Annotated in this window: 47 protein-coding genes (1 of these 47 running past the window's edge); 17 read left to right on the top strand and 30 right to left on the bottom strand. The window is 44.9% G+C overall.

The window, feature by feature from the left end; genetic code table 11:
• Nucleotides 1-258: 258 nt before the first annotated feature.
• Both VNM22_19730 and VNM22_19725 read left to right on the top strand, forming a co-directional pair.
• Nucleotides 259-1419 (top strand): tetratricopeptide repeat protein, encoded by a 1161-nt coding sequence (locus VNM22_19730; GenBank protein HWP49398.1) that lies wholly within the window; start codon nt 259-261, stop codon nt 1417-1419.
• A 184-nt stretch (nt 1420-1603) separates the two neighbouring features.
• The gene (locus tag VNM22_19725; GenBank protein HWP49397.1) at nt 1604-2518 is read left to right on the top strand and encodes a branched-chain amino acid transaminase; all 915 of its coding nucleotides are present in this window, start codon (nt 1604-1606) and stop codon (nt 2516-2518) included.
• 191 nt (nt 2519-2709) lie between these two features.
• On the opposite strand, the gene VNM22_19720 is transcribed toward VNM22_19725, so the two are convergent.
• Nucleotides 2710-3111: a response regulator gene (locus tag VNM22_19720; GenBank protein HWP49396.1), complete on the bottom strand. Its 402-nt coding sequence runs from the start codon at nt 3109-3111 to the stop codon at nt 2710-2712.
• Between the two features lie 24 nt (nt 3112-3135).
• Complete coding sequence (locus tag VNM22_19715; GenBank protein ID HWP49395.1) at nt 3136-6153, bottom strand: ABC transporter substrate-binding protein; 3018 nt, start codon at nt 6151-6153, stop codon at nt 3136-3138.
• Between the two features lie 508 nt (nt 6154-6661).
• On the opposite strand from VNM22_19715, the gene VNM22_19710 reads away from it, so the two are divergent.
• The 4 genes from VNM22_19710 (at nt 6662) to VNM22_19695 (ending at nt 10869) form a co-directional block, all read left to right on the top strand.
• Nucleotides 6662-7978 (top strand): inositol-3-phosphate synthase, encoded by a 1317-nt coding sequence (locus tag VNM22_19710; protein ID HWP49394.1) that lies wholly within the window; start codon nt 6662-6664, stop codon nt 7976-7978.
• A gap of 105 nt (nt 7979-8083) precedes the next feature.
• Nucleotides 8084-9889, top strand: a complete 1806-nt coding sequence (locus VNM22_19705; GenBank protein HWP49393.1) for a S8 family serine peptidase — start codon at nt 8084-8086, stop codon at nt 9887-9889.
• Nucleotides 9890-9983: 94 nt separating this feature from the next.
• Nucleotides 9984-10295 carry a hypothetical protein gene (locus VNM22_19700; GenBank protein HWP49392.1) on the top strand — a complete coding sequence of 104 codons (312 nt, stop codon included), beginning with the start codon at nt 9984-9986 and terminating at the stop codon, nt 10293-10295.
• Nucleotides 10296-10302: 7 nt separating this feature from the next.
• A complete protein-coding gene (locus VNM22_19695; protein HWP49391.1) occupies nt 10303-10869 on the top strand; it encodes a hypothetical protein in 567 nt (188 codons plus the stop codon).
• A gap of 13 nt (nt 10870-10882) precedes the next feature.
• Here VNM22_19695 and VNM22_19690 read toward each other — a convergent pair whose 3' ends face one another.
• The 3 genes from VNM22_19690 to VNM22_19680 form a co-directional block, all read right to left on the bottom strand.
• On the bottom strand, nt 10883-12424 hold the full coding sequence (locus VNM22_19690; GenBank protein ID HWP49390.1) for a DHA2 family efflux MFS transporter permease subunit: 1542 nt from the start codon (nt 12422-12424) through the stop codon (nt 10883-10885).
• An 81-nt stretch (nt 12425-12505) separates the two neighbouring features.
• Nucleotides 12506-13834, bottom strand: a complete 1329-nt coding sequence (locus VNM22_19685) for an HlyD family secretion protein (GenBank protein HWP49389.1) — start codon at nt 13832-13834, stop codon at nt 12506-12508.
• Between the two features lie 91 nt (nt 13835-13925).
• Entirely contained in the window at nt 13926-14858 is a 933-nt protein-coding gene (locus VNM22_19680) for a L,D-transpeptidase (protein HWP49388.1), read from the bottom strand.
• Nucleotides 14859-15261: 403 nt separating this feature from the next.
• On the opposite strand from VNM22_19680, the gene VNM22_19675 reads away from it, so the two are divergent.
• The 3 genes from VNM22_19675 to VNM22_19665 all read left to right on the top strand — a co-directional run bounded on the left by VNM22_19675 (nt 15262) and on the right by VNM22_19665 (nt 18353).
• Nucleotides 15262-16212 carry a DUF523 and DUF1722 domain-containing protein gene (locus VNM22_19675; GenBank protein HWP49387.1) on the top strand — a complete coding sequence of 317 codons (951 nt, stop codon included), beginning with the start codon at nt 15262-15264 and terminating at the stop codon, nt 16210-16212.
• A gap of 63 nt (nt 16213-16275) precedes the next feature.
• Nucleotides 16276-16737 (top strand): SRPBCC family protein, encoded by a 462-nt coding sequence (locus VNM22_19670; GenBank protein ID HWP49386.1) that lies wholly within the window; start codon nt 16276-16278, stop codon nt 16735-16737.
• Between the two features lie 428 nt (nt 16738-17165).
• Complete coding sequence (locus VNM22_19665; GenBank protein HWP49385.1) at nt 17166-18353, top strand: clostripain-related cysteine peptidase; 1188 nt, start codon at nt 17166-17168, stop codon at nt 18351-18353.
• A gap of 121 nt (nt 18354-18474) precedes the next feature.
• Here the strand turns inward: VNM22_19665 and VNM22_19660 are convergent, their stop codons facing one another.
• On the bottom strand, nt 18475-19284 hold the full coding sequence (locus VNM22_19660; protein HWP49384.1) for a family 1 encapsulin nanocompartment shell protein: 810 nt from the start codon (nt 19282-19284) through the stop codon (nt 18475-18477).
• A 5-nt stretch (nt 19285-19289) separates the two neighbouring features.
• Entirely contained in the window at nt 19290-19679 is a 390-nt protein-coding gene (locus VNM22_19655; protein ID HWP49383.1) for a ferritin-like domain-containing protein, read from the bottom strand.
• A 262-nt stretch (nt 19680-19941) separates the two neighbouring features.
• Here VNM22_19655 and VNM22_19650 point away from each other — a divergent pair, with 262 nt between their 5' ends.
• A complete protein-coding gene (locus VNM22_19650) occupies nt 19942-20442 on the top strand; it encodes a DUF3105 domain-containing protein (GenBank protein ID HWP49382.1) in 501 nt (166 codons plus the stop codon).
• A 212-nt stretch (nt 20443-20654) separates the two neighbouring features.
• Here the strand turns inward: VNM22_19650 and VNM22_19645 are convergent, their stop codons facing one another.
• From VNM22_19645 to VNM22_19635, 3 genes are all read right to left on the bottom strand, one after another.
• Nucleotides 20655-21434: a glucose 1-dehydrogenase gene (locus VNM22_19645; protein ID HWP49381.1), complete on the bottom strand. Its 780-nt coding sequence runs from the start codon at nt 21432-21434 to the stop codon at nt 20655-20657.
• Between the two features lie 81 nt (nt 21435-21515).
• Nucleotides 21516-22295 (bottom strand): HpcH/HpaI aldolase/citrate lyase family protein, encoded by a 780-nt coding sequence (locus VNM22_19640; GenBank protein HWP49380.1) that lies wholly within the window; start codon nt 22293-22295, stop codon nt 21516-21518.
• Nucleotides 22296-22367: 72 nt separating this feature from the next.
• Entirely contained in the window at nt 22368-23648 is a 1281-nt protein-coding gene (locus VNM22_19635; GenBank protein HWP49379.1) for an argininosuccinate synthase, read from the bottom strand.
• A gap of 322 nt (nt 23649-23970) precedes the next feature.
• Between VNM22_19635 and smc the strand changes: the two genes are divergently transcribed.
• Together smc and VNM22_19625 are read left to right on the top strand one after the other, a co-directional pair.
• Nucleotides 23971-27615 carry a chromosome segregation protein SMC gene (gene smc, locus VNM22_19630; protein HWP49378.1) on the top strand — a complete coding sequence of 1215 codons (3645 nt, stop codon included), beginning with the start codon at nt 23971-23973 and terminating at the stop codon, nt 27613-27615.
• Between the two features lie 43 nt (nt 27616-27658).
• The gene (locus tag VNM22_19625; protein ID HWP49377.1) at nt 27659-28846 is read left to right on the top strand and encodes a patatin-like phospholipase family protein; all 1188 of its coding nucleotides are present in this window, start codon (nt 27659-27661) and stop codon (nt 28844-28846) included.
• Here the strand turns inward: VNM22_19625 and VNM22_19620 are convergent.
• From VNM22_19620 to VNM22_19605, 4 genes are all read right to left on the bottom strand, one after another.
• The gene (locus tag VNM22_19620; protein ID HWP49376.1) at nt 28818-28994 is read right to left on the bottom strand and encodes a hypothetical protein; all 177 of its coding nucleotides are present in this window, start codon (nt 28992-28994) and stop codon (nt 28818-28820) included. The genes VNM22_19625 and VNM22_19620 overlap by 29 nt on opposite strands.
• A gap of 317 nt (nt 28995-29311) precedes the next feature.
• Nucleotides 29312-29854: a macro domain-containing protein gene (locus tag VNM22_19615; protein HWP49375.1), complete on the bottom strand. Its 543-nt coding sequence runs from the start codon at nt 29852-29854 to the stop codon at nt 29312-29314.
• Nucleotides 29855-29991: 137 nt separating this feature from the next.
• On the bottom strand, nt 29992-31155 hold the full coding sequence (locus tag VNM22_19610) for a (Fe-S)-binding protein (protein HWP49374.1): 1164 nt from the start codon (nt 31153-31155) through the stop codon (nt 29992-29994).
• A gap of 69 nt (nt 31156-31224) precedes the next feature.
• Nucleotides 31225-32637: an FAD-binding oxidoreductase gene (locus VNM22_19605; GenBank protein HWP49373.1), complete on the bottom strand. Its 1413-nt coding sequence runs from the start codon at nt 32635-32637 to the stop codon at nt 31225-31227.
• A gap of 495 nt (nt 32638-33132) precedes the next feature.
• Between VNM22_19605 and VNM22_19600 the strand changes: the two genes are divergently transcribed.
• From VNM22_19600 to VNM22_19585, 4 genes are all read left to right on the top strand, one after another.
• Nucleotides 33133-33849, top strand: a complete 717-nt coding sequence (locus tag VNM22_19600) for an SDR family oxidoreductase (GenBank protein ID HWP49372.1) — start codon at nt 33133-33135, stop codon at nt 33847-33849.
• 498 nt (nt 33850-34347) lie between these two features.
• Nucleotides 34348-34842, top strand: a complete 495-nt coding sequence (locus VNM22_19595) for a CoA-binding protein (GenBank protein ID HWP49371.1) — start codon at nt 34348-34350, stop codon at nt 34840-34842.
• A 122-nt stretch (nt 34843-34964) separates the two neighbouring features.
• Nucleotides 34965-36257 (top strand): O-acetylhomoserine aminocarboxypropyltransferase/cysteine synthase family protein, encoded by a 1293-nt coding sequence (locus VNM22_19590; GenBank protein HWP49370.1) that lies wholly within the window; start codon nt 34965-34967, stop codon nt 36255-36257.
• 99 nt (nt 36258-36356) lie between these two features.
• Nucleotides 36357-37556 carry a homoserine O-acetyltransferase gene (locus VNM22_19585; GenBank protein ID HWP49369.1) on the top strand — a complete coding sequence of 400 codons (1200 nt, stop codon included), beginning with the start codon at nt 36357-36359 and terminating at the stop codon, nt 37554-37556.
• Nucleotides 37557-37635: 79 nt separating this feature from the next.
• Here VNM22_19585 and VNM22_19580 read toward each other — a convergent pair whose 3' ends face one another.
• The 12 genes from VNM22_19580 to VNM22_19525 all read right to left on the bottom strand — a co-directional run bounded on the left by VNM22_19580 (nt 37636) and on the right by VNM22_19525 (nt 50253).
• The gene (locus VNM22_19580; GenBank protein ID HWP49368.1) at nt 37636-38037 is read right to left on the bottom strand and encodes a hypothetical protein; all 402 of its coding nucleotides are present in this window, start codon (nt 38035-38037) and stop codon (nt 37636-37638) included.
• An 11-nt stretch (nt 38038-38048) separates the two neighbouring features.
• On the bottom strand, nt 38049-39374 hold the full coding sequence (locus VNM22_19575) for a radical SAM protein (protein ID HWP49367.1): 1326 nt from the start codon (nt 39372-39374) through the stop codon (nt 38049-38051).
• Between the two features lie 102 nt (nt 39375-39476).
• Entirely contained in the window at nt 39477-39983 is a 507-nt protein-coding gene (locus VNM22_19570; GenBank protein ID HWP49366.1) for a CopD family protein, read from the bottom strand.
• Nucleotides 39984-39991: 8 nt separating this feature from the next.
• Nucleotides 39992-40510, bottom strand: a complete 519-nt coding sequence (locus VNM22_19565; GenBank protein ID HWP49365.1) for a PCP reductase family protein — start codon at nt 40508-40510, stop codon at nt 39992-39994.
• Between the two features lie 150 nt (nt 40511-40660).
• On the bottom strand, nt 40661-41551 hold the full coding sequence (locus VNM22_19560; GenBank protein ID HWP49364.1) for a P-loop NTPase: 891 nt from the start codon (nt 41549-41551) through the stop codon (nt 40661-40663).
• Nucleotides 41552-41657: 106 nt separating this feature from the next.
• Entirely contained in the window at nt 41658-43538 is a 1881-nt protein-coding gene (locus tag VNM22_19555) for a universal stress protein (GenBank protein ID HWP49363.1), read from the bottom strand.
• Between the two features lie 101 nt (nt 43539-43639).
• Nucleotides 43640-44362, bottom strand: a complete 723-nt coding sequence (locus VNM22_19550) for a carboxypeptidase regulatory-like domain-containing protein (protein HWP49362.1) — start codon at nt 44360-44362, stop codon at nt 43640-43642.
• Between the two features lie 130 nt (nt 44363-44492).
• Complete coding sequence (locus tag VNM22_19545; protein ID HWP49361.1) at nt 44493-47381, bottom strand: c-type cytochrome; 2889 nt, start codon at nt 47379-47381, stop codon at nt 44493-44495.
• Between the two features lie 58 nt (nt 47382-47439).
• The gene (locus VNM22_19540) at nt 47440-48420 is read right to left on the bottom strand and encodes a hypothetical protein (protein HWP49360.1); all 981 of its coding nucleotides are present in this window, start codon (nt 48418-48420) and stop codon (nt 47440-47442) included.
• Between the two features lie 84 nt (nt 48421-48504).
• On the bottom strand, nt 48505-48672 hold the full coding sequence (locus tag VNM22_19535) for a hypothetical protein (protein HWP49359.1): 168 nt from the start codon (nt 48670-48672) through the stop codon (nt 48505-48507).
• A gap of 107 nt (nt 48673-48779) precedes the next feature.
• On the bottom strand, nt 48780-49589 hold the full coding sequence (locus tag VNM22_19530) for a cytochrome b N-terminal domain-containing protein (GenBank protein HWP49358.1): 810 nt from the start codon (nt 49587-49589) through the stop codon (nt 48780-48782).
• 70 nt (nt 49590-49659) lie between these two features.
• A complete protein-coding gene (locus tag VNM22_19525) occupies nt 49660-50253 on the bottom strand; it encodes a Rieske (2Fe-2S) protein (GenBank protein ID HWP49357.1) in 594 nt (197 codons plus the stop codon).
• A 223-nt stretch (nt 50254-50476) separates the two neighbouring features.
• Between VNM22_19525 and VNM22_19520 the strand changes: the two genes are divergently transcribed.
• Entirely contained in the window at nt 50477-50809 is a 333-nt protein-coding gene (locus VNM22_19520; GenBank protein HWP49356.1) for a hypothetical protein, read from the top strand.
• Between the two features lie 113 nt (nt 50810-50922).
• Here the strand turns inward: VNM22_19520 and VNM22_19515 are convergent, their stop codons facing one another.
• The 4 genes from VNM22_19515 to VNM22_19500 all read right to left on the bottom strand — a co-directional run.
• Nucleotides 50923-52422, bottom strand: a complete 1500-nt coding sequence (locus VNM22_19515; protein ID HWP49355.1) for an FHA domain-containing serine/threonine-protein kinase — start codon at nt 52420-52422, stop codon at nt 50923-50925.
• Between the two features lie 101 nt (nt 52423-52523).
• Entirely contained in the window at nt 52524-54020 is a 1497-nt protein-coding gene (locus tag VNM22_19510; GenBank protein ID HWP49354.1) for an adenylate/guanylate cyclase domain-containing protein, read from the bottom strand.
• Between the two features lie 57 nt (nt 54021-54077).
• Entirely contained in the window at nt 54078-56306 is a 2229-nt protein-coding gene (locus tag VNM22_19505) for a Stp1/IreP family PP2C-type Ser/Thr phosphatase (protein ID HWP49353.1), read from the bottom strand.
• Nucleotides 56307-56357: 51 nt separating this feature from the next.
• On the bottom strand, nt 56358-57671 hold the end of the coding sequence (locus tag VNM22_19500) for a protein kinase (protein HWP49352.1). 2535 nt of this gene lie beyond the right edge of the window; the window shows 1314 of its 3849 coding nt (coding positions 2536-3849); its start codon lies beyond the right edge, outside the window; its stop codon occupies nt 56358-56360.

The raw sequence follows: 57671 nt of genomic DNA, 5'->3' as shown, positions 1-57671 counted from the left end.
AACTTAAGAATTCTTTTCCTTCTGACTTTTAGCTTCTGGCTCCTGGTTTTGAATTCTGACTCCTGAATGGGTTGCTTTTTAAACTTGACAAATCTCCTGGGGTATTATAATCCATAGTAAACGATATATTCCTTATAAGGATCAGGCAAATTTCTTCTGAGAGAACTGGTACGGTAAAGGAATCTCCATGGGTAAACGGGTAAAAACAGATTGAGAGGTCCAGGTACCTGGATTTAACCTCCCCAAAGGAGGAAAATCATGAGAGTTCAGTGCAGCCATTGTGGGGCCCAAGGGAATGTAGATGCCGCCAAAATACCTCCCCAGGGGGCTAATATTAAATGTCCCCGCTGTCAGAATATTTTCTTTATTAAGAAAGAAGATTCTACTTCCACTCCTCCGTCGGGATGGGAGGAAGTTTCGACATCTTTCTCAGAAAGGGCCGTTAAAAAAGAATCTGCCTCTCCACCCATATCAGAGGAAGCTTTGGAGTCCCCTTTAGCAAAAGTAGCTTCTGAGATGGCGGTCCAGGAAGCAGATAAGGCCGCTCAGCAGGGAATGGATTTTTTGAAAAAAAGGATGTTTGATGAAGCCCTGAAAAGTTTTCAGAGGGTGGTTGAATTAAACCCTCGCCATCTGGACGGATATCGTAATCTGGGGGTTATCTATGGTCAAAAAAAGATGTGGTCGGAAGCTTTAAAAGCTCTTGAAAAGGCCGTAGAGATTAATCCAGATGACCTGCAATCCCAGAAAAATTTAAGTGTTCTCTATCTGCAACAGAAAAATTTTGAAGCAGCTATTCCTATTTTAGAGAAGGTTCTGACCCTGACTCCTTATGATGAAAAGGCAAAGAATTACCTGGCTTTGGCTTTAAAGGGGAAAAAAAGTCAATCCAGACCGACTTTAGAAAACCCCCCTATTCAGAAAGAAATCTTAGAAGTGCCTTCCTCTTCTTCTATATCTCCTTCTCCTATGATTCAAAAGGAACCAAAAGCAGAAACCGAGCAGGTTTCAACCCTGGCTTCTGAGGGTCCTGGGGAAGAGATTAAAGCAGAGGTTTCGGAATCTCTTAATCCGGAATCTAGGGAAGTAGGGTCCTCCAGGCAGCGTTTAAAACCTGAACCGGCAATAAACTCTAAAGTAAGTTCCTTGCTGGATGAAGCCTGTGATCTTTTAGACAGCCAAAGGCCAAGGGATGCCATTGCAAAATGTAAAGAAGCTTTACAAATAGAGCCAAATAATCCATCTATTTATTATATGATGGGTCTTATTTATGAGGAGCGGCAGATGTGGGATCAAGCCAGAGAGGTTTATGAGAAGGCGCTTCAACTAAAACCAGACTACGAAGAGGTTCGGTTAAATTTGGGTCTGATTAGAAAACAAAGAAAAAAACCTATATGGAAAATATGGGCGAGAAAATAAGCCTGGGTGATGAGCTATGAGTGAGGTTAGAAGTCAGAAGCCAGGAGTTAGAAGTGATTTCGAGTTCTAAATCTGTTCTAATCCCATGAGTCATGGTCAAAAGCGATTAGGCGGTAATTCTGAGTTCTGAATTCTCTACCCCTTACTCATGACTAATCACTCATTATTCATCACTGAATATTCAATGAAAGAATCTGAAAAAATTTGGTTTGACGGAAAGTTTGTTCCCTGGCAAGACGCTAAAATCCATGTATTATCCCATGTGGTACATTATGGCTCCAGTGTCTTTGAAGGGCTTCGTTGTTATAATACAGCTAAAGGTCCGGCGGTCTTCTGTTTAGATCAGCATTTGACCCGTCTTTATGATTCTGCCAAAATTTATCGCATGGACATTCCTTATTCCAGAGCCGAGTTACGGGATGCCATTTTAGAGACCATCCGGGTAAACCGCTTAAAGAGCTGTTATATTCGACCGGTGGCCTTTCGGGGATATAAGGAAATCGGCGTGAATCCAAAGACATGTCCGGTGAATGTGGCCATTGCTGTGATCGAATGGGGGGCCTATTTAGGGTCAGAAGCCATTGAAAACGGGGTAGATGTATGTGTCTCCTCCTGGAGAAGAGTGGCTCCCGGAACCATTCCCTCTATGGCTAAAGCTGGTGGAAATTATTTAAGTTCCCAGTTGATGGTTTTGGAAGCCCTGGAAGATGGCTATCGAGAAGGAATCAGCCTGGATATATTTGGTTACCTGAGCGAGGGAAGTGGTGAAAATTTGTTTATCATTAAAAACGGGATTATTTATACCCCTTTGACGGCTCAATCTATCCTACCGGGTATTACCCGAGAATGTGCCATAACCATAGCCCGAGATTTTGGTTATGAAGTTCGCGAACAACCCTTACTTCGGGAGTTCTTGTATATCGCAGATGAAATCTTTTTTACAGGCACGGCGGCCGAAATTACTCCTATCCGTTCTGTGGATAAAATCAAGATTGGAAGCGGTACCCGTGGGCCTATCACCGAACGGATTCAGGCTAAATTTTTTGCTATTACCAGTGGCAAAACCGAAGATAAGTATAACTGGTTAACATTCGTTTAAAAAAATAGGGTGGAGGTGTGGGGGTATGGGAGTGTGAAAGTATGGGAGTGTGGGAGTGTAGAAGTATACTTGCCAGTTACTTTCTAAATGAAAAGACTTTTCGAAGTATGGAAGTATAAGAGTATAAGAAATATTACCCCCATACTCCCATACCCCCACACTTCCACATCCCCACACTCCCACCCTTGTTTTTATCGGTCTGATTCTTCCAAAACCCACCGTACGATCTCAACGGCTTTATTTAGGTTTAGGGGTTTAGAAATAAAATGCTCGGCTCCTGCACGTAAAGCCTCTTCGATTACCTCCTCATGGGAGATTCCACTGATCAGAATAATAAGGGTCTGGGGATTTATTCCCATAAAACGTCGGACCAGGGTAATTCCGTCCGTATCGGGTAAGGACATATCCATGGTCACGATGTCGGGTCTGAGTTCTTCAAAACGACGGAGAGCTTCCTCACCCGACGTAGCTTCCCCAACGACTTCCCCTCCCACCTGTTCGACCACCTTACTTAAGCTTATACGCGCAAATCGAGAATCGTCGACCAAGAGAAATCGAAATTTTTTTCCATCTTTTTTGAGAATCTCGGCCATAATTGGAGTACCGGGTACTCAGTTTTAGTACTCCCGGTTATACATCTTGCTAATGAGGGCGGGTACATCCAAAATGAGAATCACCCGTCCGTCTCCCAGTTTGGAAGCACTGGAAATAATATCTGTTTTGACAATTTTAGTATCCAAGGATTTGATGACCAGTTCTTCTTTTTCTAAAGGTTGGTCTGTGACAATCCCCACCAATTCATCCCGTGCAACCCGTACCACCACCACAAATAATTTCTCATTCTGGATTTTAGGTGGAGGAACTCCCAGAATATCGTAAGGTCTCAGGAGGTGAATGACCTGACCTCTGAGTTGAAAAACTTCCTGTTTTCCTATGATTTCGATGTTTTTTGTTGAAATTCTCAGGACTTCTACCACCAGCGATAAGGGAATGGCAAAAACCCGGTTTCCGATTTCCAGAAGAAGGGCTTGAATAATGGCTAAAGTTAAAGGGAGTTTAACGATAAATCGGGTTCCCTTATTCAGTTGGCTTTCGACTTCTAGGGTGCCATTAAGCTCTTCGATGACCTTACGAGCACTCTGGATTCCTGGACCGAACAGAAAAGAGTTTTCCTCGCTTTCAGGGATGACCAATCCCCGATTAAAGAATACATTAAAAAGGTCCGAAATGGAGAGATTTTCAGCTTCCTCGGGGGTAAAAAATTTATGTTCGACGGCCAGGTTTTTCACCCGAACCAGGTCGGTTCCTCGGCCATCATCGGAAATTTCGATAATAATTTGATTACCGGCATGGTAAGAGTTGAGACTTACTCTACCTGTGGTCGGTTTACCCAGTTGGGCTCGTAGAGAGGGGGGTTCAATTCCGTATTCCACAATACTTCGAAGAAGTTTCGTTAAAGGCTCCCCGATCAGATCCAGGATGGCTTTATCCAGTTCGGTGTGCTCTCCGGTTATTTCCAGCTTCACTTCTTTACCTTTTTTTAGAGCCAGATCTCTGACCAATCGAGGGAAACGTTTAAATACCACATCGATCGGCATCATACGAACCTTCATGATATTCTCTTGTAGGTTCAACAAATTTTTTCGAACCAGCGTATTGGTCTTCATAAGTTGCTCGATCAAACGGGCTGTTTCTCCGGTAGGAAAAATGGCATTTAATTTACTTAGACCTTGGGAAAGGGTGGCTCCTCCGATAACCAGTTCCCCAACCACGTTCATAATTTCATCCAGTAGTTGATAGTCTACCCGTAAGGTTTTTTTAGCCGACGGTGTAGAAGTAACAGGAGTATAGGAAGAGATTTCGAACTCCTCGTCTACGGAATAGGAGGTCACAGGCTCTGAACCCGGTGAAAGGACCTCTACCCTGTGGGTTTCAGATAAGGAGGGAAGTGCAAAGGGAGATATACGAATAGTCTGAACAACTGCGGCTACCTTTCCCCGACGTTGGATCAACTCCTCAGGTGCGCTACTGGCCAGGATGAGTTGGAAGTGATTTGTTTTTTTTAGTTCACCACTCCCTAAAGGGGGGTCCACCTTGATAACCTCCCCCAATCGGGAGAGCTTGCGAGTTACCATAAAAGCACCTGCAGAGTGCAGAGACCAATCGGGTGCAAATTCTATCTCTATTCGGAATACTCTTTTTCCTTTTTCTTGAGCTTCCTTAAGTTTTACTTCTTCATATCCAATCAGTTCAATACCTTCTTCCTGCTGATGAACCAGGGAAACGGCTGTTTCGGTTAAGGACTCCGATACCAGTTGATTAATTTTTGTTAATAGCGGTGTGAGATCCAGGGGGCTGGTTTTATCTGTTTTATAGTCATTGACCAATCTCCGAAGAGTATCCAGGCAATTAAAGAGAACGGTAATCAAACCCTGGGTAATAATTCCGTCAGATTTCTGAACGGCCTTAAGGGTCTCTTCCATATGGCGGCTCAGGGAATTAATCTTTTCAAATCCGAGGAATCCTGAATTACCTTTTAACGTGTGGGAGGCCGTTATAACATTTCTTAGAATATTTCGATCTCCAGGGGCTTTCTCAAGGGCCAGGATTCCTTTCTCCAGACCTTCCAGGATATCACCGGCCTCCTCAAAGAAAATTTCCAAAAACTCTTCATTTTCTTCTTCCTCCACAACCTCCCCTTCACGGGTTATGAGAACCAGAGAAGGCTCTACAGCCTCCAACCATTCCGTTGTATACAATCTCTTTTCCTCGGGCATGGTGGAGATGACCCCATTTTGAAATAGGAGCTCTCGAAAGGAGAGAAGCCCTATTTTAAAGAGGTTATCCATCTTCATGGAGTATTTATTGAGGGCCAGAATTTTATCCAGCTCGATTTTATCAGCAGACAGGGGTCCCGATAAAATCATGGCCGCTTCTTCTGGATTCTCATTAATGAAATCCGTTGCTTTTTTAAAGGCCCGAATCAGAGCTTTAACCGTATCCGGATGTTGTTGAAGATTCTCGTTCAAAACCATGAGGACACTTTGGTCTACCAACCAGTTAATCTCTTCCTCATAGCCCGGTATGGCCGAACGGGAACCGGAGAAATAAAATTTACCTCCTATGGCCTGGGCCCGGCTGGTCCAGGGTTCCCAACACGCCATTCCGTCGATTTCTCCCCGTTGTAGTGCTTCTAACTGTTGAGCAGGAAGCAGGTCTACAAAGGTAATCCGCGTCAGATCTACTCCAAACTCCCGGGCCATACTCTGAAGGGCAATATAAACCGCGGCCCCTTGCGCCATTCCTATTTTCTTTCCCTCTAAATCTCTGGGAGTTACAATTCCAGAATCCTCCCGAATCACAACCTGTTGAGTTCCAGAAATATCTGCCAGAGGGGCCACAATTTTAACATCCAGGCCTCGATCCTGAAGAATGAGCGTGGTAACCGGAGTCTGAGTAAAAGCAAAAGGCTTCTCCTTGGCCTGAATCACTTCATCCGGCATTATGGTTCCGGAGGGAAGAAGTCGATATTCCACTTGCAGACCTTCTTCATCAAAAAACCCTTTTTCTTTAGCTAGTATCAACTGGCTTGAAATATTTGGATCTTTAACACCATAAAGCTTGATTCTCTTCACAACCCCATCCTCCCTGAGAGGGTTTTACTTTTGTTCCTTTAAAAGTTATATTCTTTATATCTACCTTTTGGATAAAGTCAACTTTTTTGTGGTACTTCCTTCCTTATTTCCATTGACATCCTCAAATTAGGGGTCGTATTTAAAAAACTATATTCCCATACCTTTATAGATCTAAATTTTAATCCGAGCTAGGGGAACACAGGGTATAAGGAGGTGTCTAAAGTAGAAAATTAACTTTAGCTCTTTAGGACTTTGTAAAGCTAATTTTGCATCGCTTTCCCTCACCCCTGACCCCTCTCCCACAACGTGGGAGAGGGAAGCTGGAGGATCTCCGGATCAACTTCCCAAATACCCTCCTTCCATCCCCCGTCCACGGGGGATGGAAGAGGGGGGGAGGAGGGGTTGGGGGTGAGGGCAGAACGGTTACTCAAATCTAACTTTACAAAGTACTAAGCACTTTAGCTCACCTTCCCTATACTTTGTATTTCTCTAGCTTGATGCTACTTTCATGATAGAAAAAGGCATTTCTATTAAACCTGCGGAAGGTCGATTGGGGATTTTACTTCCGGGATTAGGGGCCGTCAGTACCACTTTGATAGCGGGTGTTGAGCTTATTAAGAAAGGTCTGGGCCACCCCATTGGATCTCTCACCCAGCTCGGAACGATTCGTCTGGGAAAGCGAACCGATAAGCGGGTTCCTAAGATTAAAGATTTCGTCCCTTTAGCTAAACTGGAAGATCTGGTTTTTGGAGCCTGGGATATCTTTCAAGATAACGGTTATCAGGCGGCTTTGAAAGCGGGTGTTATTGAGAAAAGTCTACTGGATCAGGTTCGGAAGGAACTGGAAGCTATCGTCCCCTGGCGCGCTGTATTTGATCAGGCTTATGTTAAACGACTTTCCGGTGATAATATCAAAAAAGGGCAGAACAAGATGGATTTAGCCCATCAACTTATGGAAGATATTCAGCGTTTCAAAAAAGAGTGGAATTTATCCCGGATGGTTATGATTTGGTGTGCCAGTACAGAGTCTTTTTTAGAACCCGATGAAGTCCATCAGAGTCTCCAGAACTTTGAATCGGGATTAAAAGAAAATCATCCCAAAATTGCCCCCAGCATGATTTACGCCTATGCCGCACTTTGTTCAGGAGTCCCCTTTGCCAATGGAGCTCCTAACCTCACGATTGATATACCGGCTTTGATCGAGTTATCCAATCAGAATGGGGTTCCCATAGCCGGGAAGGATTTTAAAACCGGACAAACCCTTATGAAAACCATCCTTGCCCCCGGTTTAAAATCCAGAGTTCTGGGTCTAAAGGGTTGGTTTTCTACTAACCTTCTCGGAAATCGAGACGGAGAAGTCCTGGATGATCCGGCTTCTTTCAAAACCAAGGAAGAAAGCAAGCTATCGGCCCTTAATTACATCCTTCAGCCAGATCTCTATCCGGAACTTTATGAGAAGGTTATTCATCAGGTCCACATTCATTACTATCCACCCCGGGGGGATAACAAGGAAGGTTGGGATAATATCGATATCTTTGGTTGGCTGGGATATCCCATGCAAATTAAGATTAACTTCCTCTGCAGAGATAGCATTCTGGCAGCCCCCATCGTTCTGGATCTGGCTCTCTTCATGGATTTGGCTCAAAGATGCAATATGCGTGGAATCCAGGAATGGCTCTCGTTTTACTTTAAAAGTCCCATGTGTGCCCCTGAGCTTTACCCTGAACATGATCTTTTCATCCAGCTTATGAAGCTTAAAAATACCTTACGCTATATCCGGGGGGAGGAATTAATTACCCATCTAGGACTCGAGTATTATGATTAAAAACAGAAACCGGAGAGAGGGAAGCAGGCAGGTGAAAAAAGATTGACAAACCTCTCCTGTTTTGGGATAATATTTTAAAGTCTTTACCAATCAGGAGACAAACATATGATTTATCGTTGGTATTTTATAGTTTATTATCTAATCGGTTTCCTATCTTTTTTCCCCCTACAAAGTGCTGCCCAGGAGGATGATGGGGAGGTAATTGTTAATTTTAAAGACAATCTTCCCCAAGAAGAGATTGAGAAAATTGCCCATAAGTATGGAATTCAATTAACCTATAACAGCATTTTCTCAAAGCCGGAAGCCCTTACCCGATTTTCAAAGGCAGGGATGGATTCTGATAAGCTTCAAAAACTCCTACAGGCTTTAGCTGCCGAGGCTACTGTTGAATATGTAGAACCCAATTATCTTTATCAGGCTTTTGAAATTCCCAATGATCCACTTTTTGATAAACAATGGAACATGAAGTTCATTCAGATGCCGGAAGCTTGGGACAAAACCCATGGAAAAGGGGTTATTGTGGCTGTTATCGATACAGGAGTTGCCTATGAAGATTATCAAGACCGAAAAGGGGTTTACCACCGGGTCCAAGATCTGGCAAATACTCAATTTACAGAGGGTTATGACTTTATCGATGATGATACCCATCCCAATGATGATAACGGTCATGGAACCCATGTAGCCGGAACTATTGCCCAGTCAACCCATAATAGGATTGGGGTGGCAGGAATAGCCTATGAAGCTACCATCATGCCGTTAAAAGTTTTGAATCGGTTTGGGTTCGGGAATATAGCCGATATTGCTGAAGCTATCCAATATGCGGCAGATCACGGGGCACAGGTTATCAATTTAAGTTTAGGGGGCTTTTTCCCCAGTAGAACTATTCAAGAAGCCATGGCCTATGCCCATGATAAAGGTGTGACCCTGGTCTGTGCAGCCGGGAATTCAGGTCGTAGAGGGGTGAGCTTTCCGGCCTCCGATCCTCATTGTATAGGTGTCTCTGCCCTGGGACCGAATGGAACCCTGGCCCCTTATTCCAGCTACGGTCCGGAGATCGACCTGGCTGCGCCGGGTGGAGATACCAGTAAGGGTATCAGTTATGGAATCCTTCAAAATACCATTGGATACATGGATCCAACCCGGGATGGTTATGAATATTTCCAGGGAACTTCCATGGCAGCACCCCATGTAGCGGGTACAGCGGCTCTGATCATCTCCCTGGGAGTGAAAAATCCCGATGAAGTAGAGAAAATACTCAAGGCCAGTGCGACCCGGCATACCCAACAGGGAGAGTCTCTTTCAAACGTCGTTCCAGGAGAAAACCCGGATGAGAAATACGGCGCCGGACTCCTCAATGCAGCCGCTGCCGTCTCTTCCCTCCGACCGGATATCTTTGTTCCGCAAACGATGATCATACCTGTCAGATTAAAGTATCTCCTGGTGGCGATCTTATTAGCCTGGATCTATTTTAAACTCCTTAGAGGATTTCACCTGCCCAAAAAGCTTCCCCGACTTCTTTTCTGGCTTGGGCTCCTGTGGGCTTCCTCAGGACTTTTTTTCCTGAATTTTTTTCCATTACCTGGCCTATTAAGCAAGGGTATAACACCCTTTACCCGAGCTTTTCCAGACCTAGATTATTCTGTGTTGGGGAGGATTTCAGATTTAAACCCGTTGTTTCATAGCGCGATGTTCCCCCTTCTTTTGATCATAACCTTGTTAAGCACAAAATCCCTCAACCGTTTTGCCCTGGGCTTTACCCTGGGTCTGACCGGTCATCTGTTGGTAGATGCTCTTCTAACTTCGGCAACAGTTGCTTATATTCCTGGAAATTTTCTGCTGGATAAAACCTGGCTTTTAGTGAATGCCTTTTTTTCATTTGGATTAGCTTACCTTGCAGGAAAACCCTCGTAGAAGTGTGGGAGTATGGAGGTGTGGGAGTGTAAGAGTATGGGAGTGGGGGAGTATACTTGCCAGTTACTTTCTAAATGAAAAGACTTTTCAAGGTATGGAAGTATGGGAGGATAAGAAATATTACCCCATACTCTCCCACTCCCCCACTCCCATACTCTTACACTCCCCCCACTTCTTTCTTAAATTGACTCTTCGAGGAACTTTAAAGTTTCACCAACTTGGAACCCGATTCTGGGAACTTATTACCGACAGCGGAGATCATTACGAGCTGATCGGGGGTGATCCCGGTCTTTATCAAGATGGTGCCCGGGTTGTTGTAACCGGGCAAATACGAGAAGATTTAATGAGTGTTGGAAATATAGGGCCTATCTTTGAAGTAGATACCTTTAAACAGGAGGAAAAATAGGTATTTTATGAATTACGAAGAAACTATTCAAAAACTCATATCCGGCGACTTTGATGATGCGACCCCTGAGGAACGGGATAAAGTGATCGAGCAGATTATCCATGCTTCTGCTTTAGCTGCTTCTGTATTAGCCATGTCTCCGGTTCCTTTTATAGAAACACCCATTCAAGTAACCATGGTTCGAGCTATTGGAAAGGTATACGGTTACGCATTGGATAAGAAAGTTATCTTTGAAATTCTCTCCTCCATTGGAGGAAGTATGGTACTGCGTCAGTTAGTTCGGTTTATACCCGGTATTGGGATCATTGCGAATCTTTCCAAAGTTTATGGAACAACCTGGGCCATGGGGATGGTAGCAGATTATTATTTCAGGCAAAATCGTGAGGTGGTAAAAGAGGAACTGATGCGCATGTTCAAGATGACCCAGAAAGAAAAAACTCTGGAAAAAGAAAAGGAATTGGAAAAAAGTCGCATTCCGGAACGGCTACAAACCCTCTGGGAGCTATTTCAGAAGAATCTCATTACTCCCGAAGAATATCGGAAGAAAAGGGAGGAGATCCTTTCTCAGCTATAGAGACAGGGTACTTTTAATCTCCCAGGACAATCTGAACGGAGCTTTTCTTTCGTCGCAGGAGAAAAAGGAAAGGAAAGGTGATTATGATCAGAACTGCGATGAGCAGAAAAGCGTCTCGAAAGGAGAGAAGTAAAGCCTGTCGGGTTACGGTATGATCTAAGAGGTTCAAAGCGATCTTACTCGAGGATTCTGGATTAATGCCTTTGGCCAGAAGTCCCTGTTCCAGTATTTGCAATCGTTGGGTGGTTAAAGGATTTAGAGGATGGAGGTATTCACTCAGAATGGATCGGTGAAAAATTTCCCTTTGTTTGAGAAAGGTGACGAGAATCGCGATACCGAAACTCCCACCGGTCTGGCGCATGAAGGTGTAAATGCCGGAGGCACTGGCCATGTCTTTTTTTTCCAGGGTACTGAGGGCTGCTATACTCAGGGGAACAAACATAAAGCCGATTCCAATTCCTCGTAGGATCTGAGGAACGACCAGATCGGAGGTCCCAATTTCCAGCGTAAACTGGGACATTTTGTAGAGACCCAGGCTAAAAGCACCTATTCCCATAGCAATGACGTATTGAGGGGAAATTCTGGTCATCAGTTTACCCGAAATAAACATAGCAATGGCGGTAGAAATGGAACTGAGGAGGATCGCCTTTCCGGTCTGCCAGGCCGTGTAATTTAACAGGGTTTGTAAAAAAACTGGAAGTAGAAAGGTAGGTCCCATGAGTCCGACTCCTAAAAAGGTAGCGATCACAGTACCGACCCAAAGAGAACGGTTAGTCAAAACCTTCAAGTTGACCGCAGGATGATCAATTCGGAGCTCCCACCAGACGAAGCTGATTAAAGCCAGCCCGGTTAAAAGACTGAGTGTTTTAATTCCATTGGATTCGAACCAGTCTTTCCGTTCCCCAAGCTCCAGGATCACCTGCATACATCCAACGCCTATAGCCAGTAAGATGATCCCCAGGTAGTCTACCTGGGGGGCTGGGTTTTTAGAGTGGGTAGAATCTTGTAGAAAGAAATAGGCCAGCAGTAAGGCAAGGCCCCCGACGGGGATGTTGATATAAAAGATCCAGGGCCAATTATAATTATCGGTAATCCAACCTCCTAAGGTCGGTCCCAACGTGGGACCGACCATGGTGCCTACTCCAAAAGCCGCCATGGCCCCTCCCTGTTCTTTAGGGGGAAAGGTTTCCATGAGGAGGGATTGGGAGCTTGGGATAAGGGCCCCTCCTCCCATTCCCTGAATGATTCGAAAGAAAACAAGGGTTTCGACGCTCCAGGCAATTCCACAAAAAAAAGAGGCGACGGTAAAGATTCCGATAGATAATGCTAAAAATCTTTTTCGTCCTAACCAGGCCGTAAACCAGCCTGTTAAAGGAAGAACAATGACATTGGCGATAATATAACCTGTAACCACCCAGTTGATTTCGTCCAGCGTCGCCCCCAGATTACCCATCATATGGGGTAATGCTACGTTTACGATGCTCACATCGATAGCCTGGAGAAGGGTTCCCAGAACGGCTATCAAGATGATAATCCATTTGTGCTGAGGTTTCACAGAAGACAAAAGGTAAAAATCAAAAGGCAAAAGGCGAAAGGTAAAAGAAAGATTTCATTTGCCCTTTCGCCTTTTGCCTGTTTACTTTGCACGGGCACTACTGATATCAATGGTTACAAACACAGACATCCCAGGTCGGATGGGATACTCAGGGTCTCCCTCGATGGTAATTCGCACAGGGACCCGTTGAACAACCTTGGTAAAGTTACCGGTGGCATTATCGGGAGGTAAAAGGGAAAATTTCGCACCGGTTGCAGGGCTGATACTTTCTACCTTTCCCTTAAATACCTTTCCTGGATAGGCATCCACTGTAAATTCCACCGGTTGACCGACACGGACATACTCCAGTTGAGTTTCCTTCAAATTTGCAACAATCCAGACCTCATCGGGAATAAGGGCCATTAAAGGCTGACCTACATTGACCCTTTCTCCGACTTCCACCGATCTCTTCCCAATAATTCCATCTACCGGGGCTCTAATTTCGGTATAGGAGAGTCTGAGCAGGGCTGCGTCCAGATTCGCCTCGGCCTGGGCCAGCTCGGCCTCCAGAGATTTAGCTTCCTGACCTTTCATTTCCGTCTCGGTATGACCCGTTTGAGCCAAGACTATCTGGGCTTCGGTCTGTTTAATCTGGTTTTTAAGAGACTCAATCTTTGCCGCGGCGACCCGTTGAGAAGCCAGGGAGGCTTCATAATTAGACCGAGCCACATTGTAGTCTGAGATCGCTGCATCGAGCTGTTGCTGAGGAATGACTCCTTTCGCGTGGAGTTGCTCTAACCGCCTTCGATCCAGTTCCGCCTTTTCCATTTGAGCTTTATACCCGAGGGTTTCCTTCTCTATACGGGTTAACTCCGCTTGAGCCGTTGCAAGACTTTTTCTCATGGCTTCTGCTTGTGCTCTGGCCTCTGTGATTTTTGCATCTGTCCGATTTTGCTCGAGGGGCACCGACAGGCGCGCAGACGCTAACTTGGCTTTGATGACCTCAACGGCTGCCTTCGCTTGTTCTACTTCAATAGCTAAAGGCCTGGTATTCAATTGTACAAGCAATTGATCTGCTTTTACACGCTGGTTTACATCTACCAAAACTTTCTCTACAACCCCGGCAGTCCTGGGACTGATGGTGATAATCCGACCTTCTACCTGGGCGTTATCGGTGGTTTCATGATTTAAGTAAAAGTGATAAAGTTTAACCCCATAAGCCACCCCTATAACGAGTAAAACGAGGATAAGCCCATAAAGGACCCTGCGTTTAATATTTTTCGTAAAAGAAATCTTCCGTTTGATGGGGGGTTGCGAAATCGGATAGTTTAAATTTCCATTAGGCCCGGGTAAGGTACGGGGAGGTTCTTTTTCTTCGATTTTATAACTCTTTTCGGGATCGTTAGCAGATATTGTATCGTCGTCATTCATATCCTAAAACATAAAACCTAAAACCTAAAACGTAAAGAGCTAAACCTACCTCAAATTTAAAATTTAATTTTTACCTTTTAGGTTTTAGGTCTTATCTCAAGATTTCTTCCAGGAAAATAGAATAATGGAGCTGTTCTTTCTCTTTATCTAAGAGAAGCCGTTTAGCAGGAGGTCGACTTAATTTTTTTCGAATGTATTGTTCGATTGACTGAAATTGAGCTTCTGCAGTGTCAATGTACCATTTCAGCCGAGAGAAGTCTATCCTCCTTAAATCAATACGTTGCTGTTGCAAAATTTTTAAAACCTCGTCAAAATAATCCAAAGGTTTATGGTAAATGTTCGCATGAAGGACCAGCTCTTCCCGCGGCTCGTTATACTCAACAATTTCATAACGAATCGAAATAGGCACAGCACGAGGGAATCTGCCAGATCTGATCTCAGGGGCCAGGTAATCATATAAAATCTGCATGTCTTCCGTATCGATTCGAATACAACCATTAGAACTGGGAGCTCCGACAGTATACCAATCAGTTGTCTGATGAAGTACAAACTGCTCATAGACTTCCTGGGTTTCATCACTGAGAATGGACATGAATATCGACTTCATATCCTTCGGCATGGGAATCTTGATGGGTTTGAGGGTTTTTTTATCAAAGGTGTAGGAGTACTCAATTACCTTTCCAACCAGGTCTTCCGGATTTTGATCCCCATACCGAAACACAACCCCGGTTGCCTTGGCGTAAAGATATCCCTCCCCGGTTGGAGTCTGGTTAGAAAATTCCGTTCCCCTTCCAACTCCAATAGGAATGGTTAAGGTTCGCCAGGAATCGCCCCCATCTGGTGTATAAAGAACCAGCCGATAGGCCGGAATGTTAATAACCACCTGCTGATTGAAATTTTTTCCAGAGTTTCCATACGGAAAGTCTTGAAGTTTACTATAAGCTACAGGGGGAGAAAAAAGATAAATTAGAAAACCTAAGGTTAAAAATTGCTTGAACCTCTTCTTTATTTTGCCTGTTCCCATAGGCTACATAGAATATCAACACGATAGGTTACATCCTAAAACCCCACAGCCTGCCCTAAACCCGAAGATTCCATTGGGAAGAACTTCTCTTTTAATCCCCGGATCTTCGGTAGGCTCTGTGGCTAAATTAAACCCATTTTTACAAAAACCAAACACCTTGACTTCTCAATAGGATGCTGCTATTCTAATGGTCAGAGTAAAAACTACATTAATAAATTAATTCTTTTTTCTAAAAACGTTCAATCTATCCATATGAAATTCTCATCGTCTGTGGGTGTGTAGAGATAAAACCCTTTATTCCAGATCATTAAAGAAAAGTAAGGAAAGTATTTCCCACAAGGGTTTCAAGTTTCTCTACTTTCCGGTCATGGGACAACCCAAAGCACCCTGAGTGTTTTGCAGTATGATACCGGCTATTCGTATAGGCATCAGCAGTTGTTTATTAGGAGCAAGAGTTCGTTTTGATGGCGGTCACAAGAAAGATCCTTTTATTACCGAGACGCTTGGAAAGTTTTTCCAGTGGATTCCGGTTTGTCCGGAGATCGAGATGGGATTGGGTACTCCCCGAGAAAGTCTACGACTGGTTGACACTTTATCTACTCCCCATCTCATTGCACCCCACTCAAAAACCGATTTGACGGAAATCATGGCCTGCTTTGCTGAAAAGCGTTTAGAAGAACTCGCTCAACTAAATCTCCACGGATATATCCTGAAGAAGGACTCTCCTTCCTGTGGAATGGAGCGGGTTCGTGTTTACGGAGAAAAGGGAGCTCCTCAGAGAAAAGGGCGAGGACTTTTTGCCGAGGCGCTGATTCGGCGATTTCCTCTACTACCCATTGAAGAAGAAGGCCGCTTGCAGGATCTGCGCTTGCGAGAAAACTTCATCGAACGGGTTTTTTCTTATTATCGATGGACTGAATTACTCAGGATAAACCCAGAACCCAAAGATTTGATACGTTTTCATACCCAACATAAATTGACCCTGCTTTCCCATAGCCGGGAGTATTACCAAAAACTGGGTCGTCTGGTAGCCCAGACTGGAAAAATCCCCATGCAGGATCTTTTACGGGAGTACGGAGAGCTGTTTATGACTGCCCTCAAAGTTAAAGTAACAACCAAAAAACATGTCGATGTGCTCTACCACCTGCTGGGGTTTCTAAAAAAAGTTTTAGATTCCCAGGATAAAGCTGAATTGATATCCTACCTGGAAGATTACCGAAAAGGTTTGGTTCCTCTGATTGTCCCCATTACCTTGCTTCGTCATCACCTCCGGCACCATCCTATCCCATGGGTCTTAGAACAAACCTATCTGAATCCTTATCCCGCCGAACTTATGCTACGGAATCATGTATAATTCGTTTTATGGGAAGTTACAGATATTGTGTACGTTAAGGTGAGAAGGACTTTTAAGCTCTCTATGAAGCTTTATCGTTTGCATTTTCGTCAGTACTTACCCATTGGAATAGATACGGCATGGACTTTTTTCCTAGATCCCAGAAATCTAGCTCAAATCACCCCGCCCTGGTTAAGATTCAGGGTTACCTCACAACTACCGGAAAAGATGTACGTAGGGCTGATCATAATGTATAAGATCAGTCCAATTTTAAACATCCCTTTATCCTGGGTAACAGAGATCACTCATATGGTCGAACCCCATCTCTTCGTAGATGAGCAACGTTTTGGACCTTATCGCTTTTGGCATCATCAGCATCTTTTCCGTGAAACCGATGACGGTATCGAGATACAGGATATTATTCATTATGCTCTTTATATGGGGCCGATTGGACGACTTCTCCATCGTTGGGTGGTAGGACCTAAATTGTGGGATATTTTCAATTTTCGACGGCAAGCCTTAGAGCAACGATTCAAAAGGGTATAAGGCTCTCTATTCTTTAATCCTTTCCAAGATAAAATAATACTTCCCTTACCTTGAGAAGACAAATTATACTAATTCTTCCTAAAGAGATCACATAATAGGCATAATAGGCAGAGAGGACAATCCTGATGGAATCGCCCTTAAATAGGGTAGCCACAGAGGGCTGCCTCTACAATTCAGGCCATGTTTCCCTATCTAATGGGTATAATATCATATTTGCTGTTTCTTGGATATCTCAGCGTCCTCCCTGCTTCCTTTCAAAAGGGGGATTTACCAGAAGATAGAAAAAACCACACCCGCAAGATAAATACAGGTACCTGAAAGAGTATTGTCTTGACAAGGTAAGAAATTGCTCAACTTTATAGCTGAGGGAGTAATTAAATAGATTATTTTTTAACGAATCGAGAAGCGGTAAAGATTCTAACGAAATTATGTCAATACATCAAACCTGCATGATTTATATCCCCGGGTGTAATCACCTGAAGGAAGGAGATCGGTTACCCTCTCTTTTTGAAGAACTCCGGAGAGTTCAAACCGAAAAAAATATTTCTCTTCTTATCGAAATAACCCATCAACAGGAGGAGGAGATAAGCCGCTATCGAATTCAACAAGGACAGATTCATCTTATTCAAACCCTTCAAGAAGATTCCCCAGGAGATGAGAAAAGTCTGGGTAACTTTTTAAGATGGAGTCAAGAGTACTCTGCCGCAGACCATTACATCTTGATAATCTGGAATCATGGAAATCCCTGGAATATTCAAGGGTTCAAATCTAAACCTTTGTACCGAACTCCTTTTCCCTATGAAGCAGTCGCTCGGGCTATTTTTTTTAGTACAGCGAAGACTATCCTGACCCAACAGGAGCTCATGGAAACCGTTTATACGGATCGACAGGCAAGCCTTCGGGACTTCTTAGACATCCTTGAACTCAAAAAGGCCCTGCAGGAATCTGGAATCCGATTGGGAATCCTGGGTCTGGATGGATGTCTGCCAAATCTATTGGAAGGGGTTAATGAGATCAAAGGAGCAGTACATGTTGTGATCGGTTCAGGGGAGGAAGCAAGGAAAAAACCCTGGGTACAGGGAGAAATATTCGAAATCCCGGCGAAGCAGCCAGACCTCTCCCTTGAAGATTTGGTAAGAGCCTGGGTAAAGCAACAGCAGGGATCTCCGGGAAAAGAGCTATCTTTATTGAACCTAAGTCATCTTGATCCGGTGGTCCGATCATTGGATCGTTTAGCTCTGATCCTTAAAACCCACCTGTCTCAAATGTACGGATTCTTTTCCCAGGTTCGGAGAGAAGTTCAAGTATTTTCCAATCCCAACTACGTCGATCTTTATGATCTGGCAACTCTTTTGAAGGTAGAAAATCGAGATGATCTTAAAGAAGAGGCGGAAAGACTTCTCAGCAGCCTAAACACCCTGGTCTTTGAAACGCCTAAAACAAAGGATACTTCCGATACCCGAAGGGTGGGAATCTTTTTCCCAGAAAATAAGAGAATCTTAACTCCTTATTACCAAAAGCTAGATTTTGCCGAAACCTGCCCAAATTGGATAGAATTTCTAAGGGCTTACCTGGAGTTTGTACCGACTCAACAGGTTAAACGAGCTCGAATTTAAGCCTGAGAAAAGAGGACGAACTCAGGAGTCCTCCTCTTCTTTCTCCCATTCCCTCACTTCCATACCCCCTTACTTCTACCCTCCCATACTTCCATACCCCCACCTTCCCATCTTTCCTGCTTCAGGCAGAAATAATACAAATGGCCTCTGGAGTTCCAATATTTGGAACCAGACTTTCAGAGATAGTAAATTCATAAAAAACCTCTCCAAATCCGGAGAACGAGGTCATCAGATCCTGACCCAGAATAATCTGGTTACCGTTAACCGTATCTAAAAGTACTCCTTTGTTTTGAAGCACAGGGGTTTTAAAAATCCCTTCTGTAACCAGAGAACGTAGATTTTCGATTTGGAGAACATCGCTGTCTTTATACAGTCGAAACAGGCTGTTATAAAGAGGTGAAGCCAGAGCCAGGGCATAGGGGCCCGGATAGCCTGCTTTATCCAGTTGATTGGCCGCCTGGATCACATCTTCGATGGCCTGACCGACTCGACTCCAATCCCCCAACGGGATCTTATGGACACCGGGTGTGTTAAGAATACCTGTAATGGAGAGGCTTTCATAACCGAAAAATACCAGCTCATCCTCTTTAAGGATACAGTTTTTAGCGGCTTGAAATGCTGCATCCAGGTCTAGAGGTTGATGATAAGTTTCATAGGCTTCGATCATGCTGATACTTAAAGAAAAGGAACTGTAAATCTGGGGTATAGGAAGGGTAGGACTACAGAGAATTTTAGCCGCCAGGGGGGGTCCTGCTTCTGCTATCCGCTCTGTTTTCGAAACGAGGGCTTTAAAGCCGAGCCCGAGGGGGCCTTCCACATCTAGCAATTTTCTCCCCACCAATAAACTTTTCGCCGTGGAAACAACCAGTTCATCAATTTCCTCCCAAACCTTTGAGCTAATCGGGGCAGCTTCTCGATTGAGATATTTCATAACAATTAACTCTCCTTTCTCTGCTTTAAGCTTCCGACGGTTTTAGGAATAGAAGTTCGAACGTTCTCTGAAGATGGTCCGGGTTTACTATTCTTCATTTCTATGGCTTCTATTTGAGTAATTTCTCCTTCACTGAAGAGATAGGTCCGCAAATGTCCTTCAAAAGTCGGATTATTTCGTCGAATCCACTCCAGGACCATGGCAGCATGTTCCATTTCTTCATCGCGGTTATGAGCCAGAATTTTTCTTAGCTCTTCATCTGTACATACATCGACCCGCTGTTGGTACCAATCAATGGCTTCCAACTCTTCCATGAGAGATTTAATTGCTCTGGACATATTTAAGGTTTTCTCACTGATTTTTTCATAGGGTTCATGCCAACTTTCCGATCCCATAGGCTGATCTCCTTTTCGTTCAAACTTTTTAGTTTATGGTGTGGTATAACCTCTCATCCTCCAGATAAACCATAAGTTATTTTATTTATACAAATCAGGCAAGAGTAAATCTCAAAGTTGACAATTTTATGTAGGTTGACGTATGGTATCTTCAGGAGATTAGGTAGCTTCAAAGGAACCCTCTGGGGTCTGTTGGATCAGGAACCAGGAGATTTAAGTTCTCGCCCGACAAAAGTTTATTTAAAGAAGGAGTTCTTAGGTTATGAGAAAGGATTTACTTTACAGGATTTATAGAATAGGGTTTGGTCTATTTTTGCTCAGCCTCCCTTGTTTACAGGTTTTTGCACAAGAGAAGTCCCCGGCTGATGAATTTTCGGTTCCGGTGATGCCACCGGTTCATATTCATCCGGGTCAGGCCCATGCCCCCTATAATACCATTCCTCCGACCTCAGGACCCCACGTGGAGATACACGTGGGACAGAAAATTTTAAAGACCCCTGTCCCTGAGGAGATCCAGGTCCATGAGTTGGAACATGGAGGGATTTTTATTCAATACAATTGTACCCATTGCGACGACCTGGTAGCCAAACTGGAGAAGATCGCCCAGGCCTATGAAGGGGTATTTGTCGCACCTTATCCCAAGATGGATACTCTCATTGCCTTAACGGCCTGGGGAAAACTGGCCAAATTGAAAGAGTATAACGAAGAAATCATTCAGCGGTTTATTAAATCTTATCTGGGTGCCTATCCATCCGGCAAGTGATAGGATAGAATAGATTAATTTGCTGAACCCCCCTTTCCCCCCCGGTTCATTTAGCTTTACCTGTTTTTTTCTCTGGAGGCCTTTCCAAGACCTCCTAAATCCCCCACAGAGATTCCCTGGGAGGCTATCAAGGGATAACCTGTCTAGCCCTGTGGGTCCCTGGAAGTTACCGACCTTCCTACAGAAAAACAATTAAGGTTGTCACACCGGGCCTATAAATTCCAGTTCCAACCGGATAAGAATCCGCCATCGACATAGATAATTTCGCCACTCACATAATTAGAAGCATCTGAAGCAAGGAAGACGGCGGCTCCCATGAGATCTTCGGTGGTTCCAACTCGTCCTATGGGAATTCGAGGCATCAGCTTTTCCAGCCAGGCTTTGTTTTCCAAAAGGGGGCGGGTCAAGTCCGTTTCATGATAGCCCGGACCGATGGCGTTTACATTAATTCCGTATCTGGCCCATTCAGCGGCCAGGGATCGGGTAAGCCCCAAGACTCCGGATTTGGTGGCGCCATAAGGGGCTATGGTCGTCATACCGATCTGGCTGGTCAGGGAACAGATATTAATAATTTTCCCTTTTCCCTGTTTCAGCATGATTCTGCCGGCAGCCTGACAGCAAAAGAAAGTTCCCTTAAGGTTGGTATCGACAATGCTATCCCAGAGTTCCTCGGTAACTTCCAGAGAAGGAACCCGTTTATTAATTCCTGCATTGTTCACCAGGATATCCAGTCTCCCAAACTCGCTGACTACGGTATGGACCATATTTTCGATATCCTGTAGCTTTGAGACATCTGCCGTTACGGCCAGGGATTTACGTCCCAATTTGCTGATATCTTCGGCAGTCTCCTGAAGTTGGGAGGTAGTCCGTCCACTAATAGCCACATCGGCCCCTGCATGGGCCAGGGCCAGGGCAATCGCCCGTCCTATCCCTCGACCTCCACCAGTAACCAGAGCAACACGACCGTTTAAGTCGAAACTCGGAAATTGCATCCTCTTTCATAAATCTAAAATCCAAGGTCCAGAGCCGTTGGAGCTCTGGATTCTGGACTTTAGACTTTAGATTATTCTTGTTTATTCTTGTTTGACTTCACTCCTAAATTTGTTAACCACTTCGGTAGATCCTTTTGCAAGAAGGGTTACATCTCCGGATAGATGGATGAATTGATAGCCCTTATCCCAGAGCTGTTTAGCGTGTTCCAGGCTACTGGAAACAGTCCCCAAAGCGACTCCAGCTTCTTTTGCTGCCTTTTCAATGGTAGCAATCGCCGCCTGAACTTCCGGATGTTCGCGATTTCCTGGATATCCCATAGCCGTGGAGAGATCATTAGGCCCGATGAAAACCACGTCGATTCCTTTGACCGAGAGGATTTCTTTGATGTTACGGACGGCGGTTGAAGTTTCGATTTGGACGATGACCATGATCTCTTCGTTGGCCCGCTTGAGATATTCAGCACCATTTCGTGTATACCCTGCAGCACGAACGCTGGTAGCTACGCCTCGTAGACCCTCTGGAGGATATTTACAGGCTTTCACGGCCATTTCAGCCTGTTCCTGATTATTGACCCAGGGAACCATGACCCCATAGGCCCCTACGTCCAGAATTCTCTTGATGGCTACTAAATCGTTCCAGGGAGCCCGGCAGAGAGGAATCGTATTCGTTGCACTCATGGCCTGATATTGCAACATCAGAGTTTGAAAATCCGCCGGGCTATGTTCACAATCTACCAGAAGCCAATCAAATCCTGCATGGGCCATAATTTCCGCTGCCATAGGACTGCCCAACTGAAGCCATCCACCAATGGTTTTTTTCCCAGAACGTATTGCTTTCTTTACCCAATTTTCTCGAATCATTATCCCTAAGTCTAAAGCCCCAAGTCCAGAGTCCTGGGAATCAGAAGCTTTGGGCTTGGGACTTTGGGCTGGTTATTGTGTATTTTCAATGATTTCCATCTGTTCCTTATTTAGAGTGGGTGGTGTGATGGAAGGAAGTTCTTTGACTGTAGCGGTTTCCCCCAGGAGTTGCACCTGGGCCTGGGTTTTCTGGGCCAAGCCATGAATCTTGATAAATCCCAGCGCCGCACTATGGTCAAAGGTGTCCCGTGAATCGTAGGTGGCCAGAGCCAGATTATAGAGGGAATAGGGTGACTTGCGCCCAACTACGCTACAAACGCCTTTAAAAAGCTTCACCCGGACGGTACCGGTTACATAACGCTGGTTGCTGGCAACAAAAGCCAATAGATCTTGGTGAAGGGCTGAAAACCAAAGACCGTTATAAATTAGATCGGCATATTCCTTGGAAACAAGGGTTTTAAATCGGGCCGCGTCTTTAGAAAGGGTCATATCCTCTAAGGCCTGATGGGCTTTATGAAGAACGGTGGCTGCCGGGGCTTCATAGATCTCCCGGGACTTGATACCCACCAGGCGATTTTCCAGATGATCTATCCGCCCAATTCCATGTTGACCCGCCAGTTTATTGAGCCGGGTAATGAGGGTAATCCCATCCATGGGAACCCCATCTAAACTTGTGGGAATTCCCTGCTCAAACCCAATTTCCAGATACTGAGGGGTATCCGGAGCCCTGGCCGGATTAACGGTCCATTCATAAATCTCCTCGGGAGGTTCTATCCAGGGATCTTCCAGAACACCTGCCTCAATACTCCGCCCCCAAAGATTTTGATCTACACTGTAAGGACTCTCTAAAGTAACCGGTATCGGAATTCCATGTTTTTTGGCATATTCAATCTCTTCGTCCCGCGTCATACGCCATTCTCGAACCGGACCAATGATTTTAAGCTGGGGAGCCAGGGTATGGATCGAAACATCAAATCGAACCTGGTCGTTCCCTTTCCCTGTACAGCCATGGGCTACCGCTGTGGCCCCTTCGGAACAGGCCACATCAACCAGTAACTTGGCAATAAGAGGTCGGGCTAAGGCAGTGGCTAAAGGATATTCCCCCTCATAGATAGCCCCGGCTTGTAAGGCCGGGAACACGAAATATTTCACAAATAACTCCCGGGCGTCTACCACGATAGATTTAATGGCCCCCACCTGAATGGCTTTCTTTTTGATGGCATCCAGGTCATCTCCTTGACCTACATCAACGGTCAGGGCAATGACGTCCATATTATATTTTTCTTGAAGCCATTTGATGGAAACCGATGTGTCTAAACCACCCGAGTAAGCCAATACAACCTTTTCCTTCATACCATCTAGGATCCTCAGATCTTTTCAATTGAAAATTGGTGAATAAAAAATTTTCAATAGAAGTCTGTTTTTTGTCCCTTTCTCAAGTTCCGTTTTATTATATCCCTGTCACTTGTCAAGATAATTGTAGTTTTTGTTTCTGGATCTATTTTTTTCCCTTTACAAATACATTCGACTGTGTATGTTAGATAAAGTTTTTTAGAACTTCTTGACAAGAAAAAACTTGACTTTTTTGGTTGATTAACTAAAGTTAGTTTTCAAAAAATATCTAGAGTTAGCGGCTAACTAAAGTTAAAAACCTCCTGACGTTTCAGATGAAGTTATGTACTTAGAAGAGATTATACTATCTGGATTTAAATCTTTTCCAGAGAAGATTCATTTAACCCTTCCACCCGGCATAACCGTCATTGTAGGTCCTAATGGTTGTGGGAAGAGCAACCTGATTGATGCCGTTCGATGGGCATTGGGGGAGCAGAGTGCCAAGCATATGCGGGGCGATTCCATGGAAGACGTGATCTTCAATGGCAACAAAAATCGGAAGCCCTTGGGGATGGCCGAGGTTTCCCTTCGATTTGTAGATCCTGCCGGAGTTCTTCCCCTGGAGTACAGTGAGATCCTCATTACCCGTCGTGTGTTTCGCTCCGGAGAGGGAGAGTATTTTCTGAATAAAAAACCGTGTCGTTTACGAGATATTCAAGAACTTTTTATGGACACCGGGATTGGAGCCCGGGCTTATTCCATCGCCGAGCAAGGAAAAATTGATCTCATTATCCATGCGAAGCCCGAAGAGCGAAGGGCCCTTATCGAAGAAGCTGCCGGTATTACCAAGTACAAAGCTCGCAAGAAAGCGACCCTGGAGAAGTTAGAAGCCACCCGGCTCAATTTAACCCGGGTTCAAGATATCATCCTGGAAGTCCAACGTCAACTGGAGTCGGTTAAAAGACAGGTTAAAAAAGCAGAACGTTATCAGAGTTATTTGAACGAAATAAAGGCTCTTCAGACCCGACTTTATCGCTCCCGGTATCGAGCTTTAGGAGAAAAATTGGAGCAGAGTACCCTTTTGTTGCAAACCTTACAGGGAGAGGTGGCCCAACTAAAAACCGAGATCTCCGCCCTTCAAGAAGAAGCCATTCAAAAAAGGGAGAAGCTCCAGAAAGCCGAAGAAAATTTGAATACGATTCGACAACAACTCCAGGGTGTATCCAGCACCATCCAGTTACATGAAGCAAAATTAGAGCAGCTACGACAACAGCTTCTGGATCAAAAAATTATCCTGGAAAAAGGAGATGAGATCCTTTCCCGGCTTCGAAAAGAGCAAGAAGAAACAGAAGAGGAAATTCAGGCCCAAAAGACCCAATGGGAAGAGTTATCTCAAGAGATAACCCATTATCAGCGGAATCTGGAGAGTCAGGAGGAAAGCGTGAAGATCTTGAACTTCCAGCTCTCGGAAGCGCAGGCTCAACTGGACAAAGAAAAAGGCCAGCTCATGAATCTCCTCATGGACTTAACCCGGGGAAATAATCTAATTCTTCGGCTGAAAAAAGATAAGGAGAGAGTTTCTTTGAACCTGATCAGGCTGAAGAAGGAACGAGAGGCGATAGAAGTCCAGAGGAAAGAAAAGGAAGCAGAATTGGAGAGCCTGAAGGGGGTGGTTCAGGAGCTTCAGGAGAAGAGGGGAGAACTGGATAAAACGGAACCTGTTTTAAAGGAAAAGATTCAGGGTATCGAAAAAACGCTTCAAGAACTCGATAGAAAAATAAGCTTATTGAAGGATCGGCTCAGTTTGAATCGTTCTCGTTACGAATCGCTGAAAGAGCTTCAGAAAACCTATGCCGGATTCAAAGAAGGTACCCGATCTCTTTTGTTAAATCCCGATCTTTCCCAAAGATTGGGGATCCAATCTACCGTCCTGGATTTAATTAAAGCCAAACCGGGCTATGAAGTCGCCATTGAAGCGATCCTTGGAGATAAAATTCAAACTCTGATTGTAGAGACCTATCAGAAGGGAATAGAAGCGATCGGGTTTTTACGAGAAACGAAATCAGGGCGAGGCTATTTTATGCCTTTCAGGCATGGCGATACCGTCTCCTGGAATACAGAGGGGCAGGAATCGAAGAATCAAGGGATTATCCCCGCATCCCCGGGTCTTTCTGTCCCTGCATCTATCCTTAATGAGGATCCTGATATCATCGGGAAGGCATTTGATTTCATCACCTGTAAAGCCGAATTTAAGGAAACGATTCAGATTCTATTAGATTCGATAGTTGTTGTAGAAAACTTAGAAAAAGCGATTCGGGTTCATCAAAAGTATCCCTTTTTGATTTGTGTCACCCGGGGAGGAGAAGTTTTGGACTCTCAAGGAGTCCTTTATGGGGGGGCGAGCCAGCGGTTGGAGACCGGTTTTTTAGCCAAAAAGGGAGAAATGGATAGGTTAAAACAGCAGGTCGAAAACTATGAACGGGGTTTACAAAGGCTTCTTCAGGTAGAAGGTGAAATTAAAAATAAGCTTGAGCTTTACCAGGGTGCTTTAAAAAATTTAGAGAAGACGCGACGCGAGCAGGAAATCAATTTGATCAATAAAGAAAATGCCGTAAACCAGTTAGAAAGAGACCTGGAGCAGTTAAGAAAGCGTTTAGAGTTTATAGACCTGGAGCAGTCTCAACTGAGTCAGGAGATAACGGGAATAGATGGGGAATTATCCAAAACCCTTGGAATCAAACAGAATCTGGAGGAAAAAAAGGTCGAAAAGGAGGAGAGAATTGCTGACCTACAAAATAAAGTTCAACAGAGTCGAGAACAACAGGATCAAGCGGTAGCCGGGCTGACCGATAGCAAAGTTCATTATACGGCTCTGAAGGAAAAACTACGCGGTCTCGACCAGGATATCAGGCGGCTTACAGAACGGAATCAATCCCTGGCTTTACAGATCCAGGAGACTCAGGAGCGGATTACCACGGCCCGAAATCGACGAGAGGAGTATGAAATAGCCATTCAAGAAACCCAGGACGTCCTTGAGAGCCTCCTGGATTCCAGGGAAAAGCTTGAGAAAAAGGAAAAGGCTCATCAGGAAAAACATTTTGCTGCCGCCAGGGAATTGGAAAATACTGAGCGAATTTTAAAAGAGCGTGAGGAAAGTTATGGGGTTATCCATGAAAAATTAAAGGCTGAAGAAATTAAAAATACCGAACTGCGCGTTACCCTTGAGCATATTAAAGAGCGGATCACCTCGGAGTTAGGATTACCCCTGGAGGAGTTTGAAGTCAGGGAAGAAACTTCTTTCACCTCCACAACTTCCCGCACTTCAGCTTCTCCGCTCTCCGATCAGGAAATCGAAGAAAGCATTGAAGCCTTAAAGGAGAAGCTGGCCAACTTAGGGAATGTGAACCTGGCTGCCATTGAAGAGTATCAGGCCCTTCAGGAGCGGTATGATTTTCTTTCCAATCAGCAGGCCGATTTAACAGAATCTATGAACTCCCTTTACGCCACCATTCAGAAGATCGATGCCACTACAGAGGCTCGTTTTATAGAAGCCTTTAACACGATCAACGCAAGTTTTAAGGGAGTTTTTCAAAAACTCTTTGAAGGGGGTTCTGCCGAGCTTCGATTAACGGACCCCGGGAACATTTTAGAGACCGGGGTTGAAATTCTCGCCCAACCTTCCGGTAAGCGGCTTCAGAAAATTTCCTTAATGTCGGGAGGGGAAAAAGCGTTGATCAGTATTGCCTTGCTTTTCTCCATTTTCCTTATCAAGCCCAGTCCCTTTTGCATTCTGGACGAAGTAGACGCTCCCCTGGATGATGCCAATGTAGGACGATTTTTAAACCTCCTACAAGATATGGCCCGCACCACCCAGTTTATCATTATTACCCACAACAAAAGAACCATGGAAATTGCGCATCTTATGTATGGAATTACCATGGAAGAGCCTGGAGTTTCAAAGATAGTTTCGGTTCAATTAAATAATTAAAATAACGAGTTCAGGATGTGCGATTCACGGTTCGTGTTGAAAGATGACTCCAAGTGAAAGGCTCGCCTTAAAACGTCCCAAGCGTCTGCTTTCCATAGATGGAGGAGGTATTCGCGGCTTAATTGCCATCGAGATTCTTATTAAGATCGAGGATATTCTTTGTCGACCTGACTCTCGCTGGCGGTGTCTGGCAGATTATTTTGACTTCATAGGGGGTACAAGCACAGGTTCGATCCTGACCGCAGGGCTTGCCATGGGTTTGTCGGCAAGGGAGTTACGGGATTTTTATATACGATTAGGACCTCGGGTCTTTCAAAAGCGGTGGTTGTGGGGTCGGTTATGGTCAAAATACAACCCAGAGCCTTTAGAACGGCAACTCCAATATCTTCTGGGAGATATCACCTTAGGTTCAGACCAATTACGGACCCTGCTGATGATTGTTGCCAAAAATATAAACACCGGTACACCCTGGTTTTTTGTTAACAGTCCCAGGAACAAATTCTTTGAAGAGAACAGCAGAATTCCGCTCTGGCATTTGGTTAGAGCCAGTTCTGCAGCACCGACCTTTTTCCCTCCCCACCGGATTACCTTACCGGATGGACGGAGACTGGACTTCATAGACGGCGGAGTCAGTATGTTCAATAATCCTTCCTTTCAATTATTTCTTGAGGCGACGATACCGGGATATAGTGCCGGGTGGGATACCGGGGTAGATAAAATTTTACTCATCTCGATAGGTACGGGATTTAAGCAGAATAAAATTGCCAGAGACAAAGCGCAAAATTATACCCTTGTCCACTGGGCCAACTATATAGTCAAAGTTCTTATGGACGATGTCAATGTACAGCAGAACTTACTCATGAAGCTTATCAGCCATACACCTAAGCCGAGGTGGATGGATTATGAAATGGACGATGCCGATATGCCGACCACAAATGACGTGGAGCAATTGCAAGTCAATGCTCCCAAATCCAACTTTCCCTCGACAAGGTCCATAGATGCGCGGGCTATTACCTTCGCGACCAGGATGTTAACGTATCATCGTTATACCGTTTCCTTCACACGAAAACGCTTTGACGAGCTGGGTTTACCCAGGGACATTGATCTGGACCGGGTTTCAGAAATAGATTGTGTGGATCAAATCGAAGCTTTATGCCGGATTGGTCAGGCCGTAGCCCGGGAACAGGTCTCCGCCAGCGATTTTAAAGGTTTTTTGCATAAGGACGAGTAATATCAAACTGAATAGAATCTCTCCTATAATAGGCACGAGATGCTGCAAAATCAAAGTGATTTGCTGCAAGCAATATTTTTGCTGCTTGTATCGACTCCTCAGCACGATCAAGATTCGCAGCGATTTCGTCTTCATAAGGTTTGGTCATATACTGATACCTTCTCGCCTGGCGTTTCGATAAAAAAGTAGGGGCGTACGGCCGTACGCCCCTACTCCATCTGCAGCGGATAAAGCAAATCTATGATGGTTCCCAGCTCCTGGAAATAATCAAAAGGTTTTTTCAGCAATCTGTGAGATAATCGATGGCAGAACGGACAGGTTCGATGGAAGTATGGGAGGTAGAGGAAGGATTGGGGCTTCCCTTCATTTTCAGGATAGAGCCTTACCTCCCAGGAACCATCTCCATTATCTTTAATCTTAATAACTTCCCATACCTGGTTACGACATCGTACTTTGTTCCCTACTTCAAATGTCAGAAGATAACTCTTCTAAAACCGACCGAAAGGTTTCAAAGGCAGGAGTATCCCAGAGACAAAATACTACTTTCTCTAATCCTGTATCTCCTTGAAGATATTCCCGGGTCGTGGTAAGCATAATTCGAGCACACCGGTCCATGGGAAAACCAAAAACTCCGGTACTGATGGCCGGAAAGGCTATGCTTTTGAGTTGATGCTGATCGGCCAGCTTTAAGCTGTTTAAAGTAGCCTGCCGAAGTTTATCGTCCTCATTCCCTTCTCCCCATCGAGGACCTACCGCGTGGATAACATATCTGGCAGGAAGATTTCCTCCCGTTGTAATCACGGCCCCTCCCACATGGGTACCTCCAATTCGGTTGCATTCCTCCTGGATACGAGGTCCACCTTTCTTCCTTATAGCTCCGGCTACTCCAGACCCGAGAATCAGGGCGGTATTGGCCGCATTGACAATGGCATCGGTCGCCAATTCGGTTATATCTCCTTGAACCAATTCTAAGACAGTCCGGTTAATGGTCCTTTGAATAGATGACATATAAAAAATGGGCTCTCATAAATGGTTCCTTCTTCCTTAAAGGAACTATTTAGAGACGACAAATTACCCTCTCCTGGGTTTAATATAATCCCATACTATCCCTCGGTTTTGAAATCCCTGGATCATAAGTTTACCTTCTACAGGGCTTCAACCAAAAGTTCGGTTATATCCTGGATTAAAAGTCCTGTTTGTCCCGAGGCAGTAGCGGTGAGATGAGCTTCGACAGCAGGACAGGCGCTTACAAGAATTTCAGCTTCTGTAGCCTGGGCTTCCTCAATACGCTTTAAAGCAAGCTCTTTGGCCATCTCAGGAAAAATGAATTCAAATCCTCCTCCTACCCCTACGGATCGCGTTTTATCCCGCGTCTTTTTCATCTCTATATATTTCAACCCGGGAATCTTGCCGAGAAGATTTCTTGGAGCCTCATAAACCCCTGACTGGATACCCAGGTTACAGGGGTCATGATAGGTTACTTTTTTTTCTAGCTTCTTTTTAAAGGTCAGACGATCTTCCAGGACCAGACGTTCCAGGTACTCTGTAATATGGTAAACCTTAAAAGGAACAGATACCTTCAATTCCTCCGGGTAGACTTTCTTGAAAGCGCGATAGCAGCCTGCATCGGAAAAGATGACTTCCTGAACTCCTGTAGCCTGCAAGGTTTCTACATTCCGGCGTGCTAACTCGGCGGCTTTCTTTCGTTCACCTATGGAGAACAGAGTCAGCCCGCAACAGGGTTCCCGGTTTCCTAAAAGTATAACCGGTACTCTGGCCTTTTCTAACAAGCGGAGGGCCGCCTGGGCGGGAGCCGGATATCCGTATCCGGCTGCACAACCCATGAAATATAAAATATCGGCCTGCCTCTCAGATAGAAGGGAGACCGGTAACCAGGCTCCCCGGGCCTCCGGGGGCTCTCCATAGGGATTACCGGTTTCCAGTATTCGTTGAGCCAGTGCCCGGACAGATTGTGGAGCCATCCCCTGCTCTACAATTTCGGCCCGCATGGCTTCAATAATTCGGGGGGTATCGATAGGGTCACCAAAACCCGGAACTACACATCCGTCGGTTCGACAGGCCCCGCAGGTCATGCATTTGTAAATCTGTTCCGCAGCAGAAGGGGTGTAAGGGATCATTCCCTTCAATATGCCTAAAGCATAGTGGTTGAAACCCGAAGGAGCTATACCCTCTGAACGTACCATATCATAAACCGGACAGGCTCCCCGGCAATACTTAAACGAACAGATATTACAGGAAAGAATATCCGCTGTATGAATTTCCAGGTACACGTGGTTTAATCGATCCACCCAGGACCACGAAGAACCCTGAAGTGTTTATTCACTTAGGTCCTTCGGGTTCCTCCGTGGACAGGATTTTTATAGTGCCAGTTTTCCAGGGTTTAAGATGTTATTCGGGTCCAGGGCCTTTTTAATAGCGCGTAAAACTTCTAATCCGGTCCCTAACTCCGATGAAACGTATCGAGACAGATAATAACCGATTTCATGATGATGTTCCAGGGTCCCTCCATGTTGAAGAACAAGGGGAATTCCCTCCTCCCAAACCCGTCGATTTAACTCTAATCCTTCGGGACTCACAGGTTGTTTAAAGATACAGTAAAGGGAGGCTCCCTTGGGAGTGAAATGGGGGATATGGATAGAAAAGTGAACTCCTAATCGATCATAAAGGGAACGAACGGCCGTATATAAACTCTCTATCTTATCAAAGGTAGCTGCTGTGGTAATGACATCGGTGGAGTATTCGGTGGATTTTCTTTGTTTCCAGTAGCTGAGCCGTGTATCCCAGAAACGCTGTCCCAACTCCAGGCCCCAATCTCTACCTCCATAGCGAAGTGCGATTTCTCGAGCCAATCGATCCTGAAGCTCAACCATTTCCTTCATTCCATCAAACCCTACTACCAACGTAAAACCTGTCAGCTCAGGAGTTTGAAGGGCACGGCCTAAATAAACCTTACTATGCCCATCATCTCCAACCCGCATTACATAGGGATTCAAATCCCGTTTGTTAATCTCATAGGCAGCCCGGTAGGCTTTATGAAAGGAATCAAAGGTATAAACCCGGGTATAGCGGGCTTCAGGTAAGGGATAAATCTTCAAGGTGGCTTCGGTAATAATCCCTAAAGTACCTGCAGCCCCAACAAAGAGCCAGTTTAAATTGGGTCCTACCGAATGTTTCATCACGGGTTTGGTTCTCAGAATCTGTCCGGTAGGGAGTACTACCTCCAAGGCCAGGAGAAGATCCCCCATGTATCCATACTTGGGGAGCCACCAGCCGGCTGCAGCCGTCGATATAAATCCACCGATGGCGGAAACAGGATGGGAGGGAGGATCATGGGGAAACCAAAAACCTTTAGCTGCCAGCACCTCATCCATTTCGGGTCGAACAATTCCGGCCTGGACGGTTATGGTCATGGCATCGGGATGGATATCCAGAATTTTATGCATCTTTTTAATATCCACCACAATGGCGTTTGAGCTCAAGGGAAGACTTCCCCCTCGTAAACCAACACTTCCTCCCATAGGGACCAGAGGGATCTTTTCCTTATTGGCCAGACGAACCAATTCTACCACCTGCCTTGTGGTTTCCGGCCAAACTATGAAAGCTGGAGGACTTCCAGGTCCATATTCCCCTATGACCCGCCGAGGCGGCATAGAAACCCCCGCGCTTCCAGAATATACAAACCGTTCCAGATCGTTGTCTGAAACATTGGTCTTCCCTAGAATTCCTATCAATTGCTCATATAACCGCTCTTCAATGGAAGTACCTGCCATAGAATTTTGTTATCCTTTCTAAAGAAAATTCTGGAGTCGTTTTATTTGCTTTACAAATCATTAAAAGCATACCCGGGATCTACTTCGGCGTCAATACTATTCTGCTTGACATCTCATCCTTGCTTAAACTATTTTAGAAACAAAAGCAGGCTGGGATAGTTTAGAGGTGGAGTTGATTTGGGAGAGAAGCCGGACTCTCCTGGCCCTTCTCAAAGGGGGATAGGAGGTATACACACCAGCATAAGTCGAAAAGCCCCATCAGAGGCGAACGGTTGGTAGCTCCCGACGAAAGGTCGGGGGGTTCAGAAATTCAGAATTTTTTCAAGCTCCCTGGTGATTAAACAGGTCGCCCCGTTGTGGCTTAAAGGATCCTGTTATCCTGTTTCCCCTGGCTCACGCCGGGGGCTATCCACAGGTCGCCCCGCCGCGGGGCTACCTTTTTATCCTGATGCTATGGGGATAGGAGGGGTTCGGCTTAAAGAGGAATATTCTGATATGAATTTGAAAGATAAAGTGGCCATCATCACCGGGGCCAGCAGTGGAGTTGGAGCGGCAGTAGCCCGAAACCTTCATGAAGCAGGAGTGAAGTTAGTTCTTACCGCTCGTAGAGCCGATCGGCTGGAAAAACTTTCCTCGGAACTTAAAGAGACTGTTTTTATAGCCGGAGAGATTACCGAGGTCGATTTACCTCAAAGGTTGCTGGATAAGGCTTTAAAAACCTTTGGGCGGTGTGATATTGTGTTGAATAACGCCGGAATGATTGAAGTCGGTTCCATCCCTGAAATCAATATAGATAAGGTTTGTCAAATGGTACGGGTCAATGTGGAGGCCGCTTACAGGGTCGCGTATGTAGCGGTTAAATATTTTCTTTCTCAAAACCACGGACACTTGATAAATACCTCCAGTGTACTGGGAACCAAGATACGTCCCATGGCAGGGGCCTATGCCGGAACTAAGTTTGCTTTAGAAGCTTTATCAGAAGCGCTACGGGTGGAGTTGGCACGTACCAATGTAAAGATCAGTTGTATTCAACCGGGACTTATCCTGACCGAACTTCATCGGGATTATAAAGTTCATCCAAAAGATTCCTTGAATATACCGAGACCCTTGCAACCTGAAGAGGTAGCCCGGTGTGTACGGTTTATATTGGAACAGCCCGATCATGTGAGAATACCACAAATTATGATTCTACCCAAGGATCAGGAGATTTAAAAAAGTCCTAACCGAACGGGTCACCGGGTCCTTCTCCGGGAACAGGGTAGCGTTCTGAAGCAAAAAATGAAATAACCTGTTTCCACAGGAACGGAAGATACTTTACAATCAAAGATCCGGTACAAAGGTAGTACCTTGGAAAGTTAATTCTGTGTGATTCTCCTTCACCCCCGGTCCCTCTCCCCCTCCCTCACCCTCCCCGTGGCCGGGGAGGGAAGGGGTGGGGGCGGAGAGGGGAGCCAGCAAATCTCCACAACTCCCCAAGCGCCCCCTCTTCCGAAGCCTCGGGAGAGGGAGTTGGGGGGAGGGTAGAAGAGCTATTCAAATCTAACTTTACGAAGTAATAGAAGGAATCTTTGAATTAAGAGAGCAACGCTGTAGATCAGATTTTGTTTGACAGGAGGTTATCCGGTAACTAGACTTTATCAGTAACCGATTTAAGCTGGTTTTTATGATTTATTAAGATGATGAACTCCTATTTATCATAAAAAATCAGCCATGAACAAATACATGGGAAAATTTGCAGGAATCGAAACCGGTAATTTCTCTCTATCAACCCGAGATATTTTACTTAAGTATAAAAATATCGCCATGGTTGGGCTTTCTCCAGAACCTTCTCGTCCGAGCTACCGGGCGGCTATTCATATGAAAAGCCAGGGGTATAAAATATTCCCTGTAAATCCCAATTATGAGGAAATTTTAGGTCTTCGCTGCTATAAGTCCCTTAAAGATATTCCGGAACCTGTAGAGATTGTGGATATCTTTCGAAAGCCAGAGGACGTACCCCCTATTGTGGAAGAAGCCATTGCTATTGGAGCGAAAGTCATCTGGATGCAACTGGGAATTATCAACGAAGAAGCGGCTAAACGTGCCAGGGAGGCTGGCTTAGAAGTTGTAATGGATCGTTGTGTGAAAATAGAACATTGCCGGTTTTTCCAGGGCCTTAATTTGGTAGGACTTAATACGGGGGTTATTACGTCTAGAAAGATTTAAGAGTATGGAGGTATGGGAGTAGGGGAGTGTGGGAGTATGGAAGTGGGGAGGGGTGAGGAGCGGGAGAATTTACTTCTATACTCCCATACCTCCATACTCTCCCACTTTCTAAGGGAGTTTACATGGCACAAGATAGAAGATTTGGATTTAATACGCTCATGATCCATGCCGGACAAAGACCGGACAGCAATACGGGAGCCAGGGCTGTTCCCATTTATCAAACGACTTCTTTTGTCTTTGAGAATACTCAGCATGCAGCCGATCTGTTTGAACTCAACCGGTTTGGGAGTATTTATTCCCGCATTATGAATCCAACGGTGGCGGTATTTGAAGAGAGGATGGCTGCCCTGGAAGGGGGAGTCGGTGCTCTGGCAACCGCTTCAGGTCAGGCCGCCCAGGCTACGGCCATTTTATCTCTCCTTAAGGAAGGAGATGAAATTGTATCCTCCACCAATCTGTATGGGGGAACTCGTAATCAGTTTGCCATTGCTTTCAAGCGATTCGGTATTAAAACAACTTTTGTAAACCCGGATGATCCTGAGAATTTCAGGAAAGCTCTGACCCGTAAGACCAAGCTCCTCTACGGCGAAATCATGGGAAATCCTAAAATCGATGTGTTGGATTTGGAGGCTGTGGCTAAAATCGCCCACGAAGCTGGCCTTCTTTTTATGGTGGATAACACCTTTGCCACCCCTTACCTTTGTCGACCTTTTGAGTTCGGAGCCGATATTGTAGTTCACTCGGCTACTAAATTTATTGGAGGACATGGAACTTCCATCGGGGGTGTCATTGTAGACTCCGGGAATTTTCCGTGGGATAACGGAACCTTTCCGGAGTTAGTAGAACCTTCACCGGGTTACCATAACATGAAGTTCTACGAAACTTTCGGAAATTTTGCGTACATTATGAAGGTCCGGGCGGAGATGATGCGAGATTTTGGGGCCTGTATGAGTCCTTTTAATGCCTTCTTGATGCTCCAGGGACTTGAAACCCTTTCCCTTCGAATGAAGCAGCATTGTCAGAATGGGCTGGCCGTGGCCAAGTATTTGAGTGAACATCCCCTGGTAACCTGGGTTAATTATCCGGGCCTGCCGGATAGCCCTTATTACAAACTGGCTCAGAAGTACTTACCTCGTGGAGCCGGTTCCATTATGACCTTTGGAATTAAGGGTGGGGTTGAAGCTGGAATTAAATTTATTGAAAGTGTGGAGTTACTCTCCCATTTGGCCAATGTCGGAGATGCGAAAAGTCTGGTTATCCATCCTGCCAGTACTACCCATCGTCGCTTGAGTGAGGAGGAACGTCTGGCAAGTGGTGTTACTCCAGATATGATCCGCCTGTCCATCGGACTGGAAGATGTGGAAGATATTATCTGGGACATTGAACAGGCCTTAGAAAAATCACAGAAAAAGTAGTTTTTCGTCTGCTGTCCGTTGTCGGTTGTCCTTTGTTGAGAAATTTATTATCTTCTCGAACAAACAATGGACAACGGACAACGAACAACGGACAAAAAAATGACCGATCAAGGTTCTGTCGGAATTGTAAAAACCCAGACCTGTACCCTTGTCCAACCGCCAGAAACGTTCGTTTTAGAGAACCGTGCAGAATTGAGTCCTATCACGGTAGCCTATGAAACTTATGGGACTCTAAACGCTACCCGAGATAATGCCATCCTGGTGATTCACTCCCTGACCGGAGATGCCCATGCTGCTGGAAGATATTCAGAAGAGGATAAATATCCCGGCTGGTGGGATCCCATTATCGGACCTGGAAAACCCTTCGATACCAGTAAGTACTTTGTTATCTGCTGCAATAATCTGGGAGGTTGTAGAGGTACCACAGGTCCGGCTTCCATTAACCCAAAAACCGGAAAACCCTATGGAATGTCCTTTCCTATTATTACCATGGGAGACATGGTAGAGGTTCAAAAGAAGTTGATCGATTACCTGGGAGTGAAGAGTTTAGTGGCAGTAGCAGGGGGATCTTCGGCCGGGATGAAGGTTCTGGAATGGGGACTCCGCTATTCCCATATGGTCCGTTCTATTATTCCCATTGCTACTGGCTATTGTGTCACCCCTCAGGGTATCGCCTTTCATAAGGTTGCCCAGGAGGCCATCATGGCAGATCCAAACTGGAACCATGGAGATTATTACGGAAAACAAGCGCCCAAGAAAGGATTGGCTATCGCCAGAATGATCGGTCATATCACTTATCTCAGTGACCACTCCATGTGGGAAAAATTTGGCCGACGGCATCTAAACCCTGAAAAGATGAAACATGACCTGACCAGCCCTTTCGATGTGGAAAGATATTTGGAATACCAGGGTGAAAAGTTCGTTCAAAGATTCGATGCCAACTGCTACCTCTATTTATTGCGGGCTATGGACTTATACGATGCCTCAGAAGGATACAGTAGCCTGGAGGAATCCTTTAAGCGGATTACCTGTAAATCTCTGGTTATCTCCTTTGCCGGAGACTGGCTTTTTCCGCCCTACCGTTCTGAGGAGCTTGTACGTGCCCTGCGGGCCAATGGCTCCTATGTGGAATACTACAACATTAACTCACTTTACGGTCATGATGCGTTCCTCCTGGAGTACCATAAATTTGGTCCTCTGATTCGGCGGTTTTTGGCCAGGGTTACCGGAGAAGAAGAACAAGATATCGAGGGATTAAGAGAGTATGAAATAGCTCCCAGTGAAGGGCTTTTAACGTAAGACAGTGCTGAGTACCGAGTGATAAGTAGTTACTCGGCACTCAGTACTTAGTTTTGTACGGGCAGAGGGCCCTCCGCCCCTACGAAAGATCCCAGGCTGCTCGCGCCAGCATGTAACAGATAAAGCCCGTTAAAAGTCCTGTAACAAGATAGAGATAGTTAAACGTAAAGAGATTCTCTGAGCTGAATTTAACGGTATGAGCATGAAAATCGTATCCAATCTGGAAGCCCAAAAAGTTCAGTAAAAATACCAGGGTTCGAATTCCGGCCAGTACGGCTAAAATTTTGGTCAGGATACGAAATTCCTTATAAACGAGCCCGGCTAAAATGGGTAAAATAATAGCTGCGGGGATGAGGGAGCGAAGTTCACCGCTTTTTCGCTCGGGCGTACCGCCCAAGAAAATAGTCAAAAAAACGACCAGGATGGCTCCTATCAGGTAAACAAGAGCCGCCTGATGAAACTTTTTGGATGGGGTGGTCATGGATCTCGAAATTAATTCTTTAGATCTTGAATCTGTAGGAGATTGTTTTCATTCTTCTTAAATAAAGAAAACATACCTCCCATATTCTGCATGGCCTTCTCCCGGACTTCTTTCATCAACTCGGGAGTAATCACCGAATAACCCTTACTTCGAGCATAACCTTCCACGCCTTTTATAACCATTCCACGGGCAAAAGAAGGAATCATTTCCAGTCGTTTTTTAGCTTCATCCGTCCAGGTTAATTGAAAGTCTGCTTCCAGACCGAGGGTGAGTGTCTCCTCCAATTTAATCTCCACAAAATTATACTTACCAGGCTCATACTGACAGGAGGGATCTTCGGCAAGGTAGTTACCCGTCTCTGCAAAAGCCCTGGCCCGACATCCACTACAAACCACCTTAAATTCGCAACTTCCACACCTTCCCTGGAGAAGTTTTCGATCTCGAAGCTGATTAAGAAGGGGTGAGGTATGCCAGATCTCGGCAAAGGATTTCTTTCTGACATTTCCTAAGGGAATAGACATATAAGGACAGGGGGTTACTTCCCCGGTGGGAGTAATCTGGGCATAGTGGGTAGCTGCCGGACAGCCGCCTGAGTAGCTCTTGAGGTAAGGAGAGTTGGGATCAGCTTCGTAAACAATCCGTTTATATTGAGGGGTACACTTGGCACTGATAAGCATTTTACCCTGATACTTCTTTTGCATCTCAAATACCTGCACCAGCATGGCTTCATACCGGGCTTCGCTAATATCCTTTCCACTAAGTCCCTGGCCTCGACCGGTACACACAAGAAAGTAAAGGTTGAAAAACCGGGCCCCCAGTTCATAGGCAAAATCCACAATCCTGGGGATTTCATCGTAATTCCAGGACATGGTAGAAGTCTGGATAATAAACTCCACCTGATTCCTCTTGAGGACTTGAGCCCCTCGGACTGCTTTTTGCCAGGATCCAGGAACCTGGGTAAAGTGGTCATGGGCTTCCGGTCTTACCGAATGAAGACTGATACTGACCCCTTTAACTCCCGCCGCCACCATTTTCTGTACCAGTTTATCATTGAGAATGGTCCCGTTCGTTCCGATAACGACCATAAATTTTTTCTGCGAAGCGTAGCGGGCAATCTCAAAAATATCCTTTCTTAATAGAGGTTCTCCTCCCGTCAGAATCAATAAAGCATGGGGATTTACCTCTTCAATCTGGTCAATAATTCGGAAGCATTCTTCGGTACTTAATTCCCCGATCCGTTCCCCGGTTCTGTAGGCAGCATCCAGATAACAATGGGCACACTGGATATTGCATCGTTTGGTAATGTTCCAGGAGATGGTGTGAACTCTATACTCCATAATTTTTCGATTTTTAAATTTAGGAATTAAATGAGGACCTCCCGTTACTTTTTAAGTTGGGCTCCCCGGCTGTAGAGGTATTCAACAGGACATCTTCCCACCTCAAAAATTCCTGAGCATGAGAGCCAGAAACAGAACGACCATCCCAAGCACCGTATTAATCATCAAGAAATATTGGGACTTTCGTTGTAATTGCATAATAGAATCGGGTATTTGGTCGGTGAACTGTTTAGCAGGTGGGAGGGTCAAAAGAAAATCACTGATCTTCGAAACCGCCGTACGGGAACTTATCACCCGGATCGCAATCATCACTCCGAGGAGGATGATTTTTAAGGTAAGTATCCACATATAAGCCGGGGAATATTGAAATTGAGAATAATATCCACGAATCAGCACATTGAAAATACCGGTCAGCACAATAATTTCGGCGGCCCTTGCCGCAAGGAAGTGAAATCGGGTCTGGGCATTCTGAAAAAGCCGTAGTTGTTCAATGGACAAAGGCGTTTTCAGATTAGGGACAAGGGTTACCAGCGTGAAAATCATTCCCCCAATCCAGGTAATAACTGCTAAAACATGTAACCAGAGAATGAAAATAGCCAGATAGCTCATAACTTATCTCACATGCCGAATCTTCCTCTAGCTTCATCCATAACGGCTTCATTTATTTCGCTATAGCCCCGTTCCCTGGCGTACATCTCAACACCCTTTTTTACCATAGGCCTTACAAAGCCTGGAATCCGTTCTAGCCGTTTCTCAGCTTCTGCGGTCCAAACAGGCTCTTTACCAGATGAAGAGGTATTATGGGCAAAGGCATCGGACACTATTTGCGAAAAAGGGCAACCCGGTCCGGAATCCAAGGTTTGAAGTTCCTGATCCTTCTGATTCTGGGTTTCCAATGCCGGGCCCAAGACGGTTTGTTTATCCTTACTTTCTTCGCGCTTTTGGGCTAAAGTTGTTCGAATCATGGACATAGGTTCCGCCGGGACCGTCTTTCCCCCTACTTTTATGTCCATGGATCTGAGCAATTGAGTTTCCCAGGGATTTGTCAATAAAGCGATATCCCTTTGACAAATAGGGCAACCAAATATAACCGTTAAGGACCCCTCTTCAGGCCCCTCAGTTCTCTTGATTTTCATAGGCTCATCACAATCGACACAAAGAAATTTCATAACTGGAAATAAGCAAGCTAAAGTGTTTAAACCGGGCTAAGAGGTTTTAAGTTTTTGAGTCCTCTAAGGGGGCTCCAGAAAATGAAAGTTAAAAGACCCTTAGACGTTTTAGACATTTTAGCTTACTTTAAAAAACTCCTTCACTTTTTTTCCAATCTCCCTGAAAGCCTGTCCGGTCAGTGAATCTGGGTATTCCAGCAGAAAGGGAGTACCTGAATCGGCAGAGGTTGAGATACGGGGATCAAAGGGTATTTCTCCTAAAAAGGGAATCTCTAAGGATTGGACCCATTCTTTTACATCTCCAGAGGGAAATAGCTCTCCTAAAGTACCGCAGTGGGAGCAAACATAACCCGCCATATTTTCTACCAGTCCGATCACAGGAGTTTTCAATATGTTTTTGGCAACGGAGATGGATTTTTTGACGACCAGTTGGGAGACTTCCGAAGGGATGGTAACAATCAAGGTTCCTCCCAGGTCTGGAAGCAATTCTACGATATTGGGGAGGCGATCTGTACCCGGTGGGAGGTCCAGGAGTAGAAAATCCAGGTTTCCCCAGTTTGTATCCGAGAGAAACTCTCGCAGGGCTGTTACTTCCATGCTTCCTCGCCAAGTGAAGGAGTCCTGTTGCGTAGGTGCCTCCCATATAACAGGAGTTTCATCGGTGGGGAGAAAGAGGTCCATGGACATAACCGGGATATTCAGAAAACCCCGAGCAGGTTGAACACCTTCTTGGGTGGTTTTGAGTTTCTGCCCGCGAGCTCCCATCATTTTAGCCAGGGAAGGCCCGTTGATATCTGCATCCAGGACTCCAACGGAATACCCTTCTAAAGAAAGAAGAACGGCCAGATTGGCGGTAATGGAACTTTTGCCAACCCCTCCCTTTCCGCTCATAATAGCCACCTTATGGCGGATTTTATCCATCCGGGCTTTTAACCGATTCATCTGTTGCCCGACTTGGCCGAGGATATTAGATCCTCCATCCCCCACGATGTCTCTATATTTTTTCATTTATGTAAGTACCTTAAGGTGTTTTAAGTTTTTAAGTGCCTTAAAGTGCCTAAAGGGAGCTAAAATTAATTTTATACTTTAGCCGCTTTAGGCACTTTAGCTCACTTTAAGAGTTGCCCTTGGTATAATTTCCGATGGCCTCTTCCATCATTTTTCTGGCTATTCCAATACCCTCTTCGGTGACTTCCAAAGTAATTTGCCTCAAACCTTTTTCGCGGGCCACTCCTTCGATTTTATCCCTGGTAATATTTCGCATAAATCCGGCAGGAACTCGATTCAGGCGTTCTATGGCAGCTTCGGTCCAGGTTAATTCAGCCGAAGGATCGGATGGGGAAGAGGTAACATCTTTTCCTTTCTTTTCCTTTTCTGACTCGGGTTCTCGACCCAGGCGATCTTCTTCCAAAGTTTGTTCGATAACCTGAGCAGCCAGATCCCTGGTGATGGTGGTCAGTTTACGAACCCGGGCGGATTTTTCGATCCGGGCTTTGGCCCTTCGTCTCATATAGCCCGAAGGAACCGTTCTTAAAAGCTCTTTAGCCTCCTGGGTCCAGCTCAATTTAATCCCATCGAAGGTTTCTTCCTCTTCAACCCCTCCTTCCAGGGGGGCCAGGGACTCGATGGCTACTTTATCAACTTTTTCAAATTGATCGGCATTAGCATGGCACACAGGGCAATTGAGGGGACGTACATTTTTGGCTGCATACCCACAGTATCGGCAAATGTAAGTTGTACCTTCTGTTAGCCGACCCTTTTCTACGGCGATGGTTTCCGCGGCAAGCCCCATAGCCCGGACCATTCCTTCCGGTAAAACAGCGCGCATGGTCTCATCAATAACACTGGAACTTATGATGGAGTGTCCGCGCTCCATGGCATATCTTAAAACGGCAGTTCGTGCAATTCCTCGAACCATGGCCGGAACCCGTTCCATTCTCTGATTGGCCTCTTCGGTCCAGACAATACTGGCCTCGGCCTTAATATCAATGGGGGGGATGAACTTCCTGCTGGAGATTAAAACATTGCAGGGAACCAGTCGAAGAAGATTTTCGGTAGTACTTCCAATGTCCATGTTATCATCACTATGTACACCGATCCGACCCACCACCAGTAACCAGGGTTTTTCCCTTCGGACATACTTTAAAATTTTTTCAAAGGCTTTACCGTCCAATAGAGTGATCTTTAAGTCGATCCCCTCTTCCTTCGCCACGTTTCGAGCAATTTCCAGGTGGGATTGATAAATCTTGGCTAATCCCGTATCAATGACTTCTTCATGGAGTTGTTCCTGTTCTTTAAATTTGAAGACCTTGGCTGCCTTTTCAGAGAGAACCCCTACAATGCTGTTGAACATGGCATAGTGTAAATAAGGATCATAAACAGCCACAGCTTCCACAGACCTCTGAAAAGCTTTACCGAGTTCAACGGCGGTCTTGAGGCCTGCAAAGGATTGGGGGCTTCCATCCACGGCAACAAGGATATTCCCGGTTTGTTCTTGTAAGGGAAGCGTATTTTTGATAACGAAGGTATCAACCTTAATCCGACGGACGACCCGCTCACAGACACTCCCAATCTGACTATCCTTAACGGCTCCCATTCCTAAAGCTCCAATAACGACCAGGTCATAATCGCTGTTCTGGATGTCGTCTACGATGACCTGAAAATTTTTCCCATCGTACATTTTTTTTTCAAAGGATAACCCTTCTTTCTCCGTAATTCGGGCCATGACATCCAGATAAGAATCTGAAATGAGTTGTAGGCCCATCGTTATAAGGCTATCGTGAATTTTTCTCTGCCGTTCCAGTTCCTGCTCATCCTGATATTCCTCAGGTAAAGTATATTCCATTTGTCTAAACCGTATATCGTGCATTCTGGCCGCATAAACATGGCTTCCTACTAACTGAGATCCAAAATGTTTTGCCAGAGCTACAGAAAAATCAACGCAGGCATTGGAGTGCTCTGAATTATCCAGGGGAACGTAGATTTTTTTGTACATTCTTTTTCTCTCTCCTCGGTTTAATCGATTTCGGTATTCACATAAAAGGGCAATAAAACCGGATAATCTGGTTTTATTGCCCTTTTAATAAAAATTAAGGGTTACTTCGGGGCCATTTCGACGGTCACTTTAGTTTCTTCTTTTTCCTTTACGACCACATCTTGGGTTACGGTACCTAGCTTTTCATGCCAGACTCCCAGTTTATAGTTACCCGGAGGAACATTTTCTAATTTGAAGTTGCCATTCTCATCGGTAGCGGCGTAATACGGATGCCCTGTAGCTACCCAATAGGCGTTCATCCAGGTATGGACATCACATTTTACGTTGATAACCTCAGGATACTCAACCTTTTCCTGTAATACCTTCTTGAACTTAGGCTGAGCCTTGTTAATAGGCGGATTTGCCTGGCTAAAGGTATGGATATTGTGCAAAATCCCGTCACTATTGAGAATATCGATGGTAGATCCGGCCGGGAATATAAGAACATGGGGAAGATACTCGCATCCTTTTTGATCAAATTTTGGATTCTCAGCAGGCTTTTCCTGGGGTTTTCCTTTTTGAATATCCGCCAGATAAGCCACGGCATATTGAATTCCTTTTGTTTCCTTAGAAACAATCAGATCGTTAGCAGGATGGGATTTACACACCTCCTTATCCTTTGCAGGCTCAATCATGGGTCGCTCTGGGGGTTCCCCAGCAAACTTTACCGTACCTGTAATCGTCCCGCCATTGGTCACTTCTACGGCTTCATAGGCAAGTGCAGAGGTACCTAAGAAGCTTACCAGCCAGGTTATTGTGAAAAGAAAAGTAAATAATTTGGTCATGAATTTCCTCCTTTTGCTTGTCCGTTATCTATTGGGGCTTATTAAAATTACAACAGACAACGAACTGTACAAGAACACAGTCTACTCTTCTCACTAACAAAATACGACGGACAACCCATTATGGACAATTCTATTTTTCTTCTGGTGGAGGTTTTACTGGGGTCAGGGATATGTTTCCTGTAGGGATTGATCCAAGGGAAAGCACATAATCCCGTAGAGCCAGAATTTGTTGCTCTTCATTTCCTTCTAGAATATCGTCAGGACCTGAATTTTCATCGGGGAAGAACATGGGCATTTTGGTTCCTGGTTGTATTTTTTGTGGATCTTTAATCCATTTGATAATCCAATCTGGATTGAGGCGACTGGCAGCCATAGCCAGATCTGGAGCCCATCCTTCCGGCGGACCTTCCGGTTTCTTATCCCCCTGCTGATGACAATTGAAGCAGTTCAAGTAGTCGGGAGAAGCCAGACGAGCACCGGCCTGAACCATATCTGGAAGAAGGGGGTGCTCTTGGGGAAGTTCGTAGGGAAATCGCTTTTTAGCAAGAACTGAAAAATAGGATACAAGGGTGGCGACTTCCTCATTGGAAAAGCCAAAAGTAGGCATTCGAACCTTTAACCACGGACGAATAGGAATGGGATTTTTCAAGAAATTAGAGAGCCAGTCATGGCGTACTTTCTCCCCCTCATGAAGTTCTCCAGCTTCCAACAACGGCGGAGCCATATTGAGTTCTTCAGGTTTATAAAACGCCCGGATCGCCCCTCCTTTATTCTCGATGATATGACAGCCAATACAATTATACTGTCGAACCAGTTCTCGACCCTGAATGAGGGCCATTTTAATTGGATCAGGTTTATAAATATAATCTGGAATTTCGCGTTCTTCTCCGGTCAAACTCTTTAAAAACATAACAATCGCTTTGATGTCCTCATCCAGGAGGCCAAAATTAGGCATTCGTAAAATCTCCCGCTCCGTGGCGTAAATTCTCGGATTTCTAAGCTTATTTACAGTCCAATCCCACCAGGTCTCCGGAATATGCGTGGCATTACCAAACGACATTTGGGCGATCCATTTATTACCAAAGGTAGTCAGTTCTGCTCCGATGCGCTGTTCCTTTTCCATCCCCGGTATGGTATGGCATCCAAAACAGCCATAATTCCGGATCAATTGCGCACCTTTTTCAATCAGAGCCGGATCCTTGATTTTTTCTTCCAGACCGAAAATTTTACTTTCCCCCTCCCATTTTAAAGTCATTAAATAGGCGGCTATATCCTGGGCCTGCTCATCACTCAATCTAAAATTCGGCATAGGTGTTTTAGGATCATAGCTTTTAGGATCTTTGAGCCACCGCACAAGCCATTGAAAGTTCGTCTTACTACCGATGCCGCTCAGATCTGGACCGAATTTCCGGCCTGTTTTTCTGGGTACGGGAACCCGAATAACTCCATTGTCATCTATCTGGGGTACTATTTTAATGGGATTTCCCTGTTCATCTTTGACCTCCGTTCCTTCCCCAATGACATGACAACCCAGGCATCCGATGGATCGAACGAGCTCTTTACCCCTTTCAGGAGAAGGTTGATAGTTCTTTGAGAGGGCAACGGGAACGGCAGAGTAAGAAGGTAAAGAAAGAGAAAAATTTCCATCGCCTTGTCCTCCGGTTCCTTCATTTTCTGTTCTCTGACCTGGGGCTTGGGCCAAATATTTTCCCCTCGTTACATTCATCAAATAGGCTACAATAGCCTCGACGTTTTCATCTGAGAGGAGGAAATTCGGCATTCGAGTTTCCACGCGAAAGGTCCTCGGGTTTTTGATCCATTGGAACATCCACTCTGCCGTAACCTTATCCCCTACGCGGGTCAGATCGGGACCGACTTTAGGATAATTCTCATACCCCTTAACCAGGTGACATCCATGACATCCTAATTCTTCGAAATTCCTTCTTCCCTGAGTCAAACGGGGGGCCTCTTCCAGACCCTTATCTATCTCATGACATTTCCTGCATCCAATTTGAACATTTTCCCCTAAGAAGAGAGGACGGGACCAGAATTCGGTATTATGGTTGATCTTGAGGGGTCTATCTTTGTCATGGATGGCCTTTACCTGTTGTTCTCCATTATGGGCTTGTTCCACGGTAAGGGCAGCACCTTGTCCGGCATGGCAAAGGGTACAACCAAACCTCTCGATGGGATGTTTTCCAAAGATCTCTTGCCGTTTTGGATGGGTTCTAAAGGGTTGAGGAATACTGGCATCTTCAAAACCGGCTCGATCAATGGCCACATGACAGGTCATACACCGCTCGGCCCGGGCTATGTGATTTCCAAAATTTGTAATAAAAGACTTCTCCACGATAATCTGCTTGATTTCAATAGGTCGAGCCTTGATTCCTTCTATTTTTCGTTGGATCTGCTCAATATCGGCAGTATATTTGCGCTTTTCTGCCTGAAGATTTTCCAGATTTCCTTTGATGCTTTCAATCTCTTTTTCGATGGCAGCTACCTCTGATTGTCGTTTATCAATCTCGGGCTGCATCTCTTTCACTTTTGCTTCCAGCTTATCCAGCTCATGTTTTCGGATTAACACATCTTTGTCGTTTTCATGGAGGGCCTTACTGTACCAGTAAAAAGCTTCATCGGCTTCGCTTTTGAGGAACTGCTGTTCTTGAGAGACCTCGAATAACTTAATCTTGGCTTCCTTTAAACGTCTCAGAGCATCTTGATAACTTCCTTTATGAGAATTAAAATCTTTTTCAGCTTCTGCCAATTTTTTTTCTAACTCTTTATATTCCGGAGTATTTAATTTGGCCTGGGCTTGTTTAAGTTCGGCTTCCGCCCGTGCTAATTCAAATCGATTAAATTCTTTCTGATATTTTTTCCAGGGTCTTCGGGTAATCACCTCGTCCCAGAAAGCCCACACCGTCATGATCAAACCGATCAAAGTAATAATAAAGTAAATATGTCCATAGGATTTTCTCTCGACAGCCTCAATAAAAATCTTCTCTTGATCCTTCTCCGCCATTGATCGATCTCTTCATTAACAATTAGCAATTATTTTCTTTCCTGTTAATTGCCAATTGTTAGATATTGAACCAGGGCGTTACCCAGATATATTTGATATTTAGGGTCCATCTCAAGATCATTTTAATGGGAAGGGCCATCATGGTCAGGAATAAGAAAGCCACGATACTATATCGAACAACTCCCAATTTTTGAAGGACTTCACTCCGATTTCGCATGATCAAGTAGTAGATTACCCCCAGGAGGTAATAACCGATAACCACAGCCCCTCCAAAAATGGAAGCTATAAAATCATCCCGAATACCCACTTTATAAGAGAGGTTTACGTTGGTAAGAGCGGCTACTTTATGAGGATCCCATTTATCCCAGGGTGCGAAAAAATTCCATCCCGGTCCCCTCAAAAAAGTTCCCACAATGATGAGGCTGACCCACAGGACGAGGAATCCAAATAGAAAAACGGTAATGGCAAATTTCCTTTCTTTGAAGGTGTAATATCCGTTTCCCTTTGGGTTAATATCCACATAGGGGATAATCATAAGCCCTAGAATAATCAAACCGGGGAGAACGACTCCGGCTATCCAGGGGTCAAAGTAGACGAGCATTTCCTGCAAACCCAGGAAGTACCAGGGAGCTTTAGAAGGATTCGGGGTTCTGTTGGGGTTAGCGGGATCCTCCAGGGGAGCATCTACCAAAATAGACCATATCGTCAGGACAATCAAAGCGGCAATAGCCACTAAAAATTCACTTCTTACCAGATGGGGCCAGGTATGGACCCGGTAATCTAATCGTGTTTTTTTCTTGGCCACCGTTTTAACGGCAGGGGTCGGTTTTGAGGTAGTTGGTGCAGTCGGTTTAGCCGTAGTGGCTGTTGTAGGGGGTTTCGAAACCGTACCCGCAGGAGGAGTTGGTTTAGGAGCCGCCGCCTCTGCCCCTTTTTTAGGAGATTCGCCCCCCTCTTTAGAGCCTGGAGCAGGCTTTGAAGCTCCATCTGGTTGGGGTTCCTTGGGGAGCTCCCTTTGCATATCTTTTTCGTCGGCCATTCTTTTAAAAGGATAAACCCGGCAAGGGTAGATGGGGGAAAAAGGATCCCCTTTACCCTTTCTCCTTATATCCTTATAAAAGGGTTATTCACTCATCCTATCAATAATTTCGTCTTTGCGTCCTTCTTGGATCAGTCGGTCGTTTTGTAAAGCCTGTCGGAGACCCACACAGGTAAAAAATATCACCAGTAGCAACATGGCCACAATGGGAATATTATCCGGTTTACTGATGATCTGGATAAAGTTTTCCATAACTTATCCCGAAGAGCCTTAAGAACCCTTACTTAAGAACCCTGAGCAGTGTAGTTTATTTTTCTTCTCTCTCAGGATTCTTTGTCGTCTTCGTTAAAGTTAAAACTTTAGAGGGGTCCTGAGATCCCCCCATCTTTTCGAACCCTCCAAAAATGAAGCATCATCAACCCTCCGGCCAAGAGGGGGAAGAAGATACAATGGAGGACGTAGAACCTTAAAAGAGCCGAAGGACCTACGATAGTTCCTCCCAGGAGCATGAAACGTACGTCGGAGGAAGGGGTTATAATAGAAGGGGGTGCAAAAGGTCCCTCATGGCCTAAGACGGGAGTAGCACGGGCCATATTGGTACCTACAGTGACCGCCCAGATGGAGAGTTGATCCCAGGGGAGAAGATATCCTGTAAAGCTCAAAAGAAGTGTTATGGTCAGCAGCATAACACCTACGGCCCAGTTAAATTCCCGGGGTGGTTTATAGGAGCCTGTCAAGAAAACTCTCAGCATATGGAGCCATACGGTTATAACCATGGCATGGGCAGCCCAACGATGCATATTCCGCATAATCATTCCAAAGGGGACATCAAACTCCAGATACTTAATGTCGTTATAAGCGTACTCGGCAGTTGGACGGTAATAGAACATTAAAAAAACCCCGGTCACCGTGGTCACCAAAAACATCAGAAAAGTTAATCCTCCCATGCACCAGGTAAAACGCAGTTTGGTTCCGTGTACAGGGAGTTTGGTAGGATGTAAATGTAACCAGACGTTATCCAGAACTGCCAGGACCCGATTTCTGGGAGTATCTTCATAACCATGTCGAAAAATAGATCGCCAGACTTGGGACTCTACGATCTGTCGTTTTATTTCTTCAAAGTCCGACCGCTCCGGTAATTTTAATTTAGGAATAGGTAACTTAAGCACACTCTCTAATAGGATTGAGGATTAAGGGTGGAGGGGGTAAAAGATCCTTCTTTCCCTCAACCCTTAACCTTCAACTACTATACGGTAGATAAGCCCCAGGTTTAGTCCACTCCCCTTTCTCATAGAGGAATTTAACACTTTTATCTATCAAGAGTTGCCCATCCTCGGCTAAGGTTATTTTGATTCGTTCTAAAGGCCGAGGGGCAGGGCCTTCAAAGTTGATTCCGGTTCTTCGGAATCCACTTCCATGGCAGGGGCATTTAAACTTATCCTCCGTTGCAAACCAATTAGGCGTACATCCCAAATGGGTGCAGATAGCTAAAAGGGCATAAAAGCCACCGCTATCCCGAACGATCCATACCCGTTGAGATTGTTTGAATCGCTCATTCACTTCTCCCACGGCATATTCATTGGGGAACCCGGCCTTGAAAATCGGAGAAGGTTCAAAAAGAACCCGGGGGAACATATATCGGAGACAGGCGAAGGTGGCTGCTAAAAAATTTATGGTAAATCCCGCCCACGCAGCTCGGGTTAGAAAATCTCTACGGGAAAGTAAACTCCACTTCCCTTCTGTCGGTGCCTGTTCAACAACTGTTGCCGGCTTAGCCAGCTCTTTTTTTACTTCAGGAGTTGGTGGGGTAGCTACAGTAGTTTCATTGGCCATATGGAATAATTCTTAGACCCTCCTTGGTTTATGAACTTAAATCATGACAAAACTCAAATAGATAGGCGACCTCTTAATTAAATTATTTAATATCGTAACGAAGATTCTTGTCAACATAATAATTTTATTTTTTAAACCTAAACCATTTCTGGATATTTTTGCTTTGACAAAGGCATCTTCGCCGGTTAGCTTTTAAGAAAGATGATAGATAAAGGAGGGTTTTATGGATGAACAAGAAAAAATTAATTTCATCCTGCTGGATGAGATTGAGACCTTGACAGATAAAGTTATAAAAAAACTTAATTCATTACCCCTTTCTGAGCGTGAGAATCGGATGAATTATGTGTTAGAAGTCATATCTCGGGGTGTGCGGACCCAGGAGCCGGTGATGGCTCCTATTAAAAAGGAAAGTACGAATTTAACGGGTTTTGGGGTGCTAATCTTTTTGACCAGCTTACCTTTCTGGTTTATCTTTCCGTTTATGGGGTACTTTCTAGGGGGGTTAGGGGGGTTGCTGATCCTTATAGGCCTTATATCCACTCTGTTCAAAGCCTGATCCCCTTTTTCTGAAATTATCTTAAAAGTCTCGAACAAAAGTAAAAATGCACGCCAGGTGCCTATTGACTGTAGGGCGAAGGGGTGTTTCGCCCTACACTTCCCTGTCTCTATTTAAATTTTCTTAAGAGCCTCTTTGATGGCCTCTTCTAATTCCTTGGCGGTTTGAAATCGCTCCTTCTCATCCTTTTGGATGGCTTTATCGACTACCGTTGCCAGGGCTTCCGGGATCGCAGGATTTTGTTCCCGGATAGGTATAGGAGGATCTTCCAGAATAACAAGAATGGGATCCTTCGGTTTTTTTTCTTTAAGAATCCCTTTGACCATATCCAGGGGAGTAGGAAAGTGAAACTGATACTTGGCCGTCAGAAGATAATAAAGGGTGACAGCCGCAGAATAAACATCGGCCGGAGGTTTTACGAAACGGTAATTGGTAAACTGCTCCGGGGCCATAAAAAATGGAGTTCCACTGGTTTCACCCCGCATGGTCATTCCGGAATTTCCGGCCTTTTCATAACTTTTAGAAAGTCCAAAATCCGTTAACTTGGCGATCCTTTCCCCTTTTTTATTTTTAGTCAGAAGTAAGTTAGGGGGTTTAATATCCCGATGAATGAACCCTTTCTTGTGGGCATAATCCAGCCCCCCAAGAATCTGACAGATTAAATTACAGGCCTCTGGAATAGGGACGGGTCCCTTATAAACTTTAACCACCAGCTCTTCTGTATCGCCATGGGGCAAATACTCGGAAACAAAGTAATGCTCTCGGCCAATCATTCCCTGATCCAGGAGACGAACAATATGGGGATGGATAAGCTGGGTCATGACGGCCATTTCACGTTGAAAGAGCTTATTCGCCTTTTCATCCATGGCAACACCCGGTAACATCTTTTTTAAGGCAACCAGGCGACCTGTAGGCTTATGCCAGGCTTTATAAACTACCCCCATTCCACCTCTACCCAGCTCCTTCAATAACTGATAATCTTTAATGTTTGGAATATCCACCTCTCGCTGCTCCTGGGCTGCACACTCTTCGCAGAGGTATAACATTACATCGGCTAATTCCTCAGCTTTCCCGTCTGAGTTTGCCCGACGCGATACATCTTTACCACAGCCGGAACACACGTGATGTATCCTGGGAGCAGCGAGCGGTTTTATCTTCATGGCTTCCTTTTTTTTGCAATCTTGGCAAATATAATCGGAAATAGCCAGGTCAGCAGCTCTTTTATTTTTTAGAGCCTCGGTAAGATCCGAGCCACATCGGATGCAGAAAACCTTCTCTGCTTCAACCGACTGCTCGGGAATCACCTCAACCCTCAGCACCGTCTTTCCTACTCTAATGAGATCCTTATCATGAAGTTCTGCTTCGGTAATACGTTTGAACTCCTTATCCTTCACACACTTCACATAAGTCCCGTTGGTGCTTTTATTATCCCGAATATAACAGTAAGGGGGTCTTATCTCTAGAAGGAAATGATTTCTGGATACATAAGGATCGTCTTGACTGAGTTGAAAATGGGATTGAAGCGATCTTCCCACTAAAAAGCAATCCGGTTGATCAAACTCAAAGTGTTCACCCTGTCGGGGACCTTCTACAATCGATAAAACGATTTTCATCTTTAAGTTTAGTTTAGTTATTAACAATGAATAATTGATTTTTTACAATCTCGGGTTTGTAAATAACAACTGTTCATTGCCTAAGTTTTTAATATCAGCTCTTATAAAACTTTACTCAAGACGCTGTAAACTTCTATCTTTTCATCTCCCTTAGAGGTTTTCATTTTTCCTATAAATTTCGTAATGTAATCCACTTTAACGAGGTCATTAATCTGTTTACTCACAAGAATACTGCCAGGTTCTGCCAGGGATGCCAGGCGATGGGTCAGGGTGACCGCTTCTCCAAGTACGGTATATTCCATTCTGATGGGAGATCCCATATAACCTGCCACAACTTCCCCGGTATTGATTCCGATCTTTAAATCCAATTTTTTTCTCGGATCTTGTTTTTCCTTGAAAGTTCTTTGCCGGTCTTGCACCTCAATAGCCGCCAGTACTGCATTTTTTGTTCTATCGGGAAAGGAAATAGGGGTCCCAAAAACCCCTACCACCACGCCGCCATCATATTTGATCAGGGTTCCTTCATATTTAAAGATGACCTCGGTCATCAGGGTATAGTATTCATTTAAAACCTCGGCAATTTCAAAAGGATTGAGTTTCTCAATAAGAAGTGGAAATCCATGGATATCCGATATCAGGATCGTCACTGGAATCCTCTCAGTTTTTAAACATATTTCTTCTGGATCTACGCTATCCCGGATCATCTTATCGATAATGTGGGGGGGAATAAACCGTGCCAGATTGCTTCGAACAATTCCCTCCTTTTTTCTCTTTTCATTCCAGATAACCTTCTCTATGTTCCAGGAGATATGATTGGCGATGGTAGTTAACAGGATAAGGTCACTTTCGCTGAACCTTCCCGGTTTGGAGTCTTCCACATAGATAACCCCCACCACATCCCCATATTTAAGTATAGGTGCACACATGATGGATTGTATTCCTTGAAACATAAGGGTCTTCAAGGTATCGGTAGGTTCAAACTCAAGGGAACTTATCATGGATCGTTTTTCGTGCCGAACCCTCTCAACAGAGGATTTGCTATAGGAATTATTCGGACCGCTAACCCCACGACAATATAACTCTCCATCATCCCCTAGAAGGAACAACAGACATTTCTCGGTCTTTATAGATAAGCGTACCAGGTCTGCGATGGATTTTAAAAACTCCTCTAAATTGGTAGCCGTTACCAACCTCTCACTCACCTGATGGAGAATAAAGTAATTAAGATCCAGGGGTTTACTTCTATCTAATTCTTGAAATTTAATGACCAGATCGGAGGGATTAATGAACTTGATACCTTCGGTTTCAAAAACGAGGGTACTAAATCCGATGGTTATTCGATCTCCATGTTTAAGTTTTGCCTTTTTTATTTCCTTACCATTGACAAAGGTATGATTAGTACTTTTCAAATCTTCAATAAAATAGTCTTCTCCTTCTCGGGTTATTCTGGCGTGACGACGTGAAGCCGTTTTATCGTCCAGATTTATGGTATTTTGAATCCCTGTTTCCGGATCGTCCTTACCTATGGTAATGACATCTTTATCCAGATTAAAAACCCTCTCAGGAGCATTCCGCCCTTTTATAATTAAACGCGGCATTTTATTTATCCTCCTGTCCTTAAACCCTCGTTTGAGACTTATTTAACTTAAAGGTCTTTATAAGGTTTTATATAACAAAATCACCGTAATATTATCTTTTCCACCTTTTTTATTTGCCAGATCTACCAGCATTTCACAGCCTTCTTGAGGTTCTCCGATGCTGCATTCCAGAATGGTCGAAAGCAATTCTTGATCATTTAGCATATCTGTAAGCCCATCCGAGCAGAGGAGAATATAATCCCCGGCTATCCAGTTAAATACTTGGATATCGGGAGCCAAATAAGTAGAAGTTCCCAGGGCCTGGCTCAGCATATGTTTCAGTTTATGGTTTTTTGCCTCTTCCTTTGTAAGATTTCCGGTTTTTACCATTTGGGTGATAACCGAATGGTCTTCTGTAAGTTGTTGAATCTTCCCATCATGGATCAGATAAGCCCGGCTATCTCCAATGTGGGCGATATGAAGGTCGTTATCTCGACAAAAGGCCAGGACAACCGTAGTACCCATTCCCCGGAGCGAGAAATCACTTTCTCCTTTTATTCTAACCTCATCGTTGGCTTTAAAAAGGGCCTTCATGATAAGCTCAGCAGTAACCTCAGGGGTGGTTTCTCGAGAAATCTTATCTTTTAAGAAACTGGATATTACTTCCACAGCTATTTTGCTGGCTACTTCTCCCCCCTGGTGTCCACCCATGCCATCTGCAATAATAAATAGGCCGCCCTCTTCATCCACATAGAAACTATCTTCGTTACCGGTTCGTACCCTTCCCACATCGCTTTTGTATCCAACTTTCCATGACACCTTGGGTTTCTCTCCCAAAACCTTATAAACTTCCATATCTTTTTCTCCTTTAGGCATTTTAATCTTTTCTACGAACTGAACCTCAAAGTCCTGCTCGATCAGCTTGTAGGTTTGCTTTCCAATAAAAATCCCCCCTGCATTCGCCATAGATTCCAAACGGTAGGCAAGAACTACCTCTTCCCCCAGTACCGTGTATTCCATCCTTTTAGGTGAGCCAATATAACCGGCTACCACTTCACCTGTATTGATGCCTATTCTTACATCGAACTTTTTTCGCGGGTCAAGTCTTTCCTTAAACTTTTTCTGTTCTTTTTGTATCTCCAGGGCGGCCATCACGGCATTTCTTGCATGATGGGGATAAGGAATAGGAGCTCCAAATATGGCCATAACTCCATCCCCCATATACTTATCCAGCGTACCTTCATATTTAAAGATAATGTCAGTTACAAAACAGTAATATTCATTTAAGAGATCTGCGATTTCAGAGGGATCCAGTCTTTCAGTAAGGAGGGTAAACCCCTTAATATCTGCAAATAAAATAGTTGCAAGTACTTTTTCAGCCTTTAAGTCTACTTTTCCGGTTTCCAGACTGTCTCGGGTTATCTTATCGGCCACATGTGGGGAAAGAAAGCGCTCGAGATTACTTCTTATTAAGGCCTCCTTTTTTATTCGGGCATTGAGATTGACGCGTTCTATCCCTGAAGAAACATGATTGGCAATGGCGGTTAACAGGGTAAGATCACTGGGGCTAAATTTAGCAGGCCTGGGATCTTCCATATAAATGACACCTATAACCTCGTTATATTTTAGTAAGGGAGCTGCCATAACCGATTGGATACTACGAAAGATCATAGAGGTTGTGATGTCTACTTTAAGGGAGGTCATGAAAGATCGCTTTTCGCGGCGAACCTTTTCAACCATGGTCTTACTGTAAAGTTTATCCGGACCTATACCCACTCGATGATGTAGCTCTCCATCCTCTTCCAAAAGCAGGAGCAGGCTCTTTTCAGCCTTAATAGCCAGATGGATCATCTCCATAACTGACTTTAAAAACTCATCCAGGTCAGCGACCGTAACCAGTTTCTCACTTATCTGATAGAGAATAATATAATTAAGGTCTACGGTTTTACTTTTATCTAATTCCTGAAACTTAACTTCCAGATCGGCAGGATTCACAACTGTGGCGTCCTCTGCTTCAAATATCAAGGTGTTGAGTCCAATGGTAATCAAATCCCCATGTTTAAGTTCCGCTTTTTTTATTTCCTTACCATTAACAAAAGTATGATTTTTACTTCCCAGGTCTTCGATGAAGTAATGGTTTCCTTCTTTCAGGATTCTGGCATGATGACGGGAGACCGTCTTATCCTCAAAGCCGATATCATTTTGGACACCTTCTTCAGGTTCATTCTTGCCAAGGGTTATAACCTCTTTATCAAGGACGAAATAGGTTTCAGTATCGTTGGGCTTTTTGATAATCAAACTCGGCATTTTTCCAGTTCCCCACAGTCAAGCCCAGGATCTCAGTTGAGGTCTTCCTGTTCAGGGGGTTAGAGACCGGGCAAGCTCTTCGAGCTTGGTACGTATCCCTTCAGGGCGAAGTCTTCCATAACCTGCGTATTGGAGTTGACGAAGAAGCTCTTGAAAATCCTGCTCATTCCAGCAAGGTTTGCCCCGTCGTGTAAGTCCCTCTGGCTTGGTGGGATCTGAGCTGGCGTAAGGAGTATGAAGTATCAGGAAAGACTTAAGATAAGGTAAAGCCCCTTCATTCCAGGTAGCCGGATCACGGGCTTCAAGTTCCCAATCCAGTTGCCAGAGTCGCAAAGTTTTATCCCCTCCTCCGGAAAGGGCCCAACGTCCATCGGCACTCAGGTAGACGGATCTTACCCAGCTGGTATGTCCTTCAAGGGTGCGTATGCAACGTCCTGTGCCGGTTTGCCAGAGCCGTAGGGTGTTATCGCTGCCCCCTGACAGAATCCAACGTCCATCGGTACTCAGACAGACGGAGTTTACACCATCGGTATGACCCTGGAAGGTTTGTAGGCAACGTCCTGTAGTTATTTCCCAAAGTTTCAGGGTATTATCCCCACTCCCGGAGAGGGCCCAGCGTCCGTTGGGACTCAGGCAAACCGATCTCACCCAACTGGTATGTCCTTGAAAGGTCTGGATACAACGTCCTGTGGTCACATCCCAGAGCCGTACTACATTATCTCCACCTCCGGAGAGAACCCAACATCCATCGGGACTCAGGCAAACCGATAGTACCGAGTTGGTATGTCCTAAAAAGGTCCGGATACAACGTCCGGTAGCCACGTCCCAAAGTAAGATGTTATTACCTCCTCCGGAGAGGGCCCAGCGTCTGTCGGGACTCAGGCAAACCGATCTCACCCAGTTGGTATGACCCTGGAAAACCCTCAGACAGCGGCCCGTTTCCGTCTCCCAGAGTCGCAGCGTATTATCACTCCCCCCGGAGAGAATCCACTGTTTATCGTTGCTGAGATAAACAGAGAGTACGGAACCTGTATGCCCCTGAAAAGTTCGCAAATTACGTCCGGTAACCACATCCCAAAGTAAGATGTTATTACCTCCTCCGGAGAGGGCCCAGCGTCCGTCTGTACTGAGACAAACGGTATTGATTTCATTCTTATGTCCCTCAAAGGTTTTGGTTAACCATACGGCCCGCAGGCCCACCCGGGGACAAATAAGAGAAAGTTTTGCCCAGGCTTCCAGGGTCTGGGGGGTACGTTCACAACCTGGTAATCTTCGAGCCTCTCGTACCAGGGTCAGAGCCCCACTAAAGTTGGCCTTTTTCAATGCCTCCTCGGCTCCCTTTAATAACTCGGCTATCCGGGTCTG

Source organism: Candidatus Limnocylindrales bacterium (assembly GCA_035559535.1).
Lineage (GTDB): Bacteria > Moduliflexota > Moduliflexia > Moduliflexales > JAUQPW01 > JAUQPW01.
Note: the sequence above shows the minus strand (reverse complement) of the source record. Positions and strands in the feature narration are given on the sequence as shown.

What these genes read in the sequence shown, in the direction of transcription:
- VNM22_19730 (HWP49398.1), top strand. Translation starts at nt 259, where the DNA reads ATGAGAGTTCAGTGCAGCCATTGTGGGGCCCAAGGGAATGTAGATGCC.
- VNM22_19725 (HWP49397.1), top strand. Translation starts at nt 1,604, where the DNA reads ATGAAAGAATCTGAAAAAATTTGGTTTGACGGAAAGTTTGTTCCCTGG.
- VNM22_19720 (HWP49396.1), bottom strand. Translation starts at nt 3,111, where the DNA reads ATGGCCGAGATTCTCAAAAAAGATGGAAAAAAATTTCGATTTCTCTTG.
- VNM22_19710 (HWP49394.1), top strand. Translation starts at nt 6,662, where the DNA reads ATGATAGAAAAAGGCATTTCTATTAAACCTGCGGAAGGTCGATTGGGG.
- VNM22_19705 (HWP49393.1), top strand. Translation starts at nt 8,084, where the DNA reads ATGATTTATCGTTGGTATTTTATAGTTTATTATCTAATCGGTTTCCTA.
- VNM22_19700 (HWP49392.1), top strand. Translation starts at nt 9,984, where the DNA reads ATGGAAGTATGGGAGGATAAGAAATATTACCCCATACTCTCCCACTCC.
- VNM22_19695 (HWP49391.1), top strand. Translation starts at nt 10,303, where the DNA reads ATGAATTACGAAGAAACTATTCAAAAACTCATATCCGGCGACTTTGAT.
- VNM22_19685 (HWP49389.1), bottom strand. Translation starts at nt 13,834, where the DNA reads ATGAATGACGACGATACAATATCTGCTAACGATCCCGAAAAGAGTTAT.
- VNM22_19680 (HWP49388.1), bottom strand. Translation starts at nt 14,858, where the DNA reads ATGGGAACAGGCAAAATAAAGAAGAGGTTCAAGCAATTTTTAACCTTA.
- VNM22_19675 (HWP49387.1), top strand. Translation starts at nt 15,262, where the DNA reads ATGATACCGGCTATTCGTATAGGCATCAGCAGTTGTTTATTAGGAGCA.
- VNM22_19670 (HWP49386.1), top strand. Translation starts at nt 16,276, where the DNA reads ATGAAGCTTTATCGTTTGCATTTTCGTCAGTACTTACCCATTGGAATA.
- VNM22_19665 (HWP49385.1), top strand. Translation starts at nt 17,166, where the DNA reads ATGTCAATACATCAAACCTGCATGATTTATATCCCCGGGTGTAATCAC.
- VNM22_19660 (HWP49384.1), bottom strand. Translation starts at nt 19,284, where the DNA reads ATGAAATATCTCAATCGAGAAGCTGCCCCGATTAGCTCAAAGGTTTGG.
- VNM22_19655 (HWP49383.1), bottom strand. Translation starts at nt 19,679, where the DNA reads ATGGGATCGGAAAGTTGGCATGAACCCTATGAAAAAATCAGTGAGAAA.
- VNM22_19650 (HWP49382.1), top strand. Translation starts at nt 19,942, where the DNA reads ATGAGAAAGGATTTACTTTACAGGATTTATAGAATAGGGTTTGGTCTA.
- VNM22_19645 (HWP49381.1), bottom strand. Translation starts at nt 21,434, where the DNA reads ATGCAATTTCCGAGTTTCGACTTAAACGGTCGTGTTGCTCTGGTTACT.
- VNM22_19640 (HWP49380.1), bottom strand. Translation starts at nt 22,295, where the DNA reads ATGATTCGAGAAAATTGGGTAAAGAAAGCAATACGTTCTGGGAAAAAA.
- VNM22_19635 (HWP49379.1), bottom strand. Translation starts at nt 23,648, where the DNA reads ATGAAGGAAAAGGTTGTATTGGCTTACTCGGGTGGTTTAGACACATCG.
- smc (HWP49378.1), top strand. Translation starts at nt 23,971, where the DNA reads ATGTACTTAGAAGAGATTATACTATCTGGATTTAAATCTTTTCCAGAG.
- VNM22_19625 (HWP49377.1), top strand. Translation starts at nt 27,659, where the DNA reads ATGACTCCAAGTGAAAGGCTCGCCTTAAAACGTCCCAAGCGTCTGCTT.
- VNM22_19620 (HWP49376.1), bottom strand. Translation starts at nt 28,994, where the DNA reads ATGACCAAACCTTATGAAGACGAAATCGCTGCGAATCTTGATCGTGCT.
- VNM22_19615 (HWP49375.1), bottom strand. Translation starts at nt 29,854, where the DNA reads ATGTCATCTATTCAAAGGACCATTAACCGGACTGTCTTAGAATTGGTT.
- VNM22_19605 (HWP49373.1), bottom strand. Translation starts at nt 32,637, where the DNA reads ATGGCAGGTACTTCCATTGAAGAGCGGTTATATGAGCAATTGATAGGA.
- VNM22_19600 (HWP49372.1), top strand. Translation starts at nt 33,133, where the DNA reads ATGAATTTGAAAGATAAAGTGGCCATCATCACCGGGGCCAGCAGTGGA.
- VNM22_19595 (HWP49371.1), top strand. Translation starts at nt 34,348, where the DNA reads ATGAACAAATACATGGGAAAATTTGCAGGAATCGAAACCGGTAATTTC.
- VNM22_19590 (HWP49370.1), top strand. Translation starts at nt 34,965, where the DNA reads ATGGCACAAGATAGAAGATTTGGATTTAATACGCTCATGATCCATGCC.
- VNM22_19585 (HWP49369.1), top strand. Translation starts at nt 36,357, where the DNA reads ATGACCGATCAAGGTTCTGTCGGAATTGTAAAAACCCAGACCTGTACC.
- VNM22_19580 (HWP49368.1), bottom strand. Translation starts at nt 38,037, where the DNA reads ATGACCACCCCATCCAAAAAGTTTCATCAGGCGGCTCTTGTTTACCTG.
- VNM22_19575 (HWP49367.1), bottom strand. Translation starts at nt 39,374, where the DNA reads ATGGAGTATAGAGTTCACACCATCTCCTGGAACATTACCAAACGATGC.
- VNM22_19570 (HWP49366.1), bottom strand. Translation starts at nt 39,983, where the DNA reads ATGAGCTATCTGGCTATTTTCATTCTCTGGTTACATGTTTTAGCAGTT.
- VNM22_19565 (HWP49365.1), bottom strand. Translation starts at nt 40,510, where the DNA reads ATGAAAATCAAGAGAACTGAGGGGCCTGAAGAGGGGTCCTTAACGGTT.
- VNM22_19560 (HWP49364.1), bottom strand. Translation starts at nt 41,551, where the DNA reads ATGAAAAAATATAGAGACATCGTGGGGGATGGAGGATCTAATATCCTC.
- VNM22_19555 (HWP49363.1), bottom strand. Translation starts at nt 43,538, where the DNA reads ATGTACAAAAAAATCTACGTTCCCCTGGATAATTCAGAGCACTCCAAT.
- VNM22_19550 (HWP49362.1), bottom strand. Translation starts at nt 44,362, where the DNA reads ATGACCAAATTATTTACTTTTCTTTTCACAATAACCTGGCTGGTAAGC.
- VNM22_19545 (HWP49361.1), bottom strand. Translation starts at nt 47,381, where the DNA reads ATGGCGGAGAAGGATCAAGAGAAGATTTTTATTGAGGCTGTCGAGAGA.
- VNM22_19540 (HWP49360.1), bottom strand. Translation starts at nt 48,420, where the DNA reads ATGGCCGACGAAAAAGATATGCAAAGGGAGCTCCCCAAGGAACCCCAA.
- VNM22_19535 (HWP49359.1), bottom strand. Translation starts at nt 48,672, where the DNA reads ATGGAAAACTTTATCCAGATCATCAGTAAACCGGATAATATTCCCATT.
- VNM22_19525 (HWP49357.1), bottom strand. Translation starts at nt 50,253, where the DNA reads ATGGCCAATGAAACTACTGTAGCTACCCCACCAACTCCTGAAGTAAAA.
- VNM22_19520 (HWP49356.1), top strand. Translation starts at nt 50,477, where the DNA reads ATGGATGAACAAGAAAAAATTAATTTCATCCTGCTGGATGAGATTGAG.
- VNM22_19515 (HWP49355.1), bottom strand. Translation starts at nt 52,422, where the DNA reads ATGAAAATCGTTTTATCGATTGTAGAAGGTCCCCGACAGGGTGAACAC.
- VNM22_19510 (HWP49354.1), bottom strand. Translation starts at nt 54,020, where the DNA reads ATGCCGCGTTTAATTATAAAAGGGCGGAATGCTCCTGAGAGGGTTTTT.
- VNM22_19505 (HWP49353.1), bottom strand. Translation starts at nt 56,306, where the DNA reads ATGCCGAGTTTGATTATCAAAAAGCCCAACGATACTGAAACCTATTTC.